A 45,968-nucleotide genomic window follows, 5' to 3' on the forward strand; every position below is an offset into this window, starting at 1 on the left:
GGGCACGTGCCGAATCTCCCCGTTGGCCGGCTGGGGAAGCTGGGCGAACCAGGCGGCGTCGTGCTCGACGGAGACGATCTCGCCGACCCGGCCCGGCCGGGCGAACCAGGACGTCGACGACCCGGAGCCGTACTCGAACACCCGCACCCCGGGGTGCAGCACCCCCTCCAGCCACCGCACGGCGGAGTAGCTGAGCCACGGCAGCGGCCGGCCCTCGCCGTCGACGGGGGCCGCCCCCACGGACCGGTGCCAGCCCTGCCCGCGCAGGGTGGCCAGGGCCTCCAGCGACGTCTGCGCCTCCCGGCGGGAGCGCGGGACGCCGGGCGCGGTGCGTCGGATCAGGCCCCGCGCCCGCCCGGCGAGTGATCGTCTGGTCATGGTGCTCCCGTTTCCTCGGTCTCGCGGATACAGGGAGCCAACGAACGACGGGCGCGAAAGGTGATGAAAGGTGCGAAGAGGGGCCGTCAGGCGATGCCCGGCGCGGCGAGCAGGCGGGCCCGCAGGCCGGCGGCCCGCTCGGCGAAGCCCCGCTGGGCGGCGGCGTACTCGGCCCGCCCCTCCGGCGTCTCCACCCGCACCGGCGGGTAGCCGAGCGCCGCGAGATCGTACGGGCTGGCCCGCATGTCCAGCGTGCGGATCTCGCGGGCCAGCGCGAACGCGTCCGCCACCAGCTCGCTCGGCACCAGCGGGGAGAGCTTGTACGCCCACTTGTACAGGTCCATGTTGGCGTGCAGGCAGCCTGGCTGCTCCAGCTCGTGCTGACGCTCCCGGGTCGGCGCGAGCACGTTCAGCGGCCGGGCCGGCGCGGTGAAGAACCGGTACGCGTCGAAGTGGCTGCACCGCACGCCCCGCTCCTCGACGACCTCGGCGGTGCGGGCCGGGCTCAGCCGCAGCGGCCACGCGTTGTGGCGTACCTCCTCCTGGGTCTGCCGGTAGACCATCGCCCACTCGTGCATCCCGAAGCAGCCCAGGTGCGCCGGCCGGGCCGCCGTCGCCGCGAGCAGGGCACGGATCCAGTCGACCGACCCGGCCCGCCGGGCGCGTACCGCATCGGTGTCGAGGGTGAGCCCGGCGGCGGTGGCGCGGTAGTCCCGGCCGAACTCGGCCGGGTCCGCGCCACGCAGCGCCACGCCCGCGCCCGGGTGCCAACGGCGCAGCTGGGCGGGACGGTGCGAGTAGTAGGTGAAGAGGAAGTCCTCCACCGGGTGCCTGCGCCCGGCGCGGCGGCGGGCCAGATGCGGGGCCAGCCAGGCGTCGACCCGCTCCTCGTGGGCCCGCCGCCGCGCCCGCCAGTCGGCCAGGTCGAGCGGCGCGGCGGGAGCGAGGGCGGCGGTCACCCGACCAGCGTACGACGCCGCCCGGCCGCCCCCGGCCGCCCCGCGTCAGGGCACGTCGACCCGGACCCCGGCGGAGAACACCCCGCTGCGCAGCTCCAGCTGCTTGGGCCGGTCCGTGCCGTCGACCGTGAACACCAGCGGCAGCACCAGCCGGCTGCCCGCGGCGAGGGGCTGGGCGAAGACGTCCCGCCCCTGGTTGGCCAGCCGCGTGGCGGCCTCGTCGGCGCTGACCCAGGTGCCGTCCGGCAGGTACGCCCGCTGCATCTGGCCGTGCCAGGTCTGCTGCTCGGGGGTGGGGTTGCGCACCCCGACCGTGGCCTGGCACTGCTGCCCGATGGCCGACGGCGTCGACGGGCAGGCGATCCGGTAGACGGTGAACTCCAGCGCCTGCTCCCGCAGCGGCACGCCGATCAGGCCGGTGGTGCTCGTGCCCACCCACGCGCCGGTGCTCGGCTGCTTGGTCGTGTCGATCGCGGCGACCCGTCGGGTGGCCGTCACCGTCGCGGCGAGCACCACGCCGGCCAGGACCGCGACGGCCGCCCCGACCATCAGCCACACCGGGGGCCTGCGGCGGCGGGCCACGGCGACCGGCGCGACCGGGCGGGGTGGCCCGCCCTCCGGGCCGGGTGCCGCCGCTGCGCCGGCGCCGGCGGACCCCGCGCCGGTGCCGACGTAGACGGTCCCCGCCCTGGTGGCTCCGGTGCTCCCGCCGGTCGGCCCGGCCGTGGCCCGGGCGCGGCGGCGTCGCTGCCACCACCAGAGCCCACCGGCCGTGAGCAGGAGCACTCCGGCCAGCGCGGCGAGCAGCGCCGCGGGCCGCCGCCAGGCCGGCGCGTCGGTGGCCTTGGCCGCCGGGACCGGGGAGCGGTCCCAGGTCGCGGTCGCGCAGTCGTACGGCCGGTCGCCGCCGTCGGCGAAGGCGCAGGCCGGCGCGGACAGGGCGCGGCCCGGCGCGGCGGTGGTGAGCGCGGTGTGCAGGGTCGTGGTGCTGTGTGCCGGGAGCCGCAACTGCCAGGTCACCTCGCTGGTGGTGGCCGAGCGGCTGGTCCGCCCGCCGGGCGTGACCCAGGTCGCCGACGTGCCGGGTGGCAGCTCCTGGCGCACGGTGGTGGCCACGGGCAGGCTGCTGGCGTTGCGCACCTGGACCTGGTAGCCCGGCGCCGGCGTGCCGGCCGACGTGACCACCACCGTCACCGCGGACGGCGCGCCCCGCGTCGGCACGATCACGGACGGGGAGACCAGCGGCGGCGGCGCGGGGGCCGCAGGTGTCGCCGCGGTGCCCGTCGGCGTCGGCGTGGTCGTGGCCGCCGCCGCGGTGCCCGTCGGCGTCGTCGTGGCCGCCGCCGCCCGGAGCGCCCCCTGTGGCGGGGCGGGTGCGGCGGGCTCCGGGGCCGCCGTGGGCAGCGCCGGAACGGCGGCGAGAATGCCGAGGCAGTGCACGAACACTGCGAGGGCCCTGTGGTGTCGTCTCGATGCAGGCATACGAACGAACCTCCGGTAGCCGACGCTAGGGGCGGCGACCCGCCGTGCGGGTACGAAGCGGCGAACCCGGCCCGCGACGGCGGCGCACGGGCTACGCTGCCCCGCCGCGCGCCGCTCTGCGGCCGTGCCGACGCCGTGTCGCCGGGGCGGGGCTAGATTGGCCTGGTGCGTATCGCTCGTTTCGCTCATGCCAAGGGAATGTCGTTCGGGGTCGTCGAGGGCGAACCGGGGGCGGGCCCCGAGGGCCTGACCGTCGCCGAGATCGAGGGTCACCCGTTCGGCCAGATCCAGTTCAGCGGTGCCCGGTGGGCGCTCTCCGACGTCCGGCTGCTCTCCCCGATCCTGCCCAGCAAGGTGGTCTGCGTCGGGCGCAACTACGCCGAGCACGCCGCCGAGCTGGGCAACGACGTGCCCAAGGAGCCGCTGCTGTTTCTCAAGCCGTCCACCTCCGTGATCGGGCCACGGGACGCCATCCGGCTGCCGATCTTCTCCAAGCAGGTCGAGCACGAGGCCGAGCTGGCCGTGGTGATCGGCGCGCCGGGGGCCCGCCGGGCCGACCGGGCCGCCGCCGAGCGGGCCATCTTCGGCTACACCTGCGCCAACGACGTCACCGCGCGGGACCTCCAGCGCTCCGACGGGCAGTGGACCCGGGCCAAGGGCTTCGACTCGTTCTGCCCCATCGGCCCGTGGATCGCCACGGGGCTCGACGTGACCGACCTGGAGATCCGGTGCGAGGTCGGCCGCAACCCGGAGGAGATGGAGGTACGCCAGCTCGGCCGCACCCGGGACATGGTCTTCGACGTGCCGGCCCTGGTGTCGTACGTCTCGCACGTGATGACGCTGCTCCCCGGGGACGTGATCCTCACGGGCACGCCGGCCGGGGTTAGCCCGCTCACGGAGGGGGATACGGTGACTGTGCGTATCGAGGGGATCGGGGAGCTGAGCAACCCGGTCGTCCCGGTGACCTGAGTCGTCGGGAAGCCCGAAACCGCAGGCCAGATGCGGTTTCGGGCCCCCGATTTGGCCTGTGGGAGGCGGGAGGGTAAAGTTTCTCTCCGGTGCCGCAAGGCACCGAACGGCACCGCGAGGTGCCAATGGGGTATGGGGTAATTGGCAGCCCGACTGATTCTGGTTCAGTTAGTCTAGGTTCGAGTCCTGGTACCCCAGCAACCGGTGTTCGAGAGAGCGCCGGTCGCTGGATCGACTCGGAGAGCGCTCCGGCCCGCGTGAGCGGGCCAGAATGATCTCTGGTAGGTTGCAGCGGCGCCGTCCGGCAGGGCGGTGAAGCAGGGAAAGTTCTGGCCCCGTCGTCTAGCGGCCCAGGACGCCGCCCTCTCAAGGCGGTAGCGCGGGTTCGAATCCCGTCGGGGCTACAGGTTGTCCAGCCCGTCTCACTGCGGTGAGGCGGGCTGATTCGCGTTAGGGGCCGATGTGCGTCACGGCCTGTTCTCGCGACGTACGTCACGCTCTGTTCTCGCGATGTGTGTCGCGGCCTGTTCTCGCGCCGGCAACGATCTCGCCCCCCCCGGGACCGGCTCTATGCCCAGGGTCGGGGCCGGCTTCGGTGCCCGTGCCCGGGGTCGGCCTCGTGCCGGGTCGCCATCTGCCCGGGTGCGGGGTTGTGCGCGGGGCTCGTTTCCTGCCCGGGCAGGCTTCGTGCCGGCCCGGGGTGCCGTCGGCGCGACATCCACCCCTGTGCGCGCGCCCCTGGGGTCCCGTCGCTAGACTACAGCGGCGCCGTCCGGCAGGGCGGTGAAGCAGGGAAAGTTCTGGCCCCGTCGTCTAGCGGCCCAGGACGCCGCCCTCTCAAGGCGGTAGCGCGGGTTCGAATCCCGTCGGGGCTACACCACGAAAGGCCCGCTCACCCCGGTGAGCGGGCCTTCCTCCGTCCCGCCCCACCCCGGCTGTGCTCGCCCCGGCCGTCCGCCCGCCCCGGCTCCGTCCGCGCCGGTGATCAAGAGGTTTGCGTCAGGTTCGGTGCGCCAGCTGACGCAAACCTCTTGATCACCGGGCCGGAGGCCGGGGGGAGGGAGGGTGGGGGAAGTGGGGGGTGGGTGGGGTTAGAGGCCGCTTAGGCGTTGGCCGGCTCGGACGACGGCCATGGCGTGGCGTTCGCCGGGGCGGCGGCCGAGGCGCTCGATCGGGCCGGAGATGCTGATCGCGGCGATCACCCGGCCCGTGCGGTCGCGGATCGGGGCCGAGACGCTCGCCACACCCGCCTCCCGCTCGGCGACGCTCTGCGCCCAGCCGCGCCGGCGCACCTCGGCGAGGGTGCGCCCGGTGAACTTCGACCGGGGCAGCAGCGGCATCACCGCCTCCGGCGGCTCCCAGGCCAGCAGGATCTGCGCCGCCGAACCGGCGGTCATCGGCAACACCGAGCCCACCGGGACGGTGTCGCGCAGCCCGCTGGCCCGCTCGGCGGCGGCCACGCAGATCCGCTCGTCCGCGCGGCGCAGGTAGAGCTGGGCGCTCTCCCCGGTGGCGTCGCGCAGCGCGGCCAGCAGCGGCTCCGCCGCCGTCAGCAGCACGTCCGGCGCGGCGTTGGCGAGCTCACCGAGCCGGGGGCCCGGGCGCCAACGGCCCTGGGTGTCCCGGACCAGCATCCGGTGGATCTCCAGCGCCTGTGCCAGCCGGTGCGCGGTCGCCCGGGGCAGCTTGGTGCGTTCAACGAGTTCGGCCAGGCTGGCGCCGTCGACACAGGCGGCCAGGATGACCACCGCCTTGTCGAGAACGCCGACACCGCTCATACTGTGTCCCACAAGCCGAAATTTACCTCCCAGAATTTAGGATGTCCAGATGGTGGGAGACACTCGACCGAGGACCCTGGCCGAGAAGGTCTGGGACGCGCACATCGTCCGGTCCGCCGACGGCGAACCGGACCTGCTCTACATCGACCTGCACCTGCTGCACGAGGTCACCAGCCCGCAGGCCTTCGACGGCCTGCGGCTCGCCGGCCGCCGCGTGCGCCGCACCGACCTCACGCTCGCGACCGAGGACCACAACACCCCCACGGGGTACGCGGACCCGGCGTTCGCGCAGCGGCGCGGCGACCTGCTCACGATCGCGGACCCCACCTCCCGCACCCAGATCGAGACGCTGCGCCGCAACTGCGCCGAGTTCGGCGTGCGGCTGCACCCGCTCGGCGACGCCGACCAGGGCATCGTGCACGTCATCGGCCCGCAGCTGGGCGTCACCCAGCCCGGCATGACGATCGTCTGTGGCGATTCCCACACCGCCACCCACGGCGCCTTCGGCGCGCTCGCGTTCGGCATCGGCACCAGCGAGGTCGAGCACGTGCTTGCCACCCAGACGCTGCCGCAGGCCCGCCCGAAGACGATGGCCGTGAACGTCACCGGCCAGCTCGGCCCCGGCGTCACCGCCAAGGACCTGGTGCTCGCCCTCATCGCCCAGGTCGGCACCGGCGGCGGCCGGGGGCACATCGTGGAGTACCGGGGCGAGGCGATCCGCGCCCTGTCCATGGAGGGGCGGATGACCGTCGCCAACATGTCGATCGAGTGGGGCGCCAAGGCCGGCATGATCGCGCCGGACGAGACGACCTTCGCGTACCTCAAGGGGCGGCCGAACGCGCCCCAGGGGGCCGACTGGGACGCGGCGGTGGAGTACTGGCGGAGCCTGCCCACCGACGAGGGCGCGACGTTCGACGCCGAGGTGACCCTCGACGCGAGCAGCATCACGCCGTTCGTCACCTGGGGCACCAACCCGGGCCAGGGCGCGCCGCTGGGCGCGACCGTCCCCGACCCGGAGGAGTTCACCGGCGAGCCCGAGCGGGCCGCCGCCCGCCGCGCGCTGGAGTACATGGACCTCACCCCCGGCACCGCGCTGCGCGACCTCTCCGTCGACGTGGTCTTCGTCGGCTCCTGCACCAACGGCCGCCTGGAGGACCTCCGCGCCGCCGCCGACGTGCTGCGCGGACACACGGTCGCCGACGGCGTACGGATGCTCGTGGTGCCCGGCTCGGCCGCCGTCCGGGAGGCCGCCGAGGCCGAGGGGCTGGACAAGGTCTTCACCGACGCCGGTGCCGAGTGGCGGTTCGCCGGCTGCTCGATGTGCCTGGGCATGAACCCGGACACGCTCGCCCCGGGTGAGCGTTCCGCCTCGACCTCCAACCGCAACTTCGAGGGCCGCCAGGGCCGGGGCGGACGCACCCACCTGGTGTCGCCGCCGGTCGCCGCCGCCACCGCCGTGGTCGGCCGGCTCGCCGCCCCCGCCGACCTGTAGAAGGGCAGCCGCACAGATGGACAAGTTCACCGTGCACACCGGCACCGCGGTGCCGCTGCGCCGTTCCAACGTGGACACCGATCAGATCATCCCCGCCGTGTACCTCAAGCGGGTGACCCGCACCGGATTCGCCGACGGGCTCTTCAACGCGTGGCGGGAGGACCCTTCATTCGTGTTGAACGATGCCGCCTATTCGGGTGCGTCGATTCTTGTCGCGGGTCCGGAGTTCGGCACGGGGTCCTCCCGGGAGCACGCCGTGTGGGCGTTGCGCGACTGGGGGTTCAAGGCGGTGGTCTCGCCCCGGTTCGGCGACATCTTCCGCGGCAATGCCCTCAAGGAGGGTCTGCTGCCGGTCGAGTTGGAATTGCGGGCCGTCGAGGAGTTGTGGGCCCTCGTCGAGTCCGACCCGGCCACCCCGGTCACCGTCGATCTGGCCTCCCGTGAGGTCCGGGCCGGGGACGCCACCTGGTCCTTCCCCCTCGACGACTTCAGCCGCTGGCGGCTGATGGAGGGGTTGGATGACATTGGACTCACCCTTCGGCACGAGGCCGACATCACCTCCTACGAGCGCGGCCGGAGGCCGTTCCTGCCCTCCGTGGCATAGCCGTACGCCCGATCCCGCATCGGTTTCCGCCCCCATCGGCCCCGCCGGTGGGGGCGAATCCGTTACGACACAAGGGCTTTTTTCCACCGAATGTTTGTGTCCAGGCAGCACAGGGCATACCGTGCGCGCAGAATGGCTCGCGTCGAGTCAGTTGCACAATCGGGAGGAAGTCGTGAACAAGGCCGAGCTCATCGAGGCGCTCGCCGTTCGCCTGGGGGACCGGAAGACGGCGACGGCCGCGCTCGACGCGGTACTCGCTGAGGTCCAGGCGGCGGTCACCAAGGGCGAGAAGGTGGCGATCACCGGATTCGGAGCGTTCGAGAAGCGCGTCCGGGGTGCGCGAACAGCGCGCAACCCGCGTACCGGCGAGGCGGTGAAGGTCAAGAAGACATCCGTCCCGACCTTCCGGGCCGGCGCCGGTTTCAAGGAGATGGTGGCCAGCGGGAAGGTGCCGAAGGACACGGTGGCGGCGAAGAAGACCGCCACGGCCGCCACCAAGGCGACGACCGCCAAGGCCACCACGGCCAAAGCCACCACCGCCAAGGCGGCCGGGACCAAGGCCACCACGGCCAAGGCCACCACCGCGAAGGCGGCCGGAGCCAAGGCCACCGGGGCGAAGGCCACCACGGCAAAGGCGGCCGGGACCAAGGCCACCGGGGCGAAGGCCACCGGCACGAAGGCCGCCGCCGCCACGAAGAAGGCCGCCCCGGCGAAGGCGACCAAGACGACGGCGACCAAGGCCGCCACCAAGAAGGCCGCCCCGGCGAAGAAGTCGGCGGCGGCGACCAAGTCGACCGCGGCGAAGAAGACCACCACGGCGGCGGCCAAGAGCACCACGGCCAAGAGCACGGCGGCCAAGAAGGCGCCGGCGAAGAAGTCCCCGGCCAAGAAGGCGGCCACCAAGCGCTGACCGGCCGGCATCGTCCCGCGGGGCGCCCACCCGAACGGTGGGCGCCCCGCGGCGTGCGTGGGCCGGGGGCGCGTCGGTCCCGGCCGTTGACCGGCGGCGGGTGGCGCGCGGAGAATCGCCGAACCCCTCACCGGCCGGCGAAAGGCAGCCCGTGCGCCACCGCCACCTCAGCACCGCCGCGCTCGCCCTCGGCATCGTCGTGCTCACCGACGTGCTGCGGGTCTTCCTCCCATCGGTCATCACCATCTTCGGGCAGGCCGCCACCACCCCCGCCGAACTGCTCGGCGCGTTCGCGCTGGGCTGGTTCGTGCTTGCCCTGGCGTTCCCGCCGCTGGTCCGCCGCCTCGGGGCGCGGCCCGTCACGCTCGCCGCCGCCGTGGCGCTGGGCGGCGCGCGGCTCGCCCTCACCGCCGGGCCGGGCGGTCGTACGCAGCTCTGGCTGGCCGCCGCCGGCCTCCTCGCCGGGCTGCTCTGGCTGGCCGGCACCGCCACCACCGCCGGTCGGCCGGTCCCCGGGCTGGCGCTGGGCATCGCCCTGGGCGCGGTCGCACACGCCTCGCTCGGCACGTACGACCTGGTCTGGCGGGGTGGTCCGGCCGGGTGGGCCGGCAGCGTGGCCCTCGTGGCGATCTTCCTGGCCGCCACCGCCCGCCCCGCGTGGCCGGCGGAACCGGGCGGCGCCCGCGCGTGGCTGCTCGCCGGCCCGGCGCTGCTGCTGACCGGTCTCGTGGCCCTCTCCCCGGCGGTGGCCGCGACGGCCTCCTCCTACCGGCGCGGCCCCGCCGGCGGGCTCTCCTGGCCGTCGGCGCCCGGCGACGTCCCCACCCTGCCGGCCTGGGCCCTCGGTCTGTTCCTGCTCGGCGCGCTGGCCCGGCCGCCCCGGGGGCACTGGCGGCTGGTCGGCCCGCTCGCGCTGGTGGCCGGCGCGGTGCTGTTCGCCACCGGCGAGCCCCGGCTGCTGACGCCGGCGGTCGTGCTGGCCGCCGCCGGCACGGGAGCCTGCCTCGCCCTCGCCGACGCCGCGCCGCCGGCGGTGGCCTCGCCCGCCGCGTCGCTTGACGCCGCGTCGCCCGCCGTCGGGGTCACGGCGGGGCGCAGCAGCCGGCCCGCCCTCGCGGCGGTGCTGGGCATGCTGGTCTTCGCCGTCGCCGCCGTCGCCTACTACGCCGCCTACGACCTCGGTTACCCCAACGCGGCCGTCCCGGTCGGGGTGGCCGTCCTCGTCGCCGCCGTGGCCCTCGGCGGCGGCCACCGGAACACGACGTCCGCGCCGCCCCGGCGGTGGGCGGCGGGGATCGCCGTGGCATCCGCCCTCGTCGTGCTCGCCGCGACGGGGCTGCCGTCCGGCGTTCCCGCCCCGCACCGCCCGGACACGCCCCCGGCGGCGGTCCGGCTGGTCGCGTACAACATCCGGATGGGGTACGGGCTGGACGGGCGGTTCGACCCCGACGGGCTGGCCCGGGTCATCGCCCACGAGCGCCCCGACGTGGTGGTGCTCGGCGAGGTGGACCGGGGCTGGCTGCTCAACGGCGGCCACGACACCCTCGCCCTGCTCGCGGCGCGGCTGCGCATGCCGTACGTCTTCGCGCCCGCCGCCGATCCGCTCTGGGGCGACGCGATCCTCAGCCGCTTTCCCGTGGCGGCGGCCCGCAGCGAGCGGCTGGCCCCGGTGGGCGCTCCCACCGGAGCCCAGGCGCTCGGCGTCACCGTGGACGTCGGCGGCGGCGTGCGCCTCGCCGTGGTCGCCACCCACCTGCAACCGCCGCCAGGGCGGGAGCCGGTGACGCAGGCCCGCGCGGTGGCGGGCTTCGCCCTCCGGTACGCCGCCGGGCTGCCCCTCGTGGTCGCCGGCGACCTGAACACCGAGCCGGGCGCCCCGCGGTACGCGGAGTTCACAGGCGCCGGGCTGGTGGACGCGCTGGCCTCGGCCCGGCCCCTGCCGACGAGCCCGGCCGACGATCCGCGCGAGCAGATCGACCACGTGCTGGTCTCGGCGGGCGTGCTGGCCGCCGGCGCGGTGGCGCCCCGCAGCACCGCCAGCGACCACCTGCCGGTCGCGGTGACCCTGACCCTGACCCTGCCGTGACGCGCCCGCGCCGCGCCGCCCTTCCGCGCCCGCGCCGCGGGCGCGGCGGTGAGAGGGGAACCCTTCTCTACCGTATGCGTTAAGAAGGGGCCCTTCCTTACCAGCGGTCCGCGGCGAGGAGGCGGTCGGCCGCGAAGGCGAGCAGCCAGCCGCCGCCCTTTTCGGTGGTGAAGTCGTCGGCGCGGCCGGCGAGACGCGCCAGCGCGCCGGGCATCACCTTGCCCTGGCTGCACACCCCGGCCGCGCCCCCGGCGGCGGCCAGCTCGGCCAGGCACGCGGCGGCGGCCAGCGCCCGCTCGTGCGGGTCCTGACCGGGCCGCGGCTCGTCCAGGTCGCCGGTCACCTCGACGGGCAGGTCGAGCAGGGCGGCGGCCGGGTCGAGGGTCTGCACGCAGCGGCGGGCGGAGGCGGACAACAGCCGGGTCGGGCGGACGAGGGCCACCAGGGGCGCGAGGGCGCGCGCCTGGGCCCAGCCGGTGGCGTCGAGCGGCCGGGCGGAGTCGGGGCCCGACCAGGTGCCGCGCCGGCCGGCCTGCGCGTGCCGGACCAGGGCCACCGTCGCGGTGACCGGCGGGAGGGCGGCGAACGCGGTCAGCACCTCGGCGTCGTGCGAGTAGCTGACCAGGCGGGCAGCCTCCCCGGCGGGCAGCCAGCGGATGTCGTCGACCTCGGTGTCGGGCTGGAAGCCGCCCGCGTCGACGGCGTGCATCGACCAGTAGTCGACGACCTTCGGCCGGCCCTCGCTGCGGTAGCGCACGGTGGGCAGCCGTACCTGTGGCACCGCCCGCACGTCGGCCTCCTCGGCGACCTCCCGTACGGCGGCCAGCAGCGGGTGCTCGCCCGGCTCCAGCTTGCCCTTCGGCAGCGACCAGTCGTCGTAGCGGGGACGGTGCACGACGCAGACCAGCACGCCGCCGTCGGCCCGACGCCAGACCACCCCGCCCGCCGCCCGGATCACGCGTTCCCCCTCCGGCATCCGCTCAGCCTAGGCTCATCCGGCCGTGCCGCCGATCCGGCGCAGCAGCAGGTCCTGCAGGTGGGTCGGCGGGGCCTGCCCCGTGCCGGTGCTCCGGGTCCAGGAGCCGTCGCCGTGCAGCTCGAACGCCTCCACGTCGGGGCTGAACGCCGCGGTGAGCACGTGGTCCAGCTCGGCGCGGGCCACCGGGTCGCTCACCTGCACCAGCGCCTCCACCCGGCGGTCCAGGTTGCGGTGCATCAGGTCGGCCGAGCCCATCCAGAACTCGGCGGAGCCGTTGTTGCCGAACCGGAAGATCCGGGAGTGCTCCAGGAACCGGCCGAGGATCGAGCGGACCCGGATGTTCTCCGACAGCCCCGGCACCCCGGGGCGCAGCGTGCACATGCCCCGGATCAGCAGGTCCACGTGCACCCCGGCCCTCGACGCCCGGTAGAGCGCGTCGGTGACCTCCTCGTCGACCAGCGAGTTGACCTTGAACTGGACCAGCCCGGGCATGCCGAGCCGGACGTGGCTGATCTCCCGCTCGATCCGCTCGATCAGCCCCCGCCGGATGCCCTGCGGCGCCACCAGCAACCGCCGGTACGCCGTCTGCCGGCTGTAGCCGGTCAACACGTTGAACAGGTCCGTCAGGTCCGCGCCGATCTCCGGGTCGGCGGTGAGCATGCCGAAGTCCTCGTAGAGCCGGGCGGTCTTCGGGTGGTAGTTGCCGGTGCCGATGTGGCAGTAGCGGCGGATCTGGTTGCCCTCCTGGCGTACGACCAGGGCGGTCTTGCAGTGCGTCTTGAGGCCCACCAGCCCGTAGACGACGTGGCAGCCGGCGCGCTCCAGGGTGCGCGCCCAGCCGATGTTGGCCACCTCGTCGAAGCGGGCCTTCAGCTCCACCAGCACCACCACCTGCTTGCCGGCGGCGGCGGCGTCGACCAGCGCGTCGACGATGGGGGAGTCCCCGCTGGTGCGGTAGAGGGTCTGCTTGATGGCCAGCACGTCCGGGTCGGCGGCGGCCTGCTCGACGAAGCGCTGCACGCTCGTCGCGAACGAGTGGTACGGGTGGTGCACCAGCACGTCGCCGTCGCGCAGGGTGGCGAAGACGCTGCGCGGCACCTCGCCCTCGGTGAGCCGGGGATGGGTGGCCGGCACGAACGGCGGGTCCTTCAGGTCGGGACGGTCGGCGTCGCCGTAGAGCTGCCACAGCGCCGACAGGTCGAGCAGCCCGCGTACCCGCAGCACGTCGTGGCTGTCCATGTCCAGCTCGCGGACGAGCAGCTCCAGCATGTGGTCGGAGATCGAGGCGGCGACCTCCAGGCGTACGGGCGGGCCGAACCGGCGGCGGGCCAGCTCCCGCTCCAGGGCCTGGAGGAGGTCCTCGTCGCGGTCCTCGTCGACCTCCACCTCGGCGTTGCGGGTGACCCGGAACAGGTGGCACTCGACGACCTGCATGCCGGAGAAGAGCTGCCCCAGGTGCACCGAGATCAGCTCCTCGACCGGGAGCACCCGCACCCCGGGGGACTCCCGGTCGACCCGGACGAAGCGCGGCACGTTGTTCGGCACCTTGACCCGGGCGAACAGCTCCGAGCCGCCGTCGGGGTCGCGGACCGCGACGGCCAGGTTCAGCGACCGCCCGGAGATGTACGGGAACGGGTGGGCCGGGTCGACCGCGAGCGGCGTGAGCACGGGGAAGATGTGTTCCCGGAAGTAGGTGCGCAGCCGTTCCCGCTCGGGCGCGTCCAGGTCCGTCCAGCGCAGGATGCGGATGTCCTCGGCGGCGAGCTTCGGCAGCACGTCGTCGACGAAGCAGGAGGCGTGCCGGCCGACCAGCTCGGCGGTCCGTTCGCCGATCCGCTCCAGCTGGGTACGCAGCGGCAGCCGGTCCCCGCCGCGCACCGGCAGCCCGGCGGACTGGCGGCGCTTCAGGCCGGCCACCCGGACCATGTAGAACTCGTCGAGGTTGCTGGCGAAGATCGCCAGGAACTTGGCCCGCTCCAGCAGCGGCGTGCGCGGGTCCTCGGCCAGGGCGAGCACCCGGGCGTTGAAGTCGAGCCAGGACAGCTCCCGGTTGAGGAACCGGTCCTCGGGCAGCGGCTTCGGCGGCGCGGGCTCGTCGTCCGGGAAGGGATCGGCGTCGAGCACCTCCTCCAGCCCGGCGGACGCCGCCGCCCGGCCCAGCGGGGCCACCGGCGGGTCGCCGGCTTCGGGGCCGCCGAAGGCCGCCGCCGGTTCGCCGAAGGCCGCCGCCGGTTCTGCCCCGGCTGGCCCGGCGGGGTCGACCGGTCCGGCGGTTTCCGGCGCGTCGTGCGGGCGGAACCGGCCGTCGACGCCGCGCCGGCGGGACCCGTTGCGCCGCGGCGTCGGCTCGCCGGTCCTGCCGGGCTCGGGTCGATCGTCGGCGGGCGCGGACGGGTCGTCGGCGGGGCGGCGGTCGGCGGCCGGGCCGGTGGGGTGCTCGCGAGGGGTGCTCACCCGCTCATAATGTCCCGGAACGGGTTAACGCAAAATGAACTTGGGTGGGGGGCTCACGGCATCGTCGGCAACGTCACCCGGACGATCTCGCCGGCGGCGTCGGTCTCGACCCGGACCCGCTGGCCCAGCCGGAGCAGCCGCAGGCCGGAGGCGTCGAAGGCCCGCGCCGGGAACGCCAGCTCGGTGCCGTCGTCGAGCAACAGCACGCCGCTGCGCGTCGCCGCGTCGTAGGTGGCCACGGTGCCCTGCATGCCAGCACCGTACACCGGGGCCGGCGGCGGCTCAGCCCGCGCGGCCCGCCGGCTCGCCCACGCCGGCCGGCCCGGTCGCGCCGTCGCCGCCTGCCGGGCCGGTCCCGCCGGCCGGGCGGGGCGCGCCGGTGAGGGCGGCGGTGTGGGGCCCGAGCCCGAGGCGGGCGGCGGCGGCCAGGTCGGCCGGGGTGTCGACGTCCCGGCGCAGGGTGGGCCAGTCGCCGGCCAGCGGCAGCGCCCCGCCCGCCTCGTGCGCCGCGGCCGAGCCGGCCCCGAACCGGGGGGCCAGCGGCACGCCGCGCGGCGCGGCGAGCAGCACCGTGCCGGTCCCCGGCGCGTCGGCAACGAACCGGCGTACCCCCGGGGGGCCGGCGGCGATCGCGTGCAGCGCGGCCGTCAGCTCGGCCGGGCGCAGCGCCGGCAGGTCCGCCGTGAGCCCGGCCACCCACCCCCCGCCGTCGGCCGCGACCGCCGCGCCCAGCCGGAAGGCCGCGTTCAGGCCGGCGTCCGGCGTGTCCGGCACGACCCGCACGTCCGCCGCGCGCACCGCCGCCGTCACGCGGGCGTCGCGGGTGACGACCACCACCCCGGCGACCGCCGGGCACGCCCGCACCGCGGCGACCGTGTCGGCCGCCAGGGCCAGCGCCAGCTCCTCGTGGGGTACGGCCGGCAGCGCCCCCCGCAGCCGGCTCTTCGCCACGCCGAGGCGCTTCACCGGCACCACCACAGTCCAGGTCCGCTGCCGCACGGCACAATCCTGCCAGCCGCCCCGGCGGTACCCTCACTGGCCGTACCGGGGGCGAGCAGGCATGATTTCGCTGCGGGCGGCACGGGCGGGTGCGACGTGGGGTCGGGGCTACGAGGAGGCAGGGTGACGCGGCGCAGGCTGGGGTTCTGGCAACGGTTCGCCGTGGTCTTGGTCAAGCCCGTCATGACGGTCTGGACCCGGCGCACCTGGCGGGGCATGGAGCACCTGCGCCACGACGGCGGCATCATCATCGTCCCGAACCACCTCTCGCACGCCGACCCGCTGGTCTCCGCGCACTTCATCTACGACGCCGGGCGCTGGCCGAGGTTCCTCGGCAAGGCCAGCGTCTTCCGGGTGCCGGTGGTGGGCTGGATCCTGCACCGCTGCCTCCAGATCCCCGTGGAGCGCGGCACGGTCGACGCCGTGAAGTCCCTGGACGCCCTCGTCGCCGCCCTGCGCGAGGGTGGCGCGGTGGTGATCTACCCGGAGGGCACCACCACCCGGGAACCCGACCTGTGGCCGATGAAGGGCAAGACCGGCGCCGCCCGGCTGGCGCTGGCCACCGGCGCACCGGTGGTCCCGGTCGCCATGTGGGGGCCGCAGCGGCTCTTCGACCCCCGGACCAACCGGCTGGGCCTGCGGCCCCGCATCCCGGTGACCGTCGTCGCCGGGCCGCCCGTCGACCTGAGCCGGTGGGCCGGCTCCACGCCCACCAAGGCCACCCTGGAAGAGATGACCGACACCATCATGCTGCGCCTGCGCGACCAGCTCGCCGAGATCCGGGGCGGGACGCCGCCGCCGTTGTGGGAACGACCGGCGCGGGCCGCCGGGGCCGCCCGCCCGACCCAGGGACGGGAGGACGCGGCGTGACCGGCCACGTGGCGGTGCTTGGGGCCGGGTCGTGGGGGACCGCCTTCGCCAAGATCCTCGCCGACGCCGGCCGGGACGTGACGATCTGGGCCCGGCGGCAGCCCGTGGCCGAGGCGATCCGGCTGCGCCGGCACAACCCGGAATATCTCCCCGACCTGCGGCTGCCCGACCGGGTCACCGGCACCGGCAGCGCCGCCGAGGCGATCCGGGGCGCGGAGATCGTGGTGCTCGCGGTGCCGTCGCAGACGCTGCGCGGCAACCTCGCCGAGTGGGTCGGTGACCTGCACCCGGACGCGACCCTGGTGTCCCTGATGAAGGGCATCGAGCTGGGCACCACCAAGCGGATGAGCGAGGTGATCGTGGAGACCGCCCGGGTCACCCCGGACCGGGTGGTCGTCGTCTCCGGCCCCAACCTCGCCCCCGAGATCGCCGCCGAACAGCCCGCCGCCACCGTGGTCGCCGGCACCGACGACCGCCGCGCCCAGCTCGTCCAGGCGTCGATCCGCACGCCGTACTTCCGGCCGTACACCAACGACGACGTGATCGGCTGCGAGCTGGGCGGGGCGGTGAAGAACGTGATCGCCCTCGCGTACGGCATCGCCACCGCGATGGGCTTCGGCGACAACACCCGGGCGATGCTGATGACCCGGGGGCTCGCCGAGACCGCCCGCCTCGGGGTGGCGCTCGGCGCGGACCCGATCACCTTCGCCGGCCTGGCCGGGATGGGCGACCTCGTGGCGTCCTGCTCGTCGCCGCTGGCCCGCAACCGCACCTTCGGGGAGCACCTCGGCCGGGGCGAGAACCTGGAGCAGGCCCAGGCGGCCACCCGGCAGACCGCCGAGGGCGTGAAGAGCTGCCTGGCGATCCGGGACCTGGCCCGCGCGCACGGGGTGGAGATGCCGATCACCGAGCAGATCGAGCGGATCTGCCACGAGGGGATGGACCCCCGGCTCGCCGTCGACGCGCTGATGAGCCGCACCGCCAAGCCCGAGTCGTACGAGTGAGGCGGCCCGCGTGACGACCCCCGGCAGCGACGGCGAAGGCATCGGCGGCGAAGGCGTCGGCGCCGAGGACACCGGCGGCGGGAGCGCCGACGGCGACGGCACCCGGTGCGTGCGGGCCGGGCTGCCCGAGCCCGCCCCGGGGCAGCCGTTCCTGCCCGGCCCGGTCTTCGCCGCGCCCTACCACCTCGACCCACGGCAGGGCCCGGCGGCGAGCCCGAACGGGTACGGCCGGCCCGACAACCCGACCCGGCGGCTGCTGGAGGCGGCCATCGGCGAGCTGGAGGGCGGCGACGTGCGCGTCTTCGCCAGCGGACAGGCGGCGATCACCGGCCTGCTGCTGGCCCTGCTGCGCCCCGGCGACACGGTGGTGCTCCCCGCCGACGGCTACTTCCCGGTGCGGGCGTTCGCCACCGACACCCTCGCCGGGATCGGCGTGCGGGTGCTGTTCGCGCCGACCGCCGGGCCGTACCCGTCGTTCGCGGGGGTGCGGCTGGTGCTGCTGGAGTCGCCGGCGAACCCCGGCCTGGACGTCGCCGACGTGCCGGCCGTGGCCGCCGCCGCGCACGCCGCCGGTGCCCTCGTGGCGGTGGACAACACGACGGCCACCCCGCTCGGCCAGCGCCCGCTGGACCTCGGCGCCGACGTGGTCGTCGCCTCCGGCACGAAGGCCCTGACCGGCCACTCCGACCTGCTGCTCGGCTACGTGGCGACCCGCTCCGCCGGCCTGCTCGACCCGGTCACCGCCTGGCGCGCCATGACCGGCGCGGTGCCGGGGGCGTTCGACGCGTGGCTGGCGCACCGCTCCCTGGCCACCCTGGACCTGCGGCTGGCCCGGCAGAGCGCCAACGCGGAGGCGCTGGCCCGGCTGCTCGCCGGCCGGTCCGACGTCACCGGCGTGCGCTGGCCGGGGCTGCCGGGCGATCCGGCGTACGCGCTGGCCTCGGCGCAGCTGCGCCGGATGCCCGGGGTGCTCTCCTTCGACCTCGGCGACGCCGAGCGGGTGGCCCGCTTCGTCACCGCGTCCCGGCTGGTGGCCGCCGCGACCTCCTTCGGCGGGCTGCACACCACCGCCGACCGGCGGGCGCAGTGGGGCGACGACACCCCGCCCGGGTTCGTCCGGCTCTCCTGCGGCGTGGAGGACACCGCCGACCTGGTCGCCGACGTCGCCGCCGCCCTGGAAGGAAGGGCCCCCTGTTAACGCATGCGGTAGAGAAGGGTTCCCCTCTCACGCCCAGCCGGGCCGGGGCGAGGTGGTGGCCCACCCGCCGGCCGGCGGTGCGGACCGGACGGCGGGTGGGCCACGACAGGGGGGCCGGAGTGCGGCCGAGGGCGGGAACGAGGACGGGCCGCGTGGTCCGGCCGGGACGGGGGACCCCCCGGCCGGACTACACGGCGGTCAGTGGCGGCCTCAACCGGTCACGCGGCCTCAACCGGTCACGCGGCCACGGACGCCCGCGCGACCGGGGGCGGTCAGGGGCGGGGCGGGGCGGCGGCGAACGCGGCCCAGGCGGCCGGCGGGAAGAGCAGCGCCGGGCCCGTCGGGTCCTTCGAGTCGCGGACGGCCACCGCGTCCGGTACGACCGCCATCTCCACGCAGGCTCCCTCGTCGCCGCTGCGGCTGCTCTTGCGCCATCGCGCCGTGGCGAGGGCCGCGCTCGTCGTCGGGGTCATGGTTCTACCGTCCCTTCAGGAGTCGAAGGAGCTGGTCCCGGGTGGCCGCGGGGCTGAGTGCGACCGTCCGCAGGTGCTCCATGATCTTGGTGCAGGTACGCAGGTCGCCGGGCCGGTCGAGGACCATCTGACCGGCGACCGTTTCCACCGACGCGATGTGCGGGTCCTCCGGGTCGGGGAACTCCAGGATGTGCAGCGACCCCCGGGTGCCCCGGTGGTAGCCGGCTGACAGGGGGATCACCTGGACCGTGATGTTGGGCAGCTCGGCCATCTTGAGCAGGTGGTGCAGCTGCGCCTCCATCACGGCCTGGCCGCCCACGGGGCGCAGCAGGGCGCCCTCGTCGATGATCGCGTCGAGGATCGCCGGGTCGTCGCCGGTGATCCGCTGCTGCCGGTCGAGTCGCAGGTGGACGCGCTGTTCCACCTGCTCGTCGCTGAGGGTGTGCGGGCCGCCCCGCATCACCCCCCGGATGTAGTCCGCCGTCTGGAGCAGGCCGGGCACCACCGACGGCTCGAAGTTGGCGATGCCGGTGGCCTCCGCCTCGAGCGCGATGAAGTCGATGGTCCGCCGGTCCAGCAGGTACGAATAGGACACCCACCAGCCGGGCTTGCGGGCGTCCTTGGCGAGCTGGACGGCGGCGGCGAGCTCGTCGGCGCCCACCCCGTACAGGGTGAGCAGGGCGCGCACCGTGGCCGGGCTGATCAGCGTCTGGGCGTTCTCGTACCGCGAGAGGGTGCTCCGGGTGCTGTTGATCTCGTCGGCGGCGGCTTCGAGGGTGAGGCCGGCCGCCTCCCGGTGCGTACGCAGCGCGATGCCGAGCCGTCGGGCCCGTGCCGTCTTCGGTGCCATGCGTCGATGGTGGCACACATTTCCGGGAAGGTGTACATGAGAGAACGGCGATGAGAGTTGCATTCACGCCGGTCCACATGCCAACCTGTGATCAGTTCCTCACTGCCGGTTGTCGTGGCGACGGCGGTGGTGAGTGACCGGAGGGGATGGGGCGCGTGGCGATCGGGTTTTCTCCCCCGTACCCGATCGCCGCGTGCCGCCACCCGGGACGCACCGGAAGGGACTCGCATGACGGTGACGGCCTGCTGGCCCCGGGTGTCGCGGTGTCGCTGGTGCGCGCACCCCGTGCTGCGCGACAACGACGACGTGTGGATCCACGCCCACCTGGCGTACGTCTGCCGGGACCGCACCGGCGCTCTGGCGGCGACCACTGCGGAGCCGGAGGGCTCGCCCGCCCGGTCGGCGTGGGGCGTTGCGGGAGGCCGGCGGTGACCCGGTTCCTGGTGGTGCTCACCGACGTCCGCCCCGTCGACGGCGTGCGCCGGGACGAGCGGCAGGCCCCCGAGCGGCGGCGGCAGGTGGTCGGGGCGAGCAGCCGGGAGGCGGCGGACCGGATCGCCGGCGCGTTCATGGCGCTGGGCATGGTCCGGGCCGGGCGGCAGCGGGTGAAGGTGATCGCCGTCGGCCGCCGCTACGGCCTCTGACGGCCCGCCGCCACGGCCTCCGGCGGGCCGTCGGCCGCTGCCTGTCCGAGGTGAGGGGGTTACGCAGCGTATAAGCACCGATGACCGGTTGCGCAGTGCTGCCGCTTCTCCCCGGGTATCAACTCCGTTGTCCGGCCACGCACAGTAAGGTCATCCGGGTGAGCGCCACCGGCGAGCACCACGAGCCTCGCAGTCGCGACGAAAGGGTGACCGAGTGACCACCCCAGGCAAGACCCGTGTGGCCCTCGTCTTCGGCGGCCGCAGCCCCGAGCACGGCATCTCCTGCGTCAGCGCCGGCAGCGTGCTGGGCGCGCTCGACCCCGACGAGTTCGAGGTGGTCCCCGTGGGCATCACCCGCGCCGGCAAGTGGGTGCTGACCAGCGGCGATCCGGCCGAGTTGGCGATCAGCGCCCGGCGGCTGCCGGAGATCACCGCCGAGGCCGGCGCCGACCTCGTGCTGCGGGCCGACCCCACCGGCAACGGGCTGCTGGTGCTCGACCCCGCCGAGGGGCCCCGGGCGCTCGCCGACGTCGACGTGGTCTTCCCCGTGCTGCACGGCGCGTACGGCGAGGACGGCACCATCCAGGGCATGCTGGAGATGGCCGGCATCCCGTACGTCGGGGCGAACGTCTTCGCCTCCGCCGCCGCGATGGACAAGGAGTTCACCAAGAAGCTCTGCGCCGCCGAAGGCATCCCCGTCGGCCCGTACGCGGTGCTGCGCAACGGGGTCACGCTGTCCGAGGAGGACAAGCAGCGGCTCGGGCTGCCCGTCTTCGTCAAGCCGTCCCGCGCCGGCTCGTCGTTCGGCATCACGAAGGTCGACGACTGGGCCGACCTGGAGGCCGCCGTCGCCACGGCTCGGGAGATCGACCCGAAGGTGCTGGTCGAGGGCGCGATCGTCGGCCGGGAGGTCGAGTGCGGCGTGCTGGAGGGCGAGGCCGGCGGCGGCGCGGAGGCGTCCGTCCTGGCCGAGGTGCGGGCCGGCGGCGACCACGACTGGTACGACTTCGAGGCGAAGTATCTCTCCGAGCCCGAGTACGACCTGCCGGCCACCCTGCCCGACCACGTGACCCGGCAGGTCCAGGAGTACGCCGTCCGCGCGTTCTCCGCCCTGGACTGCGCCGGGCTGGCCCGGGTCGACTTCTTCGTCACCCCGGACCTGGACGTCTACCTCAACGAGATCAACACGATGCCGGGCTTCACCCCGACGTCGATGTTCCCGCTGATGTGGGCCGCCTCCGGGCTGGAGTATCCGAAGCTGGTCAACCGACTGATCCGCACCGCCCAGCGGCGCGGCGTCGGCCTGCACTGAACGCGCGCAGCCGCCGGGGCGGTGGGGATCAGCCGGCGCACCGTGCGAGGGCCGGTCAGCCGGCGCAGCCGGCAGCGGTTGGTCAGCCGGCGCAGCCGGCGGGGGCGTCGCCGCCGGAGGGCACCGAGGCGACCACCACGTCGGCAATGGGGCTCACCCACTGGAGGGCCGACCCGTACGTGCGGGGCACGGTCACCCGCACCGCCGTCTCCCGGTCCAGCGTGGTGAGCACCGTCGCGTCCGGCCCCTCGGCCGCGTACCAGCAGACCGTGTTGACCACCCAGACGTCGTCGGTGTCGCCCGGCGTCGGCTCGGCGCCGCCGCAGGCGATGGTGAGCGCCGGGTCGCCGTACGCGGCGTTCTGCTCGGGGCCGGCGGTGACCGGCCGCTGGGCCAGGTCGCGCACGGTCGACGGGAGCTGCGACGTCAGGGCGCGGCACACCGTCGCGGGCCGCTCGGCCAGCCGGGGGGCGGCCATCTCGACCGGCGCGGTGGACTGCGGCCCGGCGCTGGTCGCCGTCGGGCCCGGCCCGGCGGCCGGCGCGTCCGGGGTCAGCTTGGCGAAGGTGAACCCGGCCACGGCCACGGTGACCGGCACCGCGACCAGCGTGGCCAGCAGGGCCGCGCTGCGGTTGGTGCGGTCCCGGCGCGGCGCGCCGCCTTCGTCGGTCGTGCCCCGCTCGGCGGCGGACTCGGAGGAGGAAGTCATCTCGGCCACTTACAGGCGCACCACCGAACACGTGAGGGTGCGGGTGATGCCGGGCACCATCTGCACGTTGCTGACGATGAGCTTGCCGAGCTCGTCGACCGTGTTGGCCTCGGTGAGCACGACCACGTCGTACGGCCCGGTGACGGCGTCGACCCGCACCACGCCGGGAAGGTCGCCGATCAGGCCGGCCACGTCACGCGCCCGACCCACCTCGGTCTGGATGAGGATGTACGCCTGTACCACGACTCGACCTCCGTCCGTCGCCGCCGCTGGGCGGCCCGAAGGGTGAAACTACCTTACGGACCAGGTCTGATCCCTATCGGTGGCCAAGGAGAAGCGGTGAGCGAGCGCGACGGGCGCGACGGCGGGCGGGGCGCGGGGCGATCCCGGGTCCACGGCAGGCGGGGCACGGGACCGACCCGGGTCCACGATGGGCGCGGGCGCGGCGGGGAGCGGGCATGAGCGTGACCGGAATCGGCGAGTTCGGGTTGATCGACCGGGTCACCGCCCGGCTGCCCCAGGGGGCGTCCTGCCTGCTCGGGCCCGGCGACGACGGTGCGGTGCTGGCCGCGCCGGACGCCCGGGTGGTCGCCTCCACCGACGTGCTCGTCGAGGGGCGGCACTTCCGCCGCGACTGGTCGGCCGCCCGCGACGTCGGGCACCGGGCGGCGGCGGCCAACCTGGCCGACATCGCGGCGATGGGCGCCACCCCGACCGCCCTGCTGGTGGCCCTGTGCATGCCGACGGACCTGGACCCGGCCTGGGCCGAGGAGCTGGCCGACGGGCTCGGGGCCGAGGCCGCCACCGTGGGCGCGAGCGTGGTCGGCGGCGACATGTCGGCGAGCCCCACGCTGACGATCGCCGTCACCGCCCTGGGCGACCTGGGCGGCCGGGCCCCGGTCGTCCGCTCGGGGGCCCGCCCGGGGCATGTCGTGGCCCTGGCCGGCCGCAGCGGGTACGCCGCCGCCGGTTACACCGTGCTGTCCCGGGGCTTCCGCACGCCGAAGCTGCTGGTCGAGGCGTACCGGCGGCCCGAGGTGCCGTACGCGGCCGGGCCGCTCGCCGCCCGCCTCGGCGCCACCTCGATGATCGACGTCTCGGACGGGCTGCTGGCCGACCTCGGGCACGTGGCCCGCGCCAGCGGGGTCGGCATCGACGTGCGGCGGGACGCCTTCGAGGTGCCCCGGCAGATGCGCGACGCCGCGCAGGCGCTGGGGGTCGACCCGTACTCGTGGATCCTCGCCGGCGGCGACGACCACGCGCTGGCGGCCACGTTCCCCCCGGCGGTGGCGCTGCCCGACCCGTGGCGGGCCGTCGGCCGGGTGACGGAGGGCGCCGGCGTCACCGTCGACGGCGAGGCGTACGACGGCCCGACCGGCTGGGACCACTTCCGGTAGGCGGCCGGCCGGCCACGTACCCTTTTCCCGTGAGCGAGATCGAGATCCGCCCGGCCCGCTTCGACTCCCCGGAGGCACAGGAGCTCATCCGGGCCGCCCTGGCGGACCTGGGCCGACGGTACGGGGGCAGCGGCGACGACACCCCGGTCGACGCCGCCGAGTTCGTGCCGCCGCACGGCGCGTTCCTGGTGGCGTACCTCGCCGGGGAGCCGGTCGGGTGCGGCGGCTGGCGCAGCCACGGCGACGCCGGGGACACCGCCGAGCTGAAGCGCATGTACACCAGCCCGGCGGCGCGGGGGCGGGGCGTGGCCCGGGCGGTGCTCGCCGCCGTCGAGCGGTCGGCCCGCGAGCACGGCCGCAAGCGGGTCGTCCTGGAGTGCGGCGACAAGCAGCCCGAGGCGATCGCCATGTACAGCACGGTCGGCTACGAGCGCATCCCGAACTTCGGCTTCTACCGGGACCACCCGGGCTGCCTCTCCTTCGGCCGTACCCTCTGATCCACCGACCTGGCTCTGCCGGCCCGTGGTCTGGTCGCCGGGTCGGCCGGCGCGGGCGGCGGGCCGTCAGGCGACGGTGACGCGGATCTCGGCGGCGGCGGCGCGGGCGGCCCGCTCGGCCTCGGCCGGGTCGACGCCCCAGGCCAGCACGTGCCCGCTGCGCCGGCCCGACGAGGTGACCGGCGCGACGGTCGCGCCGACGGCGGTGTCGAGCTGCACCTCCAGCACCCCGGGCACCCGGCGGGCCGGCCGCAGCCCCTCGACGCCGGTGACGGTGCCCGGGTCGGCGAGCAGGAACTCCACCGCCGCCGCCCCGGTCGGCCGGACCGGCGGCGTCGGCCGCTCGCCGCGCAACACCCGCAGGTACGCGTCGATGAAGCCGTACTCGTAGCCGATCGAGATCAGCGCGGTGATCATGTCACCGGGCAGCCGGGCGGCGCACTCCACCAGGTGCGGCACGCCGTCGACGACGATCCACTCGCTGTGCAGCACCCCGGTGCGGAACCCGGCGGCGGCGCACAGCCGCCCCGCCGCGTCGAGCAGGTCACGACGGGCCGCCCCGGGCAGCGCCGACGGCACGGTGTGCCCCGTCTCGACCGGCAGGGGGCCGGGGAGCACCCGCTTGTCGGTGACGTTGCCGAAGATCACCTCGCCGTCGGCGACGAGCAGCTCGACGCTGTGCTCCCGGCCGTCGAGCACCTGCTCGGCGAGGACCTGCGTGGGCAGCCCCCGGTCGGTGGCCTCCGGCGGGGCCTCGGGGGACGCGGTGGCCGCCCAGGCGGCCGGGATCTCGGCCGGGTCGGCGACCAGCCGCACGCCCAGGCTGCCCGAGCGCCGGGTCGGCTTGAGCACGCAGCGACCGCCGTGCCGGCGCGCGAACGCCATCGCCTCCGCCGGCCCGCCCACCAGCTCGTACGCCGGGTTCGGCAGCCCCGCGTCGGCGGCGAGCAGCCGCATCCGGTGCTTGTCGGAGAAGACGTCGGCGGCCTCCGCCCCGGCGCCGGGCAGGCCGAGGCGGGCGGCGAGGCGGGCGGCGGCGCCCACGGCGTACTCCAGGCCCGGCATGACGAGGCGGGCCCCGGCCAGGTCGGGCTCGCGGGCGAGCAGCGCGTCCGCGTCGAAGCCCGTCTGGTATTCGGCCGGCACGACCCGGGACAGGACGGACAGCCGCCCGACCAGCCCGTCGATGCCGCGCCGGCTGATCACGTCGGGCTCCTCGACGACGACCACGCTGCCCGCCGGCAGCTCCTCGTCGAACCAGCGCAGGGTGCCCAGCGAGGCCCCGACGACGATCATCTCGGCGGGGCCCAGATCCAGGTCCACCGGTTTCCTCCCTGCTGGATACGCGGACACCACAAGCCGGCGGGCCCGAGGGCCCGCCGGCTTGTCGACGACGAGTGGGTCGGCGCTACCGCGTCAGGCGCGGGTGACCTTGCCGGCCTTGATGCAGGAGGTGCAGACCTTCAACTTCTTGGTGGTGCCGCCACCGGCCGGGGTGCGCACCGACTGGATGTTCGGGTTCCAGCGGCGGTTGGTCCGCCGGTGCGAGTGGGACACGTTGTGGCCGAAGCCCGGCCCCTTGCCACAGACGTCGCACACGCTAGCCACGGGATACTCCTGGGATTGATACGTTCATGAGGTCGCCGCCAGGCGCAGCCCGGGCAACCTGGTCAGGTTACCCGATCCCCCCGCCGCCGCCCAACCGGGCCCCTGGTGACGCCGAGGCAGGGGCGTTTCCGACGCCGGGCGTCGCCACGATGTCACCCGCCGTTCTGGCCTGGCCCACGACGACCGGCGCGCCCACGGTCGCCGACATCGTGGCGTTGCCCCGGGCGGGTGTCGGTGTGCGCCAGTAGGCTTCCCGACGTGCTGGACACCCTCGACGCCGCCGCGGTGCGCCGCTGGTGCGCGGGCGGGCTGGCCGCGCTGCGCCGGCACCAGGGCGAGATCGACGACCTCAACGTCTACCCCGTCCCCGACGGCGACACCGGCACCAACCTGGTGCTCACCCTCACCTCGGCCCAGCAGGCCCTCGCGATGGACCTGGCCACCCTGCCCGACGGCGGGCCCACCGCGCACGGGCACGCGCTGCGGCTGATGGCGCGCGGCGCGCTGCTGGGCGCCCGGGGCAACTCCGGGGTCATCCTGTCGCAGATCCTGCGCGGCCTCGCCGACGCCCTGGCCGCCGCCCCGGTGGTGCGGGGCCGGCAGCTCGCCGCCGCGCTGGGCGAGGCTGCTACCGCCGCCTACTCCGCCGTCGCCCAGCCCGTCGAGGGCACCGTGCTCACCGTGGCCACGGCGGCGGCCATGGGGGCCGGCTCGGCCGACAGCGACGACCTGCCCACCGTCGCCCGGGCGGCGGCCGGCGCGGCGGCCGGGGCGCTGGCCCGCACCCCCGAGCAGCTGCCGGCGCTCGCCCGCGCCGGCGTGGTCGACGCCGGTGGCCGGGGGCTCTGCCTGCTGCTCGACGCGCTGGTCGAGGTGGTCACGGGCGAGAGCCCGCGCCGGCCGGCCCCCGCGCCCCGCCCGGTCCGCCCGCCGGTCACGGCCGCCCGCGAGACCGGCTCGACCGACTTTGCGTACGAGGTGCAGTTCCTGCTCGACGCCGACGCCGACGCGGTGGCCCGGATGCGGCAGACCCTGGCCGGGCTCGGCGACTCGCTGGTCGTGGTCGGCGACGGGGCCACCGACGCGGCGTCGGCCACCTGGAACGTGCACGTGCACGTCAACGACGTCGGCGCGGCGGTCGAGGCGGGGGTGGAGGCCGGCCGGCCGCACCGGATCTCGGTGACCCGCTTCGCCGACCAGCCGCCCGCCGACCAGCCGCCCGCCGACCGGCTGCCCGCCGCGCCGGTCGACGCCGTCGACGCCCACGGCGCGGCGGCCCCCTCGGGCGACGGCCGGGCGGCCGTGGTGGCCGCCTCCGGGGCGGGCATCGCCGAGCTGTTCGCGGGGGAGGGTGCGACGGTGGTGCCGGGCAACCCGTCCACCGGTGAGCTGCTCGACGCGATCCGCGCCACGGCGGCGGCCCGGGTGGTGGTGCTGCCCAACGACCCGAACACCCAGGCCGTCGCCCACGCCGCGGCGCGGGAGGCGCATACGCTGGGGGTGCGCGTCAGCGTGGTGCCGACCCGGTCGCCGGTGCAGGCGCTGGCCGCGCTCGCCGTGCGCGACCCCCAGCGCCGCTTCGCCGACGACGTCATCGCGATGGCCGAGGCGGCGGGCGCCTGCCGCTACGCCGAGGTCTGCTGGGCCGGCCGCGAGGCGCTCACCGTCGCCGGCCCGTGCCGCCCCGGCGACGTGCTGGCCCTCGTCGAGGGCGAGGTGCACCTCATCGGAGCCGACCTCGCCGACACCTGCACCGCCGTGGTCGACCGCATGCTCGGCGGCGGCGGGGAACTGGTCACCCTGCTCTCCGGCGCGGACGCCCCCGAGGGGCTGGCCGACGCCGTCGCCGAGCACGTCGCACGACACTGGCCGTTCGTGGAGGTCCAGGCGTACGCGGGCGGCCAGCCGCACTATCCGCTCCTGGTGGGGGTCGAATGACGACGACGTCCGAGCCGGCCACGGTCGACACGCCGCTGAAGAAGCTGGTCGGGGAGAAGACGGCCAAGGCGCTGGCCGCCCACCTCGACCTGCACACCGCCGGCGACCTGATCTACCACTTCCCCCGGCGGTACGACGAGCGCGGCGAGCACACCGACATCCGGTCGCTCGACGTCGGCGAGCAGGTCACCGTGCTGGCCCAGGTGCGGCGCACCGACGTGCGGCCGATGCGCCAGCGCCGGGGCAAGCTGCTGGAGGTCACCGTCGGCGACGACTCCGGCGGGGTGCTCACCTGCACCTTCTTCGGCAACCAGGCGTGGCGGGAACGGGAGCTGCGCCCCGGCCGGTGGGGGCTGTTCGCCGGCAAGGTCACCGAGTTCCGGGGCAAGCGCCAGCTCAACGGCCCGGAATACGTGCTGCTCGGCGAGGGTGGCGACGGCGAGGCCGCCGCCAACGAGGAGGTCGAGGAGTTCGCCGGGGCGCTGATCCCGGTCTACCCGGCCGCCGCGGCCGTGCCGACCTGGGTGATCGCCCGCTGCGTGCGGGTGGTGCTGGACACCTTCACCCCGCCGGAGGACCCGCAGCCCGCCACCGTCCGGGCCACCCGCAACCTGATCGACCTCGGCACCGCCCTGCGCGAGATCCACCGGCCGTCGAGCAAGGAGGCCCTCTACCGGGCCCGCCGCCGGCTCAAGTGGGACGAGGCGTTCGCCGTGCAACTCACCCTCGTGCAGCGCAAGCACCGGGCCGCCGCCTGGCCGGCGCGGTCCCGGCCGCCGCGCGCCGGCGGGCTGCTCGACGCGTTCGACACCCGGCTGCCGTACGAGCTGACCGGCGGCCAGCGGGCCGTCGGCGCGGAGATCGCCGCCGACCTGTCCACCGCCCACCCGATGCACCGACTCTTGCAGGGCGAGGTCGGCTCCGGCAAGACGGTGGTGGCGCTGCGGGCGATGCTCCAGGTGGTCGACGCCGGAGGCCAGGCCGCGCTGCTCGCCCCGACCGAGGTGCTCGCCGCCCAGCACCACCGGGGCATCCTCGACCTGCTCGGCCCGCTGGCCCGGGCGGGGGAGCTGGGCGCCGCCGACGGGGCCACCTCGGTGGAGCTGGTCACCGGCTCGCTGGGCGCGGCGGCCCGCCGCCGGGCGATCGCCGAGGTCGCCGCCGGCCGGGCCGGCATCGTGCTCGGCACCCACGCCCTGCTCTACGAGGGCGTCGAATTCGCCGACCTGGGCCTCGTCGTGGTCGACGAGCAGCACCGGTTCGGCGTGGAGCAGCGCGACGCGCTGCGCGCCAAGGCGGAGCAGCCGCCGCACGTGCTGGTGATGACCGCGACGCCGATCCCCCGCACGGTGGCGATGACCGTCTACGGCGACCTGGAGGTCTCCGCGCTCACCCAGCTCCCGCAGGGGCGCTCGCCGATCGCCTCGCACGTGGTGCCGGCCGCCGAGAAGCCGGCGTTCCTCGACCGGGCCTGGCGTCGGCTGCGCGAGGAGGTCGCCGCCGGCCACCAGGCGTACGTGGTGTGTCCCCGCATCGGAGACTCGGGGGCAGGGTCCGGTGGCTCGGGGACCGGGTCGGAGGAGGAGCCGCCCCGGGAGGACGACAACGGCCGGCGGCCCCCGCTCGCGGTGACCGAGGTCGCCCCGCTGCTCGCCGAGGGGCCGCTGCACGGGCTGCGGATCGGAATCCTGCACGGGCGGCTGCCCGCCGACGAGAAGGACGCCGTGATGCGCGCCTTCGCCGACGGCGAGCTGGACGTGCTGGTCGCCACGACCGTCATCGAGGTCGGCGTCAACGTGCCCAACGCCACCGTGATGATCGTGCTGGACGCCGACCGGTTCGGCGTCTCCCAACTGCACCAGCTGCGCGGCCGGGTGGGCCGGGGCTCGGCGGCGGGGCTCTGCCTGCTGGTCACCGAGGCGGCCGAGGGCTCGTCGGCCCGGGAACGCCTCGACGCGGTGGCGTCCACCACGGACGGCTTCAAGCTCGCCGAGCTCGACCTGGAGCAGCGCCGCGAGGGCGACGTGCTCGGGGCGACCCAGTCGGGCCGGCGCTCGCACCTGCGGCTGCTGTCGCTGCTGCGCGACACAGACCTGATCCGCGACGCCCGCGCCGAGGCGATCGCGCTGGTGGAGGAGGACCCGGAGCTGGCCCGCCATCCGGCGCTGGCCGCCTCGGTAGCCGCCCTGGTCGACGCCGAACGCGCAGAATACCTGGAAAAGGGCTGATCGGCCCAGGCTTCCCGCCCAGCCGTGACTCCCCGCCGGTCCGTGCCAGGCCGATGATCGTTGCCTGGCTCGTGCCAGGCCGATGATCGACTCCATGTCGGCGACATGGCGGTATCAACGAGCCCGGTTACCGCCATGTCGCCGACATGCAGCCGCTCCCCGACCGGCGGTCCTGGCCACGCCGCGTTCCGTTTCGGGCCCGCTGGGCCGGACGGGGCCCTGCGCCCGTGCCCGCGCCCCGTGCCTGCGCCCGCGTCCGCGCCCCGCCCCGTGCCCGCGTCCGCGCCCCGTGCCCGCGTCCGCGCCCCGTGCCCGCGTCCGCGCCCCGTGCCCGCGCCAAGATCGTGCTGAAACACGGATCGAGTGGTATCCGAGCGGGCACGATGCCACTCGATCCGCGATCGAGCACGATCTGTCCGCTGTCCGCTGTCCGCTGTCCGCTGTCCGCTGCCCGCAGGGCGCAGGCACGGGCGCTGCCCCTGGGCGGGGTGCAGGGCGTGCGGCGCTGAGGCCCGGGCGTGCGGCGCTGAGGCCCATGCGTGTGGCGCTGGGGTCGGGCGTGCGGGACGAGGCACCCGCCACCCGCACCCGCCACCGCCACCCGCCGCCGCCACCCACCACCAGACACCAGACACTCGCCGCCCGACGCACGGCGAGGGCGCGCCGACCGGGTGGTCGACGCGCCCTCGCAGGTGCGTTGGGTCAGCTCGGGCCGTGGCCCGATCAGGCGGTGAAGCGGATCCGCCGACGCCGGGCCAGCACGAAGAGCACCGCGCCGACCGCGAGCAGGGCCGCCGCGCCGGCGGCGATGCCGCCGGCCGCCGCACCGGTCACGGGGAGGCCACCCTCTTGGTCGCCGCCGCCGGAGCCGCCCTCCTCGCCCTCCTCGCCGTCCTCGCAGTCCTTCGGCTGCTCCCACTTGATCGCCTCGCCGGAGGCGAGGTCACCGGTGACGGTCACGGCCAGGCCCGGGCTCGCCGGGAAGGTGACGGTGACGTCGCGGCCGGGCTCGACCGTGACGGTCTTCGGCTCGCCGGTGCTGGGGGTGAAGGTCGAGGTGAGGGTGGCGCCGTTCTCCGGGTTGGCGATCCGGAAGATCAGCTCGTCGCAGGTCGACTCGTAGCCGCCGTCGGGCTCGCCGACCTCGGGCTCCTGGCAGTCCTCGGGCTTGGCCCAGCCGCCGGTGAAGTCCTCCATGCCGGGGGCGGCGACCTTGATGTCCTGCGCCTGGCCGGGGTTCAGCTTGCGGGTCTCGATCTTGCGCATCGGCACGGAGACGGTCTCGGTGTAGCCGCCGCTGCCGGTGATGGTGAACGCCGCCGCCGCGTTGCCGCTGCGGTTGACCAGGGTCAGCTCGACGTTGCCCTCGCAGTCGGACTGCGCGATGACCTCGGGGGCCGGGCTGCACGTCTCGGAGCCGCCGTTGTACCAGGCCTGCGGGCCCTTCGACTGGGAGCCGATGCCCTTGGGGCTGCCGACCTTGCGGTTGTTGTACCGCGGGCCGTTCTCGGTGAGCGGGTCGATGATCTCGTCACCGAAGACGAAGTCGACCTGGGTGTAGCACTGGGGGACCTCGACCTTGAAGTCGAGGGTGGCCACGCCCAGCTCGCCCGCGCCGACGCCGGTGAACTTCTTGACCGACTTGTCCAGCACGTACTGGGGGAAGGCGATCTTCGCCGACGGGGCGACGTAGGAGACCAGCGCGAGGGCCTGCTCCTCGCCCTCGCAGAGCGGGCCGTTGACCAGCGTGATGCTGGCCTCGCCGCGCTTGCCCTTGAAGGTGTGCGTGTAGCGGGCCTCGGCCGCGCTGACGCAGGCCGGCCCCGCCTGGGCGGGCGCGGTCGCCGTGACGGTCGGACTCGGCGACGCCGTGGCGGTCGGCGACGCCGACGGCGAAGGGCTGGTCGCCAGGGCCGGCGACGAGGCCGCGAACGCCGTGGCGAGGCCGGCCAGGGCGGCGGCGGCCACGACGAGCGGCCGCCGTGGCGACAGCTTGGGACGGATCACGCGTACTCCCGGGGTGAAGAAACGTCAGGGCGCGGCGCGGGCAACGGCGGTCAGCGGTCGCGGCCGGGTGAGGCGCGCCCGCGACGACGCCTCCCGGCGCCGGGGTGGGCCGGCGGAGCGCAGCCGGCACCCGGCAGACCCTAGCGAGAACGCGCCGACCGTTACAGCGCTCAGATAGCCCCAAGAGTGATGTTATCGATTCGAGATCATTGATGCACGTAACGTGATCATGTGGGGACGCACGTGGTACCCGCGGTGCCGCCCGCATCGATGCCGGCGTCGCGTAGCGTCGGGGCATGAGCAGGAGCAGTCGGTGACCCGGATCGTGGCCGGGACGCTCGGCGGCCGGCGCATCGCCGCGCCGCCCGGCGTCGGCACCCGACCCACCTCCGACCGGGTCCGGGAGGCGCTGTTCAGCGCCGTGCAGGCCGACGTCGGCCTGGCCGGGGCGCGCTTCGCCGACCTGTACGCCGGCTCGGGCGCCGTCGGCTTGGAGGCGCTGTCCCGGGGGGCGGCGCACGTGCTGCTGGTGGAGTCCGACCCACGCGCCGCCCGCGTGCTGCGGGAGAACATCGCCACGCTGCGGGCCGCCCCGGCGGCGCGGCTGGTCACCGGCAAGGTCGCCACGGTGCTGGCGGCCGGCCCGGAGGGCGGGCCGTACGACGTGGTGTTCGCCGACCCCCCGTACGCGGTGCCCGATGCCGACGTCACCGCGATGCTGGCCGCGCTGGTCGACGGCGGCTGGCTGGCGGCGGACGCCCTCGTGGTGGTCGAGCGCTCCAGCCGGACCGGGCCGGTCGGCTGGGTGGAGGGCGTCACTGCCGAGCGCAGTCGCCGCTATGGCGAGACCACCCTTTGGTACGGTCGCCGATCATGAGACGTGCGGTGTGTCCCGGCTCGTTCGACCCGGTCACCAATGGACACCTCGACATCATCGGGCGGGCCGCCCGGCTCTTCGACGAGGTGATCGTCGGCGTGCTGGTCAACCAGTCGAAGAGCGGCCTGTTCACCGTCGAGGAGCGGATCGACATGCTCCGCGAGGTGACCGCCTCGTACGGCAACGTGCGGGTCGCGTCCTTCCGGGGCCTGCTGGTCGACTTCTGCCGGGCGCAGGAGGCGAGTGTGCTGATCAAGGGCCTGCGGGCGGTCAGCGACTTCGACTACGAGCTCCAGATGGCCCAGATGAACATCGGCCTGGCCGGCGTCGAGACGCTGTTCATGCCGACCAACCCGCTCTACTCCTTCCTCTCCTCCAGCCTGGTCAAGGACGTGGCCAAGTGGGGCGGCGACGTCTCCGCCCACGTTCCCGACCTGGTCCGCGAGGCCCTCCAGGTCCGGCTCGGCCCGCCGCCCCGCCCCTGACCCACCGCTGTCGCGCCGCCCGGGCGGCCGGGCCGCCGGCCCTGACCTGGCCACGACACGACGCGCCGGGCGGGGTGGATCGGCGGGCGGTGGCCGGGGCGCGACATGATGGTTCGAGCGGGAACCCGGCCGTAGCCCGCATCATGTAGGTCGGCCGACGAACGACAGGAGTGAGGTACCGGTGGACCCGCTCGATCGCATCGACGAACTGATCGCCATGGTGGAGCAGGCCCGCTCCGTCCCGATGTCGCGGAACAACTGCATGGTCGACCGGGGCGAGATGATCGCCGCGCTCGACGAGTTGCGCGCCGACCTCCCCGCCGACCTGCGCCGGGCGGCGGCCCTGCTGGGGGAGCGGGACAAGATCATGGAGGCCGGCAAGCGGGAGGCCGACCGGATCATCAGCGAGGGTGAGGCGGAACACGCCCGCCTGGTGTCGGTGAACGAGATCACGGTTTCCGCCGAGCACGAGGGGGCCCGGATCATCGCCGAGGCCCGGGCCGAGGCGCAACGGCTGCGCGAGGAGGTCGACGACTACGTCGACACCGCGCTGGCCAACTTCGAGCAGTTCCTCACCCGGGCGCTGGCCTCCATCGAGCGCGGCCGGGACAAGATGCACGCGCTGCGCGAGATCGGCACCTTCGGTGGGGACGAGGCCGACCGCCCGTTACCCTTCTGAGCGGCACCTCAGCAGCCGACAGGCGGGGCGGGCGTCGCCCCCGGTTCGACGGTCCGGCGGTCGTCCAGGTAACCTTTTTTGTCGGCCTCTCACCGGCCGGAGTCTGACTATGCCCAAACACTCGCCTTCATCACTCAACCCCAAGGCGCCGCTGGTCCTCGACACGAGGGACCTGCCGCGTCGCCCTGGCGCGTTGCGTACGCTCCGGCGGGTCGTCCCGGCACCGAAGGACCTCGGCGTGGAGTTGATCGGCGTGCCGGAGGGCACGGACCTCGACCTCGACCTGAGGCTGGAGTCGGTGTCCGAGGGGGTGCTCGTCTCCGGGACCGTCAGCGGTCGCGTCAAGGGCGAGTGCGGGCGTTGCCTGCGTGAGATCGACGACTCGGTGGCCGTGCCCGTCCAGGAGCTGTACGCGTACGAGAACAGCACCACGGACGCCACGACCGACGAGGACGAGGTGGGCCGGATGCAGGACGACCTGATCGACCTGGAGCCGGCGCTGCGGGACGCGGTGGTGCTCATGCTGCCGACCAACCCGCTCTGCCGGGAGGACTGCCCAGGCTTGTGCCCCGACTGCGGGGTGCACTGGGACGATCTGCCGGCCGACCACAGTCACGAGCAGATCGACCCGCGTTGGGCGGGCCTGTCGCAACTGAACCGTACAGAGGAGTAGGAACCGTGGCCGTCCCGAAGCGCAAGATGTCGCGCAGCAACACCCGGTCCCGCCGGGCGAACTGGAAGGCGACCGTGGTGGCGACCACCGCCTGCCCGCAGTGCAAGTCCCCGAAGCTGCCGCACGCCGCGTGCTCCGTCTGTGGCACGTACAACGGCCGCCAGGTTCTCGAGGTCTGACCTGGACGCCGAGTGACGCCCCCGACCCCCGGTCGGGTGGCGCGCGCATCCTGGCGATCGCCCGGTGCCCCGGCTCCCGCCGTCGCCGGCCGGCCCGTTCCGGCCGGCGTCCCGCTGGAGCCGGGCACCGCGCGGATCGCCGTTGACCTCCTCGGCGGGGACGATGCTCCCGCCGTCGTGGTTGACGGCGCTCTGCGGGCCATGCGCGCCGACCCGGACCTGCACCTCCTGCTCGTCGGCCCCGCCGAGGTCGCCGACGAGCTGATCGGTGCCCTCGACCCGGCGCAACGCGCCCGGGTCACGGTCCGGCCGGTGCGCGCCGCCGTCGGCATGGCCGAGAATCCCGTCGCCGCCCGCGCCGACAGCACCGTACGCACGGCCGCCACCGCCGTCCGCGACGGCCTCGCCGACGCGATGGTCTCCGCCGGCTCCACCGGCGCGACCGTCACCGCGGCGGCGCTCGGCCTCGGCCGCTGGCCGCACGTGCGCCGGCCGGCCCTGGTCGCGACCCTGCCGGCGGTCGCCGGGCCGGTGGTGCTGCTCGACGTCGGCGGCTCCCTGGAGCCCGGCCCCGCCACCCTCGCGCGGCACGCCGTGCTCGGCGCGGCCTACGCGGCCGTCGCGCACGGCGTGGTCGAGCCGCGCGTCGGGCTGCTGTCGGTGGGCACCGAGGCGGGCAAGGGGGACCGGCTGCGCCGCAGCGCCGACCCGACGCTCGCCGCCGCGCCGCTGCCCTGCGCCGCGCGTTACGTCGGCCTCGTCGAGGGCTACGACATCGCCTCCGGCCTGCGCGCCGACGTGGTGGTCACCGACGGGTTCACCGGAAACGTGCTGCTCAAGGCGATCGAGGGCGCGTACGCGATGGCCGGCGGGCCCCCGCCCGGCGGCGGCGCGCCCCGGGCCGCCGCCCTGCTCGGGGTGGCCGGCACGGTGGTGGTCTGTCACGGCGCGGCCCGCGGCGAGGACGTCGCCTCCGGCATCGCCCTGGCCGCCCACCTGTGGCGTCGGCGGGCCACCGACACCGTTTCCGTGCTGCTCGGCGTCTCCGGCGGCGTCGGCCCGGCCGCGGCTCCGGCCCCGGAGACCTCCGCCCAGCCCGGTGAGCACACCGAGCGCACCACCGACACCGAGGTGAGCCTGTGACCGCCCGTACCGTCCCGACCGGCCGCGTCGACGCGCCGGCACCGGCGGGTGCGCCCGGCGCGCGCCGCCCGGTCGTGAACCGAGAGGTAACCGCATCATGACCATCGACAAGCGGCGGCGTGCGCCCATCGGTCACCTGGAGGCCGCGTTCGGGGTCTCGCTGGACCCGGAGCTGCTGGAGCGGGCGCTGACCCACCGCTCGTACGCGTACGAGAACGGCGGCCTGCCCACCAACGAGCGGCTGGAGTTCCTCGGCGACTCGGTCCTCGGCGTGGTGATCACGACCGCGCTGTTCCACAACCACCCCGACCTGCCGGAGGGCCAACTCGCCAAGCTGCGGGCGAGCGTGGTCAACATGCGGGCGCTCGCGGACGTGGCGCGGGGCCTGGGCCCGGACGGGCTCGGCGCGTACCTGCTGCTGGGCAAGGGCGAGGAGAGCACCGGCGGCCGGGACAAGGCGAGCATCCTCGCCGACACCCTGGAGGCCCTGCTCGGCGCGATCTACCTCCAGTACGGCCTGGACACCGCCGCGATCGTGATCCACCGGCTGTTCGATCCGCTGATGGCCGAGTCGGCCGGGCGGGGCGCCGCGCTGGACTGGAAGACGAGCCTCCAGGAGCTGACGGCCGCCCTCGGGCTGGGAGTGCCCGAATACCGCATCGAGGGCACCGGGCCGGACCACCTCAAGACGTTCACCGCCTGGGTAGTGGTCGCCGGCAACCGGTACGGCGGGGCGGAGGGGCGCAGCAAGAAGGAGGCCGAGCAGCGGGCCGCCGAGTCGGCCTGGCGGGAGCTGACCGCCCAGGCCGAACGGGAGCAGGCCGAGGCGGCGCGGCGGGAGCAGGCCGAGCAGACGCAGCGGGAGCTGGCCGAGGCGGCGCAGCGGGAGCTGGCCGTCGCCGAGGCGGCGGACGGGCCGGTCGAGCCGGGCGCGGTCAACGGGACGGACGTCATCGGCGTGGTCGACGCTGCGGGCGTCGTGGGCGCGTCGGCGCTGGCCGCCGCCGAGGGCGAGCCCACCGACGCCCCGACGGCCGGCGAGGCGAACCGTGCCTGAGCTGCCCGAGGTCGAGACCGTCCGGCAGGGCCTGGCCCAGTGGGTCACCGGCCGCCGGATCGTCGGCGTCGAGGTGCGCCATCCCCGGGCGGTGCGCCGGCACCTGGCCGGCCCGGCGCACTTCGCCGACGTGCTCGCCGGGCGGACGGTGCGCGACGTGCGGCGGCGCGGCAAATACCTCTGGCTGCCGCTGGACAGCGGCGACGCGATCGTCGGCCACCTCGGCATGTCCGGCCAGCTCCTGCTCCAGCCCGCCACGGCGGCCGACGAGCTGCACCTGCGGGTCCGGTTCCGGTTCGCCGACGACGGCCCGGAGCTGCGTTTCGTGGACCAGCGCACGTTCGGCGGGCTGGCGGTCTCCGCCGGCGGGGCCGAGCTGCCGCCCGAGATCGCGCACATCGCCCGGGACCCGATGGACCCGGAGTTTTCCGACAGCGCCTTCGTCGCCGCCCTGCGCCGGCGGCGCACGGAGGTGAAGCGGGCGCTGCTCGACCAGACCCTCGTCTCCGGGGTCGGCAACATCTACGCCGACGAGGCGCTGTGGCGGGCGAAGCTGCACGGGGCCCGGCCCACCGACCAGCTGACCGCGCCCGTCGCGCAGCGGCTGCTCGGCCACGTCCGGGACGTCCTCGGCGAGGCGATCTCCGAGGGCGGCACCAGCTTCGACGCCCTCTACGTCAACGTCAACGGCGAGAGCGGCTACTTCGACCGGGCGCTCAACGCGTACGGGCGGGAGGGCGAGCCGTGCCGGCGATGCGGCGCGCCGCTGCGCCGGGAGGCGTTCATGAACCGCTCCTCCTACAGTTGCCCCCGCTGCCAGCCCCGGCCCCGGGCCGCGCTGCGGGGCTGACCGGCCGCGCGGTCGCGCCCCGCTCGGCTGCGGTCGCGCCCCGCTCGGCTGTGGTCGCGCCCCGCTCGGGGGCCGTCGGCCCGGCTCCGCTCAGTTGCCGGCGGTCGCGCCCCGCTGCGGGGCCGGCGGGGGGTCCGGGCAGGCGTCCCGCCACGCGTCCAGCGCGCGGCGCTTCTGGATGGAGGCGAAGCCGTACCCGAGGGTGGTCACGCAGAACTCGTCGGGGTCGCCCGTGTACTCGACGTGGAACACCGGCTTGCCGGCGTCCATGAACGGCAGCAGCTTCGCGCACTGGCGCAGCCGGACGCACTCCTCGTTGACGGCGAAGTCGAAGTCCGGCGCGAGCGCGGCCACCTGCGGCACGTCCCCGAGCAGGCCGGGGGACAACTCCAGCGAGCGGGCCAGGGCGGCGGCCCGCCGGTTGAACCGCAACTGGTCGTCGAAGTCCAGGTCGAAGCCGGTGGAGTGGGCGTAGCCGTCGGCGTCGGCGAGGGCCACCGCGCCGAAGCCCTTGCCCCGGCACAGCCGCAGCCGGTCGGCCAGGATGGGCTCCAGCACGTCCCACCGCCGCACGTCCACCCACCGGGTGCCGGGCGACCGGCCGGCCGCGCCGCCGACCTCCGCCGGGTACCGGTCGGCGTCCGGGTCGGTCCGCGCGTACGCGCCGACGTCGACCTGGCAGACCAGCCGGCGGTCCCGGCCGCGCAGCGCCGCGGTCTCGGTGCTGGTGGTACGCACGGGGTCGAGCAGGAACACGTCCGCCTCGACAGTGGTGTCGAGCGGGCCGGTGAGCTGCCACTGCCAGCGCCAGTGGCGGGCCTGGCCGGCCGGCCACGGGGTGGGCGCGCCCGGCGGCGTCCCCACAGCCCGGCAGCCGTACGCCGTCGTCAGCAGCGTCAGCGCGAGGAGCAGGCGCAGCAGGCGACGTGGCGCGCGCCCGACGCGGGGCGGCGGCGGCCCGATCCGCATCGGCAGCTCCGCAGGTCGCGGGCGACGTCCGGCCGCCCGGAGGCGGGTGCGCCCACCGGCTGCCGGCGGCGGACCGGCTGGCGACGGCCCTGCGGCGGACCCGCCGCCCCGGGCGCCGCCCCGGCGCACCTCACCGAGTCAAACGAGCGTGGCCCCCGGGACGACTCGCCTCTCCCCGTCCCGGGGGCCACGCCCGGCCCGGGTCAGCGCGGGGTGCCGAAGTCCTGCGTCCAGTACGGCCCGTTGCTGTTGGCGACGCCGACGCCGATCTCGGTGAAGGAGCAGTTCAGGATGTTGGCCTTGTGTCCCGGGCTGTTCATCCAGGCGTCCATCACCGCGGCCGGGGTCTGCTGGTTCCAGGCGACGTTCTCGCCGTACGCGCGCCAGGCGTAGCCGACCCGGTCGAGCCGCTCGCCGACGTCGCTGCCGTCGCTGCCGTCGTGCGTCATCTTCCGGTGGTCGGCCTGGTCCTGGCTGTGTGCCTGGGCCGCCGCCATGAGCTTGTCGTCGATCTTCAGGGCGCCGCACCCGGCCTTGGCCCGCTCCGCGTTGACCAGGTCGACGACCTCCTGCGCCTGGGCGCTCACGCCCGGCGCGGCGGCGACCCGGGGCGTGGCCGGGGCGCTGCTGCGCTGGTTGCTCCGCGACGCGGCGGTGGTCCGGCTGGGCTTCGGGGTCGGCTTGGTCGTCCGGCTCGGCGAGGGCGACGGGCTGGCGCTGGTCGGCGCGGCGCTCGGCGAGGGCGACGGCGACGGGCTGGCCGAGGTCGGGCCGGTCGGGTCGGCGGGCACGGCGACCGGGGCGTCGGCCGCGGCCGGGTCGGTCCGGGGGGCGTCCCCGCCGGGCAGCACGAGGGCGCCGACGCCGAGGCTCACCACCAGGGTGGCCGCTGCGGCGGCGCCGCCGATCAGCAGCGGGCGCGGGAGTCGACGGGGCGGCCGGTGCCGCCCCTCGCCGCCGCCCGGGGCGGCGACCAGACGGCGGGCGGCGCGGTCGGCCGGCTGCGCGGCGGTCGGCGTGGCCGCGCCGACGGCGGGGCCGGGGACGACGGGGAGCGCCCGGGTGTGCTCCGCCGCCGGGGGCGGACGGTCGGCCGGCGATGCCGGGGGCCGGTCGGTGTGCCGTTGGTCACTCGGCTGGTCCGGTTCGTCCCCGAACAGGTAGGCCGACCGTGGCGCCGGGCGGTCGGTCAGCCAGGCCGGCTCGTCCGCCGAGGGCTCCTGACGCCACCGCGCGCCCTCCGGGTCGTCCGGGTCGGTCCAGCCGTACACGCCTGTCGCCTCCATGGGTCGGTTGCGGGCCGGGGTGACCGTACGGGTGCGTCGCAAGCTGCGGCAACGTGGCTAAGAAAGAGTTAAGACGAAAGCGGTTCGCGTGGGGTGAGTTCCGCCGTTCCTGGGCGTACAGTTAACGCGTCCGGACAGAGCGTGTCCGCGCCTTGTGGCAGCCACCGACAAGCGGCCCGGCCGACGTGAAGATGATCTACGGCCTGCGGTAACTTGACGAATGAGGGGTTGTCGGCTCAATATGTAGGTGTCGCCAGTCGCGCCCGGTCGTGCCCAGAATCGCTGGGAATGACAGCCGCGAACGAGTGGGCGCGCGTTGGTCCGGCCTTTCCGGCAGCGCATATCAAGGAGTCAGCATGGCGAAGGCCCTCTACGGCCACGTAGGTGCAGCGCCCGATCGGCGTCTGCTCGACGAGGTCACCCGACTGCGGTCCAGGGTTCAGGCACTGGAGTTCGAGATCACGCGCCTGCGCGCCGAGAACGATCGGCTTGCGGCGGCTGCGGCGGAGGCGGACGACCTCCTCCGGCTGGCCGAGCCGGCACTGACCTGATCTCCAGTAGGCCCGACAACTGAATCGCACCACGCAGAAATCGCGCGCCGACACTTATGTGCCGGCGCGCAGCCATGTCCGGGCCATTTCCCCGTACCATTCTTTGATCTTGGATAATTGATCAAGCCCCGCGTCGGATGAAAGCCGTCCGATCCGTACCGGGAAACCCGGTACGCGCATGCCGGCCCGGCCGTCCACGCCGGCCCGGGGCGGGTCGCGTGCCCGGGTGCCGGCGACACCGGGTTAGTCTGCGGGTTCACCAGGTCCGCGCAGCCCACGACGCTCGGCGGCCACCGGACGAGGATCGAGAAGGTGTATCTCAAGAGCCTGACGGTGAAGGGGTTCAAGTCCTTCGCCTCCGCGACGACGCTGAAGCTGGAGCCCGGGATCACCTGCGTGGTCGGCCCGAACGGCTCCGGCAAGTCCAACGTCGTCGACGCCATCGCCTGGGTGCTCGGCGAGCAGGGCGCCAAGGCGCTGCGCGGCGGCAAGATGGAGGACGTCATCTTCGCCGGCACCGCCGGGCGGGCCCCGCTGGGCCGGGCCGAGGTCACCCTCACCATCGACAACACCGACGGCGCGCTGCCCATCGAGTACACCGAGGTCTCCATCACCCGCCGGATGTTCCGCTCCGGCGAGAGCGAGTACGAGATCAACGGCGACTCCTGCCGCCTGCTCGACATCCAGGAGCTGCTGTCGGACTCCGGCATCGGCCGGGAGATGCACATCATCGTCGGCCAGGGCCGCCTCGACGGGATGCTGCACGCCAAGCCGGAGGACCGGCGGGCGTTCATCGAGGAGGCGGCCGGCGTCCTCAAGCACCGCAAGCGCAAGGAGAAGGCGCTGCGGAAGCTCGACGCGATGCAGACGAACCTCAACCGCCTGACCGACCTCACCGCCGAGCTGCGCCGCCAGCTCAAGCCGCTGGGCCGGCAGGCCGAGGTGGCCCGCCGGGCCGCCGCGATCCAGGCCAACCTGCGCGACGCCCGGCTGCGGCTGCTCGCCGACGACCTGCACACCCTGCGCGCCACCCTGGACCGGGAGATCGCCGACGAGAGCGCCGCGCGGGAGCGACGCCGGGAGGTCGAGGCGGAGCACACCGAGGTGCAGGGCCGGCTCGGCGAGCTGGAGGCCGCGCTCGCCGAGGACGCGCCGCTGCTCGCCGCCGCCCAGGACACCTGGTACAAGCTGTCCGCGCTCTCCGAGCGGTTCCGCTCCGTCGAGCAGCTCGCCCGCGAGCGGCTGCGCCACCTCACCGCCACGCCCGACGACGAGCGTCCCGGCCGCGACCCCGACCAGCTGGACGCCGAGGCGGAGCGGGTCCGCGAGCAGGAGGAGGAGCTGCGCGGCGCGCTCACCGACGACCAGATCCGCCTCGCCGAGGCCGTCGAGCAGCGGCAGGAGCTGGAACGGCAGCTCGCCGCCGCCGAACGGGAGCTGGTCGCCGCCGCGAAGGCGATCGCCGACCGGCGGGAGGGGCTGGCCCGGCTCACCGGCCAGGTCAACTCCGCCCGCGCCCGCACCACCAGCGCCGGTGAGGAGATCGAGCGGCTCGCCGCCGCCCACGCCGACGCCCTGGCCCGCGCCGAGCAGGCGCAGGCCGACCTGGACGCCGTCGCCGAGCAGTCCACCGAGGCCGACCGGGACAACGCCGACCTCGACGACCGGCACGCCGAGGCCGTCGCCGCCCAGGAACGGGCGCAGGCCGCCGCCCGTTCCCTCGCCGACGCGGAACGGGCCGCCGAGAAGGAGGCCGCCACCCAGAAGGCCCGCGAGGAGGCGCTCGCCATCGGCCTGCGCCGCAAGGACGGCGCGGGCGCGCTGCTGGCCCGCGCCGGCGAGGTGCCGGGCCTGCTCGGCAGCCTCGCCGGGCTGCTCACCGTCGCCCCCGGCCACTCCGCCGCGCTCGCCGCCGCGCTGGGCGGGCTCGCCGACGCGGTCGCGGTCACCGGCGTCGACGAGGCCGTCGAGGCGATGCGGCTGCTCAAGATCTCCGACGCCGGCCGGGCCGGCCTGCTCGTCGGCAGCCCCGCCGGGCCGGGCATGGCCGGCGGCCCCGACGCCCTGCGCCCGAAGCTGCCCGCGCACGCCCGCTGGGCCCCCGACCTGGTCGAGTGCTCCGCCGAGCTGCGCCCCGCCGTGCACCGGGCGCTGCGCGACGTGGCCGTCGTCGACGACCTCGCCGCCGCCGCCGAGCTGGTCGCCGACAACCCGGAGCTGCGCGCGGTCACCCCCGACGGCGACGTCGTCGGGGCGTACGCGGCGGCCGGCGGATCGGCGAAGGCGCCCAGCTTCATCGAGGTGCAGGCCGCCGTCGAGGAGGCCCGGGGCAACCGGCTCGCCGCCGAGCGCACCGCCGCCGAGCTGCGCGAGCAGCTCGTCGAGGCGCGCGCCGAGGTCGCCGCCGCCAAGGAGGCCGTGCAGCACGCCGCCGCCGCGAAGCGGGAGGCCGAGAGCCACCGCAACGCCGCCGCCCGCCGCCTGGCCGAGCTGGGCGCCGCCGCCCGGTCGGCGAGGGCGGAGACCGACCGGCTCGGCGAGTCCCGCGCCCGTGCCGAGGCGGCCCGGCAGCGGGACCTCGCCGCCCTGGCCGAGCTGGAGGAGCGGCTGCGGCTGGCCGAGGCCACCCCGATCGACGCCGAGCCGTCCACGGACGAACGCGACCAGCTCGCCGCGATGGTGCCGCAGGCCCGGCAGAACGAGATGGAGGTCCGGCTCGCCGTGCGTACCGCCGAGGAGCGGGTCTCCTCGATCGCCGGCCGGGCCGACTCGCTGCGCCGGCAGGCCGCCGCCGAGCGGGCCGCGCGGGAACGCGCGGCGGCCCGGCGCGCGGCCCGCGCCCGGGGCGCGACCATCGCCCGCGCGGTGGCCGGCGGCGCCCGCGAGGCGCTGGCCCGGCTCGCCGTGTCGATCGCGCGGGCCGAGGAGCACCGCGACGCCGTGGCGCGCGAGCGGGCCGCCCGCGAGGCCGAGCTGTCCGAGGTACGCGGCGCGGCGAAGCGCCTCGGCGCGGAGCTGGAGCGGCTGACCAGCCAGGTGCACCGGGACGAGGTGGCCCGCGCCGAGCAGCGGCTGCGCATCGAGCAGCTGGAGGCCAAGGCCGCCGAGGACTTCGGCCTCGACGTGGAGACGCTGCTCGCCGAGTACGGCCCGACGCAGCCCGTACCGCCGACCCAGGCCGACGTGGCGGCGGCCGAGCGGGACGGGCTGCCGGTGCCCGAGCCGGTCCGCTACGAGCGGCCGGTGCAGGAGAAGCGGGCCGCGAAGGCGGAACGCGAGCTGGCCCTGCTCGGCAAGGTCAACCCCCTGGCGCTGGAGGAGTTCGCCGCGCTGGAGGAGCGCTACAAGTTCCTCTCCGAGCAACTGGAGGACCTCAAGGCCACCCGCCGGGACCTGCTGACCGTGGTCAAGGACGTCGACGAGCGCATCCTGGAGGTCTTCGCCAGCGCGTTCGCCGACACCGCCCGGGAGTTCGAGCAGGTCTTCACGGTGCTCTTCCCCGGCGGCGAGGGGCGGCTGATCCTCACCGACCCCGACGACCTGCTCACCACCGGCGTGGAGGTGGAGGCCCGGCCGCCGGGCAAGAAGATCAAGCGGCTGTCGCTGCTGTCCGGCGGCGAGCGCTCGCTGACCGCCGTGGCGATGCTGGTGGCGATCTTCCGGGCCCGGCCCAGCCCGTTCTACATCATGGACGAGGTCGAGGCGGCCCTCGACGACGTCAACCTGGGCAGGTTGATCACGCTGCTGGCACAGTTGCGGGAGAAGAGTCAGCTGATCGTCATCACCCACCAGAAGCGGACGATGGAGATCGCCGACGCGCTCTACGGGGTGACCATGCGCAGCGGTGTCACCCAGGTGATCAGCCAGCGGCTCAACCGGGCCGAGGGGGAGCAGAGGCCGCCCGCCCGCGCCGCCGCCGACGATGGCGGCGGTGTCGGCCGGGACGGCGACGACCAGCGGCACGGCCGCGGCGAGGAGAAGCAGTAGTGGCTCGGGAACGCGCGACGGCGCTCCTGGTGGATCTCGACGGGGTGCTGCGGCGCTGGGACCCGGCGGTCGCCGCCGGCGTGGAACGGGACTACGGCCTCGCCGAGGGGGTGCTCACCGAGATCGCCATGCAGTGGGGGCGGCTCCAGCCGGTGCTCACCGGCCAGGTCAGCCACGCCGACTGGGTGGCCAGCGTCGCCGACGCGCTGGCCGACTCGGCCGGCGGCCCGCAGCGCGCCCGCGCCGCCGTCGAGCAGTGGCAGCGTTACCGGGGTGAGGTCGACCCCGACGTGCTGGCGTTCGTGCGCGAGGTGCGGGCGGCCGGCGTACGGGTCGGGCTCGGCACCAACGGCACCGACCTGCTCGACACCGACCTCGCCGCGCTGGGCCTGGCCGACGAGCTGGACGTGGTGGTCAACTCCTCCGTCGTCGGGGTGCACAAGCCGGCGAAGGAGTACTTCCAGGCGGCCTGCGCGGCGCTGGAGACCCCGCCGGCCCGGGTGCTGTTCGTCGACGACGAGGACTGGGCGATCCGGGGCGCGCGGGCGGCCGGGCTGTCGGCGTACCGGTGGGACGGGCCGTCGGGGCTGCGCTACCTGCGGGCGGCCCTGGCGTACTGAGCGGTCGTCCCGGGGCCGGCCGGCCCGCGCCCGCCGGCCCCGGGCCGTCACTCGCCGGTGATGCCGTCGATGCGTTCCCGGATCAGGTCGGCGTGGCCGTTGTGCCGGGCGTACTCCTCGATCATGTGCAGGTAGACCCAGCGCAGGCTGAACGTGCGCTTCTTGGGGCCGACCTCGGTGAACGTCTCGTCGAGGGAGCGGCCTGCCGCGGCGGCGCGGGCGAGGTCGACCTCCCGGTGGTAGGTGGCGAGGTCGGCCTCGGCGTCGGCGTCGCTGACGTCGTGGTCGGCGTCGGGGTGCTCCGGCGTGAAGTACGGGTAGTCGACGCGCTGCCCGGCGAAGTTCTCCCGGAACCACCACGCCTCCACCTCGGCCAGGTGTCGCACCAGGCCGAGCAGGCTCAGCCCGGACGGCTCGACGCTGGGCGTGCGTAGCTGCTCGGCGGTCAGCCCGGCGCACTTGAGCAGTAGGGTCTGCCGGTGGTAGTCCAGCCAGCCGTCGAGCATGGTGCGCTCGTCGCCGAGGAACGGGGCGTCGCTGCGGGTGATGTGCGGTGCTCTCCAGGTCATCCGCCCATCCTGGCCGCTGCCCCCGACAGCGGGCCACCGCATTGCGCGCCCGCCGCCTGCCGGCGGTGTTAGGAAGGGGCCCTTCCTATACAGAAAGCGTTAACAGGGGGCCCTTCCTTGCACCTCATGTAAAGGACTCCGGTGCTTGATCAGCCCGGTGGTCCTGGGGTTGCATGAGCATCCCGGTTGGTCCGGTGGGTGGCGTTGAGTACGGCTCT

42 protein-coding genes, 3 tRNA genes and 2 pseudogenes (1 of these 47 only partly in view) are annotated in these 45,968 nt (G+C 75.2%); 29 read left to right on the top strand and 18 right to left on the bottom strand.

Annotated features, from left to right (window positions below):
* The 3 genes from ACFYWL_RS26285 to ACFYWL_RS26295 form a co-directional block, all read right to left on the bottom strand.
* Positions 1 to 378 carry the 5' portion of a hypothetical protein gene (locus tag ACFYWL_RS26285; RefSeq protein WP_386977768.1) on the bottom strand. 339 nt of this gene lie to the left of the window's left edge, so the window shows 378 of its 717 coding nt (coding positions 1–378); its start codon is at positions 376 to 378; the stop codon falls past the left edge of the window.
* Positions 379 to 464: 86 nt separating this feature from the next.
* On the bottom strand, positions 465 to 1,337 hold the full coding sequence (locus ACFYWL_RS26290) for a 3-methyladenine DNA glycosylase (RefSeq protein ID WP_386977771.1): 873 nt from the start codon (positions 1,335 to 1,337) through the stop codon (positions 465 to 467).
* A 45-nt stretch (positions 1,338 to 1,382) separates the two neighbouring features.
* Positions 1,383 to 2,819, bottom strand: coding sequence for a hypothetical protein (locus ACFYWL_RS26295; protein WP_386977774.1), 1,437 nt, complete (start codon positions 2,817 to 2,819; stop codon positions 1,383 to 1,385).
* A 165-nt stretch (positions 2,820 to 2,984) separates the two neighbouring features.
* On the opposite strand from ACFYWL_RS26295, the gene ACFYWL_RS26300 reads away from it, so the two are divergent.
* The 4 genes from ACFYWL_RS26300 to ACFYWL_RS26315 all read left to right on the top strand — a co-directional run bounded on the left by ACFYWL_RS26300 (position 2,985) and on the right by ACFYWL_RS26315 (position 4,663).
* Positions 2,985 to 3,788, top strand: a complete 804-nt coding sequence (locus ACFYWL_RS26300; RefSeq protein ID WP_386977777.1) for a fumarylacetoacetate hydrolase family protein — start codon at positions 2,985 to 2,987, stop codon at positions 3,786 to 3,788.
* A 126-nt stretch (positions 3,789 to 3,914) separates the two neighbouring features.
* Positions 3,915 to 3,986 (top strand) — tRNA-Gln (locus ACFYWL_RS26305).
* Between the two features lie 133 nt (positions 3,987 to 4,119).
* Positions 4,120 to 4,192 (top strand) — tRNA-Glu (locus tag ACFYWL_RS26310).
* A 398-nt stretch (positions 4,193 to 4,590) separates the two neighbouring features.
* Positions 4,591 to 4,663 (top strand) — tRNA-Glu (locus tag ACFYWL_RS26315).
* Between the two features lie 216 nt (positions 4,664 to 4,879).
* On the opposite strand, the gene ACFYWL_RS26320 is transcribed toward ACFYWL_RS26315, so the two are convergent.
* Entirely contained in the window at positions 4,880 to 5,566 is a 687-nt protein-coding gene (locus ACFYWL_RS26320) for an IclR family transcriptional regulator (RefSeq protein WP_013284529.1), read from the bottom strand.
* Positions 5,567 to 5,615: 49 nt separating this feature from the next.
* On the opposite strand from ACFYWL_RS26320, the gene leuC reads away from it, so the two are divergent.
* The 4 genes from leuC to ACFYWL_RS26340 all read left to right on the top strand — a co-directional run bounded on the left by leuC (position 5,616) and on the right by ACFYWL_RS26340 (position 10,658).
* Positions 5,616 to 7,058 (top strand): 3-isopropylmalate dehydratase large subunit, encoded by a 1,443-nt coding sequence (gene leuC / locus ACFYWL_RS26325; protein ID WP_386977779.1) that lies wholly within the window; start codon positions 5,616 to 5,618, stop codon positions 7,056 to 7,058.
* A 16-nt stretch (positions 7,059 to 7,074) separates the two neighbouring features.
* Positions 7,075 to 7,662 (top strand): 3-isopropylmalate dehydratase small subunit, encoded by a 588-nt coding sequence (gene leuD / locus ACFYWL_RS26330; RefSeq protein WP_386977782.1) that lies wholly within the window; start codon positions 7,075 to 7,077, stop codon positions 7,660 to 7,662.
* Between the two features lie 172 nt (positions 7,663 to 7,834).
* Positions 7,835 to 8,572 (top strand): HU family DNA-binding protein, encoded by a 738-nt coding sequence (locus ACFYWL_RS26335; RefSeq protein WP_386977785.1) that lies wholly within the window; start codon positions 7,835 to 7,837, stop codon positions 8,570 to 8,572.
* Between the two features lie 151 nt (positions 8,573 to 8,723).
* Positions 8,724 to 10,658 (top strand): endonuclease/exonuclease/phosphatase family protein, encoded by a 1,935-nt coding sequence (locus tag ACFYWL_RS26340; protein ID WP_386977788.1) that lies wholly within the window; start codon positions 8,724 to 8,726, stop codon positions 10,656 to 10,658.
* A gap of 97 nt (positions 10,659 to 10,755) precedes the next feature.
* Here ACFYWL_RS26340 and ACFYWL_RS26345 read toward each other — a convergent pair whose 3' ends face one another.
* The 4 genes and pseudogenes from ACFYWL_RS26345 to cofC all read right to left on the bottom strand — a co-directional run.
* Entirely contained in the window at positions 10,756 to 11,634 is an 879-nt protein-coding gene (locus ACFYWL_RS26345; RefSeq protein WP_386977791.1) for an NUDIX domain-containing protein, read from the bottom strand.
* Positions 11,635 to 11,649: 15 nt separating this feature from the next.
* Positions 11,650 to 14,091, bottom strand: a complete 2,442-nt coding sequence (locus ACFYWL_RS26350; protein WP_386977794.1) for an RNA degradosome polyphosphate kinase — start codon at positions 14,089 to 14,091, stop codon at positions 11,650 to 11,652.
* Between the two features lie 53 nt (positions 14,092 to 14,144).
* On the bottom strand, positions 14,145 to 14,342 hold the full coding sequence (locus tag ACFYWL_RS26355) for a cold-shock protein (protein ID WP_145775517.1): 198 nt from the start codon (positions 14,340 to 14,342) through the stop codon (positions 14,145 to 14,147).
* Positions 14,343 to 14,445: 103 nt separating this feature from the next.
* Positions 14,446 to 15,090 (bottom strand): annotated as a pseudogene (cofC, locus tag ACFYWL_RS26360) (2-phospho-L-lactate guanylyltransferase); the annotation flags it as partial.
* A gap of 123 nt (positions 15,091 to 15,213) precedes the next feature.
* On the opposite strand from cofC, the gene ACFYWL_RS26365 reads away from it, so the two are divergent.
* From ACFYWL_RS26365 to ACFYWL_RS26375, 3 genes are read left to right on the top strand one after another with little or no spacing between them, the layout of a single operon-like run.
* Positions 15,214 to 15,960: a lysophospholipid acyltransferase family protein gene (locus ACFYWL_RS26365; RefSeq protein WP_386977798.1), complete on the top strand. Its 747-nt coding sequence runs from the start codon at positions 15,214 to 15,216 to the stop codon at positions 15,958 to 15,960.
* Complete coding sequence (locus ACFYWL_RS26370) at positions 15,957 to 16,964, top strand: NAD(P)H-dependent glycerol-3-phosphate dehydrogenase (RefSeq protein ID WP_074474037.1); 1,008 nt, start codon at positions 15,957 to 15,959, stop codon at positions 16,962 to 16,964. The genes ACFYWL_RS26365 and ACFYWL_RS26370 overlap by 4 nt, the downstream gene beginning before the upstream one ends.
* 40 nt (positions 16,965 to 17,004) lie before the next feature.
* Complete coding sequence (locus ACFYWL_RS26375) at positions 17,005 to 18,162, top strand: cystathionine gamma-lyase (protein WP_386977866.1); 1,158 nt, start codon at positions 17,005 to 17,007, stop codon at positions 18,160 to 18,162.
* A 272-nt stretch (positions 18,163 to 18,434) separates the two neighbouring features.
* Here ACFYWL_RS26375 and ACFYWL_RS26380 read toward each other — a convergent pair whose 3' ends face one another.
* Together ACFYWL_RS26380 and ACFYWL_RS26385 are read right to left on the bottom strand one after the other, a co-directional pair.
* Positions 18,435 to 18,635 (bottom strand): DUF397 domain-containing protein, encoded by a 201-nt coding sequence (locus ACFYWL_RS26380; RefSeq protein ID WP_386977801.1) that lies wholly within the window; start codon positions 18,633 to 18,635, stop codon positions 18,435 to 18,437.
* Positions 18,636 to 18,639: 4 nt separating this feature from the next.
* Complete coding sequence (locus ACFYWL_RS26385) at positions 18,640 to 19,485, bottom strand: helix-turn-helix transcriptional regulator (protein WP_043962299.1); 846 nt, start codon at positions 19,483 to 19,485, stop codon at positions 18,640 to 18,642.
* Between the two features lie 228 nt (positions 19,486 to 19,713).
* On the opposite strand from ACFYWL_RS26385, the gene ACFYWL_RS26390 reads away from it, so the two are divergent.
* The 3 genes from ACFYWL_RS26390 (at position 19,714) to ACFYWL_RS26400 (ending at position 21,441) form a co-directional block, all read left to right on the top strand.
* Positions 19,714 to 19,917, top strand: a complete 204-nt coding sequence (locus ACFYWL_RS26390; RefSeq protein ID WP_386977806.1) for a hypothetical protein — start codon at positions 19,714 to 19,716, stop codon at positions 19,915 to 19,917.
* The gene (locus ACFYWL_RS26395; protein ID WP_074473793.1) at positions 19,914 to 20,129 is read left to right on the top strand and encodes a hypothetical protein; all 216 of its coding nucleotides are present in this window, start codon (positions 19,914 to 19,916) and stop codon (positions 20,127 to 20,129) included. Before ACFYWL_RS26390 ends, ACFYWL_RS26395 begins: the two co-directional genes overlap by 4 nt.
* A gap of 214 nt (positions 20,130 to 20,343) precedes the next feature.
* Positions 20,344 to 21,441 (top strand): D-alanine--D-alanine ligase family protein, encoded by a 1,098-nt coding sequence (locus tag ACFYWL_RS26400; protein ID WP_386977809.1) that lies wholly within the window; start codon positions 20,344 to 20,346, stop codon positions 21,439 to 21,441.
* Positions 21,442 to 21,523: 82 nt separating this feature from the next.
* On the opposite strand, the gene ACFYWL_RS26405 is transcribed toward ACFYWL_RS26400, so the two are convergent.
* Both ACFYWL_RS26405 and ACFYWL_RS26410 read right to left on the bottom strand, forming a co-directional pair.
* Positions 21,524 to 22,150, bottom strand: coding sequence for a DUF3515 family protein (locus ACFYWL_RS26405; protein WP_386977812.1), 627 nt, complete (start codon positions 22,148 to 22,150; stop codon positions 21,524 to 21,526).
* A gap of 9 nt (positions 22,151 to 22,159) precedes the next feature.
* Positions 22,160 to 22,393: an Lrp/AsnC ligand binding domain-containing protein gene (locus tag ACFYWL_RS26410; protein WP_043962303.1), complete on the bottom strand. Its 234-nt coding sequence runs from the start codon at positions 22,391 to 22,393 to the stop codon at positions 22,160 to 22,162.
* Positions 22,394 to 22,608: 215 nt separating this feature from the next.
* On the opposite strand from ACFYWL_RS26410, the gene ACFYWL_RS26415 reads away from it, so the two are divergent.
* Positions 22,609 to 23,547 carry a thiamine-phosphate kinase gene (locus ACFYWL_RS26415; protein ID WP_386977817.1) on the top strand — a complete coding sequence of 313 codons (939 nt, stop codon included), beginning with the start codon at positions 22,609 to 22,611 and terminating at the stop codon, positions 23,545 to 23,547.
* 29 nt (positions 23,548 to 23,576) lie between these two features.
* On the top strand, positions 23,577 to 24,044 hold the full coding sequence (locus ACFYWL_RS26420) for a GNAT family N-acetyltransferase (protein WP_386977820.1): 468 nt from the start codon (positions 23,577 to 23,579) through the stop codon (positions 24,042 to 24,044).
* 66 nt (positions 24,045 to 24,110) lie between these two features.
* Here ACFYWL_RS26420 and ACFYWL_RS26425 read toward each other — a convergent pair whose 3' ends face one another.
* Both ACFYWL_RS26425 and rpmB read right to left on the bottom strand, forming a co-directional pair.
* Complete coding sequence (locus ACFYWL_RS26425; RefSeq protein ID WP_386977823.1) at positions 24,111 to 25,367, bottom strand: ATP-grasp domain-containing protein; 1,257 nt, start codon at positions 25,365 to 25,367, stop codon at positions 24,111 to 24,113.
* A gap of 93 nt (positions 25,368 to 25,460) precedes the next feature.
* Positions 25,461 to 25,652, bottom strand: a complete 192-nt coding sequence (gene rpmB / locus ACFYWL_RS26430; RefSeq protein WP_007075181.1) for a 50S ribosomal protein L28 — start codon at positions 25,650 to 25,652, stop codon at positions 25,461 to 25,463.
* A 258-nt stretch (positions 25,653 to 25,910) separates the two neighbouring features.
* On the opposite strand from rpmB, the gene ACFYWL_RS26435 reads away from it, so the two are divergent.
* A complete protein-coding gene (locus ACFYWL_RS26435) occupies positions 25,911 to 27,590 on the top strand; it encodes a DAK2 domain-containing protein (protein ID WP_386977828.1) in 1,680 nt (559 codons plus the stop codon).
* Positions 27,587 to 29,818: an ATP-dependent DNA helicase RecG gene (gene recG / locus ACFYWL_RS26440; RefSeq protein WP_386977831.1), complete on the top strand. Its 2,232-nt coding sequence runs from the start codon at positions 27,587 to 27,589 to the stop codon at positions 29,816 to 29,818. Before ACFYWL_RS26435 ends, recG begins: the two co-directional genes overlap by 4 nt.
* Positions 29,819 to 30,541: 723 nt before the next feature.
* On the opposite strand, the gene ACFYWL_RS26445 is transcribed toward recG, so the two are convergent.
* A complete protein-coding gene (locus tag ACFYWL_RS26445) occupies positions 30,542 to 31,825 on the bottom strand; it encodes a cell wall anchor protein (RefSeq protein WP_386977834.1) in 1,284 nt (427 codons plus the stop codon).
* A gap of 313 nt (positions 31,826 to 32,138) precedes the next feature.
* On the opposite strand from ACFYWL_RS26445, the gene rsmD reads away from it, so the two are divergent.
* From rsmD to mutM, 8 genes and pseudogenes are all read left to right on the top strand, one after another.
* The gene (gene rsmD, locus ACFYWL_RS26450) at positions 32,139 to 32,702 is read left to right on the top strand and encodes a 16S rRNA (guanine(966)-N(2))-methyltransferase RsmD (RefSeq protein WP_386977837.1); all 564 of its coding nucleotides are present in this window, start codon (positions 32,139 to 32,141) and stop codon (positions 32,700 to 32,702) included.
* Entirely contained in the window at positions 32,699 to 33,187 is a 489-nt protein-coding gene (coaD, locus tag ACFYWL_RS26455; RefSeq protein ID WP_386977840.1) for a pantetheine-phosphate adenylyltransferase, read from the top strand. The genes rsmD and coaD overlap by 4 nt, the downstream gene beginning before the upstream one ends.
* A gap of 181 nt (positions 33,188 to 33,368) precedes the next feature.
* Positions 33,369 to 33,866, top strand: coding sequence for a hypothetical protein (locus tag ACFYWL_RS26460; protein WP_007075187.1), 498 nt, complete (start codon positions 33,369 to 33,371; stop codon positions 33,864 to 33,866).
* Between the two features lie 109 nt (positions 33,867 to 33,975).
* The gene (locus tag ACFYWL_RS26465) at positions 33,976 to 34,539 is read left to right on the top strand and encodes a YceD family protein (protein WP_386977844.1); all 564 of its coding nucleotides are present in this window, start codon (positions 33,976 to 33,978) and stop codon (positions 34,537 to 34,539) included.
* A 5-nt stretch (positions 34,540 to 34,544) separates the two neighbouring features.
* The gene (gene rpmF / locus ACFYWL_RS26470) at positions 34,545 to 34,718 is read left to right on the top strand and encodes a 50S ribosomal protein L32 (RefSeq protein WP_043962315.1); all 174 of its coding nucleotides are present in this window, start codon (positions 34,545 to 34,547) and stop codon (positions 34,716 to 34,718) included.
* Positions 34,719 to 34,832: 114 nt separating this feature from the next.
* Positions 34,833 to 35,861 carry a phosphate acyltransferase PlsX gene (locus ACFYWL_RS26475; protein WP_386977869.1) on the top strand — a complete coding sequence of 343 codons (1,029 nt, stop codon included), beginning with the start codon at positions 34,833 to 34,835 and terminating at the stop codon, positions 35,859 to 35,861.
* 97 nt (positions 35,862 to 35,958) lie between these two features.
* Positions 35,959 to 36,690 (top strand): annotated as a pseudogene (rnc, locus tag ACFYWL_RS26480) (ribonuclease III); the annotation flags it as partial.
* A gap of 220 nt (positions 36,691 to 36,910) precedes the next feature.
* Positions 36,911 to 37,768: a bifunctional DNA-formamidopyrimidine glycosylase/DNA-(apurinic or apyrimidinic site) lyase gene (mutM, locus tag ACFYWL_RS26485; RefSeq protein ID WP_386977848.1), complete on the top strand. Its 858-nt coding sequence runs from the start codon at positions 36,911 to 36,913 to the stop codon at positions 37,766 to 37,768.
* 90 nt (positions 37,769 to 37,858) lie between these two features.
* Here the strand turns inward: mutM and ACFYWL_RS26490 are convergent, their stop codons facing one another.
* Entirely contained in the window at positions 37,859 to 38,737 is an 879-nt protein-coding gene (locus ACFYWL_RS26490) for an endo alpha-1,4 polygalactosaminidase (RefSeq protein ID WP_386977851.1), read from the bottom strand.
* A 203-nt stretch (positions 38,738 to 38,940) separates the two neighbouring features.
* The gene (locus tag ACFYWL_RS26495) at positions 38,941 to 40,023 is read right to left on the bottom strand and encodes a CAP domain-containing protein (protein ID WP_386977872.1); all 1,083 of its coding nucleotides are present in this window, start codon (positions 40,021 to 40,023) and stop codon (positions 38,941 to 38,943) included.
* A 356-nt stretch (positions 40,024 to 40,379) separates the two neighbouring features.
* On the opposite strand from ACFYWL_RS26495, the gene ACFYWL_RS26500 reads away from it, so the two are divergent.
* The 3 genes from ACFYWL_RS26500 to ACFYWL_RS26510 all read left to right on the top strand — a co-directional run bounded on the left by ACFYWL_RS26500 (position 40,380) and on the right by ACFYWL_RS26510 (position 45,181).
* The gene (locus tag ACFYWL_RS26500) at positions 40,380 to 40,574 is read left to right on the top strand and encodes a hypothetical protein (RefSeq protein WP_036374707.1); all 195 of its coding nucleotides are present in this window, start codon (positions 40,380 to 40,382) and stop codon (positions 40,572 to 40,574) included.
* 312 nt (positions 40,575 to 40,886) lie between these two features.
* Positions 40,887 to 44,561 (top strand): chromosome segregation protein SMC, encoded by a 3,675-nt coding sequence (gene smc, locus ACFYWL_RS26505; protein ID WP_386977854.1) that lies wholly within the window; start codon positions 40,887 to 40,889, stop codon positions 44,559 to 44,561.
* On the top strand, positions 44,561 to 45,181 hold the full coding sequence (locus tag ACFYWL_RS26510; protein WP_386977857.1) for an HAD family hydrolase: 621 nt from the start codon (positions 44,561 to 44,563) through the stop codon (positions 45,179 to 45,181). Before smc ends, ACFYWL_RS26510 begins: the two co-directional genes overlap by 1 nt.
* Before the next feature lie 47 nt (positions 45,182 to 45,228).
* Here the strand turns inward: ACFYWL_RS26510 and ACFYWL_RS26515 are convergent, their stop codons facing one another.
* Positions 45,229 to 45,750 (bottom strand): DinB family protein, encoded by a 522-nt coding sequence (locus tag ACFYWL_RS26515; RefSeq protein ID WP_386977860.1) that lies wholly within the window; start codon positions 45,748 to 45,750, stop codon positions 45,229 to 45,231.
* Between the last annotated feature and the right edge of the window lie 218 nt (positions 45,751 to 45,968).

Source organism: Micromonospora sp. NPDC002575, from assembly GCF_042889525.1.
Lineage (GTDB): Bacteria > Actinomycetota > Actinomycetes > Mycobacteriales > Micromonosporaceae > Micromonospora > Micromonospora carbonacea.

Excerpts from the sequence above, each read along its gene's own strand:
- ACFYWL_RS26415 (WP_386977817.1), top strand. The coding sequence starts at position 22,609 with ATGAGCGTGACCGGAATCGGCGAGTTCGGGTTGATCGACCGGGTCACC.
- ACFYWL_RS26515 (WP_386977860.1), bottom strand. The coding sequence starts at position 45,750 with ATGACCTGGAGAGCACCGCACATCACCCGCAGCGACGCCCCGTTCCTC.
- leuD (WP_386977782.1), top strand. The coding sequence starts at position 7,075 with ATGGACAAGTTCACCGTGCACACCGGCACCGCGGTGCCGCTGCGCCGT.
- ACFYWL_RS26385 (WP_043962299.1), bottom strand. The coding sequence starts at position 19,485 with ATGGCACCGAAGACGGCACGGGCCCGACGGCTCGGCATCGCGCTGCGT.
- ACFYWL_RS26355 (WP_145775517.1), bottom strand. The coding sequence starts at position 14,342 with ATGCAGGGCACCGTGGCCACCTACGACGCGGCGACGCGCAGCGGCGTG.
- ACFYWL_RS26390 (WP_386977806.1), top strand. The coding sequence starts at position 19,714 with ATGACGGTGACGGCCTGCTGGCCCCGGGTGTCGCGGTGTCGCTGGTGC.
- recG (WP_386977831.1), top strand. The coding sequence starts at position 27,587 with ATGACGACGACGTCCGAGCCGGCCACGGTCGACACGCCGCTGAAGAAG.
- ACFYWL_RS26495 (WP_386977872.1), bottom strand. The coding sequence starts at position 40,023 with ATGGAGGCGACAGGCGTGTACGGCTGGACCGACCCGGACGACCCGGAG.
- ACFYWL_RS26295 (WP_386977774.1), bottom strand. The coding sequence starts at position 2,819 with ATGCCTGCATCGAGACGACACCACAGGGCCCTCGCAGTGTTCGTGCAC.
- ACFYWL_RS26490 (WP_386977851.1), bottom strand. The coding sequence starts at position 38,737 with ATGCGGATCGGGCCGCCGCCGCCCCGCGTCGGGCGCGCGCCACGTCGC.
- ACFYWL_RS26405 (WP_386977812.1), bottom strand. The coding sequence starts at position 22,150 with ATGACTTCCTCCTCCGAGTCCGCCGCCGAGCGGGGCACGACCGACGAA.
- ACFYWL_RS26320 (WP_013284529.1), bottom strand. The coding sequence starts at position 5,566 with ATGAGCGGTGTCGGCGTTCTCGACAAGGCGGTGGTCATCCTGGCCGCC.
- ACFYWL_RS26380 (WP_386977801.1), bottom strand. The coding sequence starts at position 18,635 with ATGACCCCGACGACGAGCGCGGCCCTCGCCACGGCGCGATGGCGCAAG.
- ACFYWL_RS26500 (WP_036374707.1), top strand. The coding sequence starts at position 40,380 with ATGGCGAAGGCCCTCTACGGCCACGTAGGTGCAGCGCCCGATCGGCGT.
- coaD (WP_386977840.1), top strand. The coding sequence starts at position 32,699 with ATGAGACGTGCGGTGTGTCCCGGCTCGTTCGACCCGGTCACCAATGGA.
- leuC (WP_386977779.1), top strand. The coding sequence starts at position 5,616 with ATGGTGGGAGACACTCGACCGAGGACCCTGGCCGAGAAGGTCTGGGAC.
- ACFYWL_RS26465 (WP_386977844.1), top strand. The coding sequence starts at position 33,976 with ATGCCCAAACACTCGCCTTCATCACTCAACCCCAAGGCGCCGCTGGTC.
- ACFYWL_RS26345 (WP_386977791.1), bottom strand. The coding sequence starts at position 11,634 with ATGCCGGAGGGGGAACGCGTGATCCGGGCGGCGGGCGGGGTGGTCTGG.